This is a genomic window from Streptomyces sp. NPDC001980, from assembly GCF_040296885.1.
Taxonomy (GTDB): domain Bacteria; phylum Actinomycetota; class Actinomycetes; order Streptomycetales; family Streptomycetaceae; genus Streptomyces.
This window is the reverse complement of the sequence record NZ_JBEOYD010000032.1, coordinates 57672-113181: the sequence shown is the minus strand read 5'-3', so window position 1 is coordinate 113181 and position 55510 is coordinate 57672. Positions and strand designations below refer to the sequence as shown.

General features: G+C 73.1%; 53 protein-coding genes and 1 riboswitch (1 of these 54 running past the window's edge). Of the genes, 26 read left to right on the top strand and 27 right to left on the bottom strand.

All coding sequences use genetic code 11. From position 1 onward, the window contains the following. The first annotated feature begins 121 nt into the window (after positions 1–121). Positions 122–289, top strand: coding sequence for a hypothetical protein (locus ABT137_RS36850; protein WP_351715562.1), 168 nt, complete (start codon positions 122–124; stop codon positions 287–289). A 289-nt stretch (positions 290–578) separates the two neighbouring features. On the opposite strand, the gene ABT137_RS36845 is transcribed toward ABT137_RS36850, so the two are convergent. From ABT137_RS36845 to ABT137_RS36835, 3 genes are read right to left on the bottom strand one after another with little or no spacing between them, the layout of a single operon-like run. Beyond that, on the bottom strand, positions 579–1343 hold the full coding sequence (locus ABT137_RS36845; RefSeq protein ID WP_351715560.1) for an SDR family NAD(P)-dependent oxidoreductase: 765 nt from the start codon (positions 1341–1343) through the stop codon (positions 579–581). 32 nt (positions 1344–1375) lie between these two features. Further along, positions 1376–2212, bottom strand: coding sequence for an Fpg/Nei family DNA glycosylase (locus tag ABT137_RS36840; protein ID WP_351715558.1), 837 nt, complete (start codon positions 2210–2212; stop codon positions 1376–1378). Between the two features lie 48 nt (positions 2213–2260). After that, positions 2261–7255, bottom strand: coding sequence for an ATP-dependent helicase (locus ABT137_RS36835; RefSeq protein ID WP_351715556.1), 4995 nt, complete (start codon positions 7253–7255; stop codon positions 2261–2263). A gap of 392 nt (positions 7256–7647) precedes the next feature. Between ABT137_RS36835 and ABT137_RS36830 the strand changes: the two genes are divergently transcribed. Genes ABT137_RS36830 through ABT137_RS36820 form a run of 3 tightly spaced genes read left to right on the top strand, consistent with a single transcriptional unit; the run spans position 7648 to position 9567 of the window. Further along, positions 7648–8499, top strand: coding sequence for an AraC family transcriptional regulator (locus ABT137_RS36830; protein WP_351715555.1), 852 nt, complete (start codon positions 7648–7650; stop codon positions 8497–8499). A 10-nt stretch (positions 8500–8509) separates the two neighbouring features. Then, positions 8510–9262 carry an AzlC family ABC transporter permease gene (locus tag ABT137_RS36825; protein ID WP_351715553.1) on the top strand — a complete coding sequence of 251 codons (753 nt, stop codon included), beginning with the start codon at positions 8510–8512 and terminating at the stop codon, positions 9260–9262. After that, positions 9259–9567, top strand: coding sequence for an AzlD domain-containing protein (locus ABT137_RS36820; RefSeq protein WP_351715551.1), 309 nt, complete (start codon positions 9259–9261; stop codon positions 9565–9567). Before ABT137_RS36825 ends, ABT137_RS36820 begins: the two co-directional genes overlap by 4 nt. 8 nt (positions 9568–9575) lie before the next feature. On the opposite strand, the gene ABT137_RS36815 is transcribed toward ABT137_RS36820, so the two are convergent. Next, complete coding sequence (locus ABT137_RS36815) at positions 9576–10520, bottom strand: hypothetical protein (RefSeq protein ID WP_351715550.1); 945 nt, start codon at positions 10518–10520, stop codon at positions 9576–9578. 80 nt (positions 10521–10600) lie between these two features. Between ABT137_RS36815 and ABT137_RS36810 the strand changes: the two genes are divergently transcribed. Both ABT137_RS36810 and ABT137_RS36805 read left to right on the top strand, forming a co-directional pair. Beyond that, complete coding sequence (locus ABT137_RS36810) at positions 10601–10795, top strand: DUF3046 domain-containing protein (RefSeq protein ID WP_351715548.1); 195 nt, start codon at positions 10601–10603, stop codon at positions 10793–10795. Between the two features lie 60 nt (positions 10796–10855). Further along, positions 10856–12136 carry an AI-2E family transporter gene (locus ABT137_RS36805; protein WP_351715547.1) on the top strand — a complete coding sequence of 427 codons (1281 nt, stop codon included), beginning with the start codon at positions 10856–10858 and terminating at the stop codon, positions 12134–12136. A gap of 74 nt (positions 12137–12210) precedes the next feature. On the opposite strand, the gene ABT137_RS36800 is transcribed toward ABT137_RS36805, so the two are convergent. The 4 genes from ABT137_RS36800 to ABT137_RS36785 all read right to left on the bottom strand — a co-directional run bounded on the left by ABT137_RS36800 (position 12211) and on the right by ABT137_RS36785 (position 15656). Then, a complete protein-coding gene (locus tag ABT137_RS36800) occupies positions 12211–13014 on the bottom strand; it encodes a hypothetical protein (RefSeq protein ID WP_351715545.1) in 804 nt (267 codons plus the stop codon). Positions 13015–13114: 100 nt separating this feature from the next. Next, entirely contained in the window at positions 13115–14275 is a 1161-nt protein-coding gene (locus tag ABT137_RS36795; protein WP_351715543.1) for an oxygenase MpaB family protein, read from the bottom strand. 60 nt (positions 14276–14335) lie between these two features. Next, entirely contained in the window at positions 14336–15388 is a 1053-nt protein-coding gene (locus ABT137_RS36790) for a polyprenyl synthetase family protein (protein ID WP_351715541.1), read from the bottom strand. Further along, positions 15381–15656: a polyprenyl synthetase gene (locus ABT137_RS36785; RefSeq protein ID WP_351715539.1), complete on the bottom strand. Its 276-nt coding sequence runs from the start codon at positions 15654–15656 to the stop codon at positions 15381–15383. Before ABT137_RS36785 ends, ABT137_RS36790 begins: the two co-directional genes overlap by 8 nt. Before the next feature lie 536 nt (positions 15657–16192). On the opposite strand from ABT137_RS36785, the gene recA reads away from it, so the two are divergent. The 3 genes from recA (at position 16193) to ABT137_RS36770 (ending at position 20799) form a co-directional block, all read left to right on the top strand. Next, positions 16193–17326, top strand: coding sequence for a recombinase RecA (gene recA, locus ABT137_RS36780; RefSeq protein WP_351715538.1), 1134 nt, complete (start codon positions 16193–16195; stop codon positions 17324–17326). Between the two features lie 4 nt (positions 17327–17330). After that, on the top strand, positions 17331–18173 hold the full coding sequence (recX, locus tag ABT137_RS36775) for a recombination regulator RecX (RefSeq protein WP_351715536.1): 843 nt from the start codon (positions 17331–17333) through the stop codon (positions 18171–18173). A 97-nt stretch (positions 18174–18270) separates the two neighbouring features. Beyond that, positions 18271–20799: an FtsX-like permease family protein gene (locus ABT137_RS36770; RefSeq protein WP_351715534.1), complete on the top strand. Its 2529-nt coding sequence runs from the start codon at positions 18271–18273 to the stop codon at positions 20797–20799. Positions 20800–20962: 163 nt separating this feature from the next. Here the strand turns inward: ABT137_RS36770 and ABT137_RS36765 are convergent, their stop codons facing one another. Then, complete coding sequence (locus tag ABT137_RS36765; RefSeq protein ID WP_351715532.1) at positions 20963–21352, bottom strand: VOC family protein; 390 nt, start codon at positions 21350–21352, stop codon at positions 20963–20965. Positions 21353–21440: 88 nt separating this feature from the next. Here ABT137_RS36765 and ABT137_RS36760 point away from each other — a divergent pair, with 88 nt between their 5' ends. After that, positions 21441–22226, top strand: a complete 786-nt coding sequence (locus tag ABT137_RS36760) for a TetR/AcrR family transcriptional regulator C-terminal domain-containing protein (RefSeq protein ID WP_351715530.1) — start codon at positions 21441–21443, stop codon at positions 22224–22226. A gap of 186 nt (positions 22227–22412) precedes the next feature. Here the strand turns inward: ABT137_RS36760 and ABT137_RS36755 are convergent, their stop codons facing one another. The 8 genes from ABT137_RS36755 to ABT137_RS36720 all read right to left on the bottom strand — a co-directional run bounded on the left by ABT137_RS36755 (position 22413) and on the right by ABT137_RS36720 (position 28989). Then, complete coding sequence (locus tag ABT137_RS36755; protein ID WP_502984635.1) at positions 22413–22856, bottom strand: rhodanese-like domain-containing protein; 444 nt, start codon at positions 22854–22856, stop codon at positions 22413–22415. Continuing rightward, a complete protein-coding gene (locus tag ABT137_RS36750) occupies positions 22847–23401 on the bottom strand; it encodes a cupin domain-containing protein (protein WP_502984633.1) in 555 nt (184 codons plus the stop codon). Before ABT137_RS36750 ends, ABT137_RS36755 begins: the two co-directional genes overlap by 10 nt. A 66-nt stretch (positions 23402–23467) precedes the next feature. Beyond that, entirely contained in the window at positions 23468–23539 is a 72-nt protein-coding gene (locus ABT137_RS36745) for a putative leader peptide (protein ID WP_311737274.1), read from the bottom strand. A gap of 78 nt (positions 23540–23617) precedes the next feature. Then, positions 23618–25255, bottom strand: a complete 1638-nt coding sequence (locus ABT137_RS36740) for an FAD-dependent monooxygenase (protein ID WP_351715525.1) — start codon at positions 25253–25255, stop codon at positions 23618–23620. Between the two features lie 235 nt (positions 25256–25490). Continuing rightward, positions 25491–26402: an amino acid ABC transporter permease gene (locus ABT137_RS36735; RefSeq protein WP_351715523.1), complete on the bottom strand. Its 912-nt coding sequence runs from the start codon at positions 26400–26402 to the stop codon at positions 25491–25493. Next, on the bottom strand, positions 26399–27064 hold the full coding sequence (locus ABT137_RS36730; protein ID WP_351715520.1) for an amino acid ABC transporter permease: 666 nt from the start codon (positions 27062–27064) through the stop codon (positions 26399–26401). Before ABT137_RS36730 ends, ABT137_RS36735 begins: the two co-directional genes overlap by 4 nt. Positions 27065–27232: 168 nt before the next feature. Further along, positions 27233–28069 carry a glutamate ABC transporter substrate-binding protein gene (locus ABT137_RS36725; protein WP_351715518.1) on the bottom strand — a complete coding sequence of 279 codons (837 nt, stop codon included), beginning with the start codon at positions 28067–28069 and terminating at the stop codon, positions 27233–27235. A gap of 143 nt (positions 28070–28212) precedes the next feature. Further along, complete coding sequence (locus ABT137_RS36720) at positions 28213–28989, bottom strand: amino acid ABC transporter ATP-binding protein (RefSeq protein ID WP_351715516.1); 777 nt, start codon at positions 28987–28989, stop codon at positions 28213–28215. 315 nt (positions 28990–29304) lie between these two features. Between ABT137_RS36720 and ABT137_RS36715 the strand changes: the two genes are divergently transcribed. Together ABT137_RS36715 and ABT137_RS36710 are read left to right on the top strand one after the other, a co-directional pair. Further along, positions 29305–29997, top strand: a complete 693-nt coding sequence (locus ABT137_RS36715; protein WP_293999046.1) for a response regulator transcription factor — start codon at positions 29305–29307, stop codon at positions 29995–29997. 9 nt (positions 29998–30006) lie between these two features. Further along, a complete protein-coding gene (locus ABT137_RS36710) occupies positions 30007–31404 on the top strand; it encodes a sensor histidine kinase (protein ID WP_351715514.1) in 1398 nt (465 codons plus the stop codon). Between the two features lie 119 nt (positions 31405–31523). On the opposite strand, the gene ABT137_RS36705 is transcribed toward ABT137_RS36710, so the two are convergent. Next, positions 31524–32522 carry a TAXI family TRAP transporter solute-binding subunit gene (locus tag ABT137_RS36705; RefSeq protein ID WP_351715512.1) on the bottom strand — a complete coding sequence of 333 codons (999 nt, stop codon included), beginning with the start codon at positions 32520–32522 and terminating at the stop codon, positions 31524–31526. Positions 32523–32627: 105 nt separating this feature from the next. Here ABT137_RS36705 and ABT137_RS36700 point away from each other — a divergent pair, with 105 nt between their 5' ends. Further along, positions 32628–33062, top strand: a complete 435-nt coding sequence (locus ABT137_RS36700; RefSeq protein ID WP_351715510.1) for a pyrophosphohydrolase domain-containing protein — start codon at positions 32628–32630, stop codon at positions 33060–33062. A 7-nt stretch (positions 33063–33069) separates the two neighbouring features. Here the strand turns inward: ABT137_RS36700 and ABT137_RS36695 are convergent, their stop codons facing one another. From ABT137_RS36695 to metE, 4 genes are all read right to left on the bottom strand, one after another. Beyond that, positions 33070–34530: a hypothetical protein gene (locus tag ABT137_RS36695; protein ID WP_351715508.1), complete on the bottom strand. Its 1461-nt coding sequence runs from the start codon at positions 34528–34530 to the stop codon at positions 33070–33072. Positions 34531–34778: 248 nt separating this feature from the next. Further along, on the bottom strand, positions 34779–35138 hold the full coding sequence (locus ABT137_RS36690; protein WP_351715506.1) for a DUF6204 family protein: 360 nt from the start codon (positions 35136–35138) through the stop codon (positions 34779–34781). A 79-nt stretch (positions 35139–35217) separates the two neighbouring features. Continuing rightward, entirely contained in the window at positions 35218–35769 is a 552-nt protein-coding gene (locus tag ABT137_RS36685) for a histidine phosphatase family protein (protein ID WP_351715504.1), read from the bottom strand. 113 nt (positions 35770–35882) lie between these two features. Continuing rightward, positions 35883–38192, bottom strand: coding sequence for a 5-methyltetrahydropteroyltriglutamate--homocysteine S-methyltransferase (metE, locus tag ABT137_RS36680; RefSeq protein ID WP_351715502.1), 2310 nt, complete (start codon positions 38190–38192; stop codon positions 35883–35885). Between the two features lie 171 nt (positions 38193–38363). Continuing rightward, a riboswitch (cobalamin riboswitch) is annotated at positions 38364–38579 on the bottom strand. Between the two features lie 116 nt (positions 38580–38695). Between metE and ABT137_RS36675 the strand changes: the two genes are divergently transcribed. After that, the gene (locus ABT137_RS36675; RefSeq protein WP_351715501.1) at positions 38696–39565 is read left to right on the top strand and encodes an aminotransferase class IV family protein; all 870 of its coding nucleotides are present in this window, start codon (positions 38696–38698) and stop codon (positions 39563–39565) included. A gap of 33 nt (positions 39566–39598) precedes the next feature. On the opposite strand, the gene ABT137_RS36670 is transcribed toward ABT137_RS36675, so the two are convergent. Continuing rightward, a complete protein-coding gene (locus tag ABT137_RS36670; RefSeq protein WP_351715499.1) occupies positions 39599–40339 on the bottom strand; it encodes an IclR family transcriptional regulator in 741 nt (246 codons plus the stop codon). A 74-nt stretch (positions 40340–40413) separates the two neighbouring features. On the opposite strand from ABT137_RS36670, the gene mhpD reads away from it, so the two are divergent. The 5 genes from mhpD (at position 40414) to ABT137_RS36645 (ending at position 44774) form a co-directional block, all read left to right on the top strand. Continuing rightward, positions 40414–41211 (top strand): 2-keto-4-pentenoate hydratase, encoded by a 798-nt coding sequence (gene mhpD, locus ABT137_RS36665; RefSeq protein ID WP_351715497.1) that lies wholly within the window; start codon positions 40414–40416, stop codon positions 41209–41211. Next, complete coding sequence (locus tag ABT137_RS36660) at positions 41208–42179, top strand: acetaldehyde dehydrogenase (acetylating) (RefSeq protein ID WP_351715495.1); 972 nt, start codon at positions 41208–41210, stop codon at positions 42177–42179. Before mhpD ends, ABT137_RS36660 begins: the two co-directional genes overlap by 4 nt. Beyond that, positions 42176–43189: a 4-hydroxy-2-oxovalerate aldolase gene (gene dmpG, locus ABT137_RS36655; RefSeq protein ID WP_351715493.1), complete on the top strand. Its 1014-nt coding sequence runs from the start codon at positions 42176–42178 to the stop codon at positions 43187–43189. The genes ABT137_RS36660 and dmpG overlap by 4 nt, the downstream gene beginning before the upstream one ends. Before the next feature lie 37 nt (positions 43190–43226). Next, positions 43227–44060 (top strand): isocitrate lyase/PEP mutase family protein, encoded by an 834-nt coding sequence (locus tag ABT137_RS36650; RefSeq protein ID WP_351715491.1) that lies wholly within the window; start codon positions 43227–43229, stop codon positions 44058–44060. Positions 44061–44189: 129 nt separating this feature from the next. After that, complete coding sequence (locus tag ABT137_RS36645) at positions 44190–44774, top strand: TetR/AcrR family transcriptional regulator (RefSeq protein ID WP_351715489.1); 585 nt, start codon at positions 44190–44192, stop codon at positions 44772–44774. 61 nt (positions 44775–44835) lie between these two features. On the opposite strand, the gene ABT137_RS36640 is transcribed toward ABT137_RS36645, so the two are convergent. After that, the gene (locus ABT137_RS36640; RefSeq protein ID WP_351715486.1) at positions 44836–46344 is read right to left on the bottom strand and encodes a dihydrolipoyl dehydrogenase family protein; all 1509 of its coding nucleotides are present in this window, start codon (positions 46342–46344) and stop codon (positions 44836–44838) included. A 347-nt stretch (positions 46345–46691) separates the two neighbouring features. Here ABT137_RS36640 and ABT137_RS36635 point away from each other — a divergent pair, with 347 nt between their 5' ends. Then, positions 46692–47444 (top strand): SDR family NAD(P)-dependent oxidoreductase, encoded by a 753-nt coding sequence (locus tag ABT137_RS36635; protein WP_351715484.1) that lies wholly within the window; start codon positions 46692–46694, stop codon positions 47442–47444. An 86-nt stretch (positions 47445–47530) separates the two neighbouring features. Here the strand turns inward: ABT137_RS36635 and ABT137_RS36630 are convergent, their stop codons facing one another. After that, positions 47531–48430 carry a LysR family transcriptional regulator gene (locus ABT137_RS36630; RefSeq protein ID WP_351715482.1) on the bottom strand — a complete coding sequence of 300 codons (900 nt, stop codon included), beginning with the start codon at positions 48428–48430 and terminating at the stop codon, positions 47531–47533. A 212-nt stretch (positions 48431–48642) separates the two neighbouring features. Here ABT137_RS36630 and ABT137_RS36625 point away from each other — a divergent pair, with 212 nt between their 5' ends. The 5 genes from ABT137_RS36625 (at position 48643) to ABT137_RS36605 (ending at position 52380) form a co-directional block, all read left to right on the top strand. Continuing rightward, on the top strand, positions 48643–49440 hold the full coding sequence (locus ABT137_RS36625) for a VIT1/CCC1 transporter family protein (RefSeq protein WP_351715480.1): 798 nt from the start codon (positions 48643–48645) through the stop codon (positions 49438–49440). 94 nt (positions 49441–49534) lie between these two features. After that, positions 49535–50509, top strand: a complete 975-nt coding sequence (locus ABT137_RS36620; protein ID WP_351715478.1) for an aldo/keto reductase — start codon at positions 49535–49537, stop codon at positions 50507–50509. Then, complete coding sequence (locus tag ABT137_RS36615) at positions 50509–51408, top strand: NAD(P)-dependent oxidoreductase (RefSeq protein ID WP_351715476.1); 900 nt, start codon at positions 50509–50511, stop codon at positions 51406–51408. The genes ABT137_RS36620 and ABT137_RS36615 overlap by 1 nt, the downstream gene beginning before the upstream one ends. Positions 51409–51451: 43 nt before the next feature. After that, positions 51452–52150 carry an RNA polymerase sigma factor gene (locus ABT137_RS36610; protein ID WP_351715474.1) on the top strand — a complete coding sequence of 233 codons (699 nt, stop codon included), beginning with the start codon at positions 51452–51454 and terminating at the stop codon, positions 52148–52150. Beyond that, on the top strand, positions 52147–52380 hold the full coding sequence (locus tag ABT137_RS36605; protein ID WP_351715472.1) for a hypothetical protein: 234 nt from the start codon (positions 52147–52149) through the stop codon (positions 52378–52380). Before ABT137_RS36610 ends, ABT137_RS36605 begins: the two co-directional genes overlap by 4 nt. Before the next feature lie 73 nt (positions 52381–52453). Here the strand turns inward: ABT137_RS36605 and ABT137_RS36600 are convergent, their stop codons facing one another. Continuing rightward, positions 52454–53602: a lactonase family protein gene (locus ABT137_RS36600; protein ID WP_351715470.1), complete on the bottom strand. Its 1149-nt coding sequence runs from the start codon at positions 53600–53602 to the stop codon at positions 52454–52456. Between the two features lie 265 nt (positions 53603–53867). Between ABT137_RS36600 and ABT137_RS36595 the strand changes: the two genes are divergently transcribed. Further along, entirely contained in the window at positions 53868–55388 is a 1521-nt protein-coding gene (locus tag ABT137_RS36595) for an amidohydrolase (RefSeq protein WP_351715468.1), read from the top strand. A gap of 87 nt (positions 55389–55475) precedes the next feature. Here ABT137_RS36595 and ABT137_RS36590 read toward each other — a convergent pair whose 3' ends face one another. Continuing rightward, positions 55476–55510, bottom strand: the final stretch of a protein-coding gene (locus ABT137_RS36590; RefSeq protein WP_351715584.1) for a lysine N(6)-hydroxylase/L-ornithine N(5)-oxygenase family protein. 1291 nt of this gene lie beyond the right edge of the window; the window shows 35 of its 1326 coding nt (coding positions 1292–1326); its start codon lies beyond the right edge, outside the window; its stop codon occupies positions 55476–55478.

Sequence of the window (55510 nt, the reverse complement as noted above, 5' to 3'; positions counted from 1 at the left end):
CCCGGGAAGGTGCGGCCGGGGCTTTCGTGCGCCTGTGGACGGGATGCGTCCATTTGCCGGTATCCACGGGCCCGGTCATGGTGGAGGGACATGACAGGGGGCCGACGACCGGAGACAACGCATGTACGTCGTGAAGAGCCCGCTGTCCGACGCGGACCCGAAGACCGTGGCCGAGGCGGTGCAGGGCGGAGCACGGATCGGCGCCGGGCGTCCCGCCCGACGGGCGCGCGACGGCCACCGTGGCCGCCGACAGCGGCGTCCGGCCGGTCCGCGGCCGTTGCATCCGTGAGCCCTCGGTGCGCCTCCCCGGTGGGCCGGGCGGCGTTCTAGCGTCCGGCTGGAGGTGACGGCCATGGTGGGGCGGATAGTGCGCTGGGGGGTTGCGTTGGGGTTCGCGGCGGTGTGGTGGTGGGCCGTGCTGCGGATCACGTTCGCCGACGGCGCCGGGGCGCTGGAAGGGACCGTGGCGGCCGGCGGGTGGGGACTGAGCCTGCTGCCGGTGAACTGTGTGCCGAGGGCCCGGGCGGCGGGGGCCCTGGGGCCGGCGCGCTGGCGGACGGCCTGGCGGACCCAGGGGGCTACCAGGGCATCGCCACCCCTCCGTTCGGGCGCAGGATCTGGCCCGTCGTGAACGAGGAGGCGTCGGAGGCCAGGTAGAGCACGGCGTGTGCGACGTCCGCCGCCTCGCCGACCCGGCCCAGCGGCGACATCCGGGCCATCCGGGCCTCCGTCTGCTGCTGCTCCGCGCTGTCGTCGCGGTCGGTCATGGGGGTGCGGGTCCAGCCCGGGGCGACCGCGTTGACGCGGATGCCCTGCCGGCCGACCTCGTTGGCGAGCGTCTTGGTCAGCTGGACCACGGCCGCCTTGGCCGCGCCGTAGCAGAGCAGGCCGGGGCCGCCGGTGTCGATGGCGCCGGAGGCCATGGTGATGATGCTGCCCCCGCTCCGCCCGGCCAGCATCAGCCGGGCCGCCTCCTGGCAGGCGTACAGCACGCCCTTGAAGTTGACACCCAGCACCCGGTCGAGGTCCTCGTCCCTGGTCTCCAGGACCGGGCTGCGGTGCATGATCCCGGCGATCGCCGCCATCACGTCCAGCCGCCCGCAGGACCGCACGGCCTGCCCCAGCCGTGCCCGGTCGGTGACGTCGAGGACGTGGGTGCGGGCGGTGCCGCCGCAGTCCTTGATCAGGGTCGCCGTCTCGTGCAGGCCGTCCGCGTCCCGGTCGGCACAGTGCACGGTCGCGCCCGCCTCGGCGAGCAGCACGGCGGACGCCCGGCCGATGCCGCCGGCGGCGCCGGTGACGAATGCGGTGCGTCCGGTGAGGTCGTACGCCTTGAGGGACATGAAGGGACGGTACGAGCGTTTCTGACGGGTCGTCAATCAGTTGTGCGGGGGCGGGTTCCGTGGGCGCGCCGGGAACCCGGGGCCGGGCCGGTCTGGCAGGTGGGGCACCAGTAGGTGGGGCGCTCGCGGGAGCCGTCGCCCTGGTCGGCGAGCCGGATCGGGGTGCGGCAGCGCAGACAGGGGCGGGGTGCCCGGCCGTAGACGTAGAGGTCGTGGTCGCGCAGGCCGGTGGTCCGGCGGACCACGCGGTCGCGGTTGGCCTCCAGGAGACGCTGGGCCAGGCCGGGGAGGATCGCGGCGCGCTCGGCGGGGAGGGCGCCGACCGGGAGCCAGGGGGTCGCGCCGATCAGGAAGCAGAGCTCGCTCTTGTAGATGTTGCCGATCCCGGCGAGGTTGCGCTGGTCGAGCAGGGCCTCGCCGAGCGGGCGGGCGGGGTCCGAGAGGAGGTTGGCGAGGGCGCTGTCGGGGTTCCAGTCGGGGCCCAGCAGGTCGGGGCCGAGGTGGCCCACGGTGCGCTCCTCCTCGCCGGTGCGCAGGAACTCCAGGACCTGGAGTCGGTATCCGACGGCCGTGTGGTCGACGGTGGAGAGGACCGCCCGGATCTGGTGCGCGGGACCGCCCCGCCAGCGCTCACCGGTGCCGTAGACCTTCCACGCGCCCTCCATCCGCAGGTGCGTGTGCAGGGTCAGGCCGCCCTCGAAACGGGTGAGCAGGTGCTTGCCGCGCGGGGTGGTGTCGAGGACCCTGCGGCCGCTGAGGTCGACCGTGGCGTACTTGGGCACCCGGAAGTCGCTGCGGGTCAGCACCTGGCCGGCGAGCGCGTCGTGCAGGCGCCTCGCGGCCTGCCAGACCGTGTCACCTTCGGGCATGGGTCAAGGGTGGCACGAGGGGACGGGCGGTGAGGCGCGCACCGTGCTTCACGCCCGTAGGCGCAGGCCGCGCGGGGTCGCGATGAAGCCCGCTCCCTCCAGGAGAGTGCCCAGCGGGGAGGTCAGGGCCGAGGCGCCGTTGACGCGCTCCACCGTCACCGTGCCGAGGGTGCCCGCGCGGGCGGCCGCCGCGAGGGCCTCCGCCGCCGTGCAGAGCCGGGTGTCGTCGGTGGCGGCCGTGTCCGGGGCGGCGGGCCAGGCCAGCAGGGTCTTGCCACCCCGCTCCATGTAGAGCGTCAGCTCGCCGTCGACCAGGACCACCAGCGAGCCCGCCTTGCGGCCCGGTTTGTGCCCGGCGCCGGTCGGGGGTTCGGGCCAGGGGAGGGCGGCACCGTAGGCGTTCGCCGGGTCGGCGGCGGCGAGGACCACGGCTCTGGGGTCGGGGGCGGCGGGGGTGCTGGTGCGGTGATTGCCGTAGGCGTAGGGGTTCGGGCCGTAGGGGTTCGCGGGGCCGCCGCCTCGGGGGCCGCCGTAGCCGGGGGCGGCGAACGGGTCGGCGGGGGCGAGGTCCTTGGGGGAGACGTAGTCGCCCGGGGCGGTGGGCGGCTCGGGCGGCCAGGTGAAGTCGCCGTCCAAGTCGGGGAAGCCGGCCGCGTCGAAGGGGCCGAGGGGATCGAGGGAGTCGAGGGAGTCGAGGGGTTCACCGGGGGCGGCGGTGCTGTGGCCGCCGTTCGGGTCGGCGAACGCCGAGGCACCGGTGGCTCCGGTGGTTCCGAAGCCGCTGCCCGGCAGGGCCTCGCCCCGCTCGCGGGCGTTGGACACCGCGCGCAGTCGGTCGACCGCGCCGTCCATCGCGAACTGGGCCGCGCCCAGGCCCTCCACGACGTAACCCCGGCGTGCCTGGCCGCTCTCCTCGAAGGCCGACAGGATCCGGTACACCGCCGAGAAGCCGCCCTCCACGCCCTCCGCCGCGACCGCGCCCCGGGTCACCACCCCGTGCCGGTCGAGGAGGGTGCGGGCCAGGGCGTGGGCGCGCACGGTGGTGTCCGGCTCGCGCTGCGGCAGCAGGGACCAGCGCCCGGCCACGGTCGGCGGGCCGGTACGGGAGGCGGGGCGGGCGGCGGCCGTCAGGGAGCCGTAGCGGCCGCGCGGGACGGCGCGCTTGGCGCGGTGGGCGGTGGAGCCGGCGGTACGGCCCGACCCGAGCAGGGAGCGCATGGGAGCCAGCGTGTCGTTGGTGAGCCGCCCGGACCAGGCCAGGTCCCAGACGGCGTCGGCCAGTTGGGGATCGGTGGCGTCGGGGTGCGTGGTGGCGCGGACCTGGTCGGCGATCTGACGGAAGAACAGGCCGTAGCCCCCCGAGAGGGCGTCGAGGACGGACTGGTGGAGGGCGGTGAGCTCCAGCGGGTGCGGCGGCGGGAGCAGCACGGGGGCCGCGTCCGCCAGATACAGGGAGACCCAGCCGTCCTTGCCGGGCAGGGCACCCGCGCCGGCCCACACGAGCTCGCCGGCCGCGGTGAGTTCGTCGAGCATCGCGGGCGAGTAGTTCGCCACGCGCGACGGCAGGACCAGCTTCTCCAGCGCCGACGCCGGAACGGACGCGCCCTGCAGCTGCTCCACGGCGCGCACCAGTCCGTCCACGCCGCGCAGCCCGTGTCCCTTGCCGATGTGCTGCCACTGCGGCAGGAACTGGGCGAGCGCGGCCGGTGCCACCGGCTCCAGCTCGTGCCGGAGCGCGGCCAGCGAACGGCGGCGCAGCCTGCGCAGTACCGTTGCGTCGCACCACTCCTGGCCGATGCCCGCCGGATGGAACTCGCCCTGCACCACCCGCCCGCCCGCGGCGAGCCGCTGCAACGCGCCCTCCGTGACCGCCACCCCGAGCCCGAAGCGGGCGGCCGCGGTGGCCGACGTGAACGGGCCGTGGGTGCGCGCGTACCGCGCGAGGAGATCGCCGAGCGGGTCCTTCACGGGCTCGGTGAAGGCCTCGGGGACGCCGACGGGCAGTGCGGTGCCGAGGGCGTCGCGCAGCCGGCCCGCGTCCTCGATCGCCACCCAGTGATCGGCACCGGCGATCCGGACCTTGATGGCCCGCCGGGCGCCCGCCAACTCCGCGGCCCACTGCGGCTCGGCGCCCCGCTCCACCAACTCGGCGTCCGTGAGCGGTCCGAGCATCCGCAGCACGTCGGCGACGCCCTCCGGGTCCTTGATCCGGCGGTCCTCGGCCAGCCACTGCAGCTCGCGCTCCAGCTCGGTCAGCACCTCCGCGTCGAGCAGCTCCCGCAGCTCCGCCTGGCCCAGCAGCTCCGCCAGCAGCCGGGAGTCCAGGGAGAGCGCGGCCGCGCGGCGCTCGGCGAGCGGGGAGTCACCCTCGTACAGGAACTGGGCGACGTACCCGAAGAGAAGGGAACGGGCGAACGGGGACGGCTCCGGGGTGGTGACCTCGACCAGGCGGACCTTGCGCGATTCCAGGTCGCCCATCAGCTCGACGAGCCCGGGGACGTCGAAGACGTCCTGGAGGCACTCGCGGACCGCCTCCAGGACGATCGGGAACGAACCGAACTCGCTGGCCACCTGGAGCAGTTGGGCGGCGCGCTGACGCTGCTGCCAGAGCGGGGTGCGCTTGCCGGGGCTGCGGCGCGGCAGCAGGAGTGCGCGGGCGGCGCATTCGCGGAAGCGGGAGGCGAACAGGGCCGAGCCGCCGACCTGGTCGGTGACGATCTGGTCGACCTCGCCCTTGTCGAAGGCGACGTCCGCCGCGCCCACGGGGGCCTGTTCGGAGTCGTACTCCGTACCGGCCTGCGCCGGGGCCTGGTCGAGCAGGTCGAGGCCCATCAGGTCGGCGTCCGGAAGCCGCAGCACGATGCCGTCGTCGGCATGCATGACCTGGGCGTCCATGCCGTACCGCTCGGACAGCCGGGCACCGAGGGCGAGCGCCCAGGGGGCGTGCACCTGGGCGCCGAAAGGGGAGTGCACGACGACCCGCCAGTCGCCCAGCTCGTCGCGGAAGCGCTCCACGACGATCGTCCGGTCGTCCGGGACGTGGCCGCAGGCCTCGCGCTGTTCGTCCAGGTACGACAGCACGTTGTCCGCCGCCCAGGCGTCCAGGCCCGCCGCGAGGAGGCGCAGCCGGGCGTCGTCCTTGGGGAGCGCGCCGACCTCGCGCAGGAACGCGCCGACCGCGCGGCCCAGTTCGAGCGGGCGGCCCAGCTGGTCGCCCTTCCAGAAGGGCAGACGACCCGGGACACCGGGGGCGGGGGAGACCAGGACGCGGTCGCGGGTGATGTCCTCGATCCGCCAGGAGCTGGTGCCCAGGGTGAACACATCGCCCACCCGGGACTCGTACACCATCTCCTCGTCCAGCTCGCCGACCCGGCCGCCGCCCTTCTTCGGGTCGGCGCCGGCCAGGAAGACGCCGAAGAGGCCGCGGTCGGGGATCGTGCCGCCCGAGGTGACGGCGAGCCGCTGGGCGCCCGGACGGCCGGTGACCGTCCCCGCCACCCGGTCCCAGACCACGCGCGGGCGCAGCTCCGCGAACGCGTCCGACGGGTAGCGGCCCGCGAGCATGTCGAGGACCGCGGTGAACGCCGACTCCGGGAGCGCGGCGAAGGGGGCCGCGCGGCGGACGGTGGCCAGCAGGTCGTCGACCTGCCAGGTGTCCAGCGAGGTCATCGCCACGAGCTGCTGGGCGAGGACGTCGAGCGGGTTGGCGGGGACCTTCAGGGACTCGATGGAGCCGGTGCGCATCCGCTCGGTGACCACGGCCGCCTGCACCAGGTCGCCCCGGTACTTGGGGAAGACCACGCCGGTGGAGACCGCGCCGACCTGGTGTCCCGCACGGCCGACGCGCTGCAGACCGGAGGCGACCGACGGCGGGGACTCGACCTGGACGACCAGGTCCACCGCGCCCATGTCGATGCCCAGTTCGAGACTGGAGGTGGCCACCACGGCAGGCAGCCGGCCGGCCTTCAGGTCCTCCTCGACCAGCGCGCGCTGCTCCTTGGAGACCGAGCCGTGGTGCGCGCGGGCGAGGACCGGCGGGGCGCCCTGGGCCGCGCCCGAGCCGCCCATCAGCTCGGCCGGGGAGTGGTGCTCGTCCAGGGGCTCGCCGGTCACGCGCTCGTAGGCGATCTCGTTGAGCCGGTTGCACAGCCGCTCCGCCAGGCGGCGGGAGTTCGCGAACACGATCGTCGAGCGGTGGGCCTGCACCAGGTCGGCGATCCGCTCCTCCACATGCGGCCAGATCGACGGCTTCTCCGCGCCCTCGCTGCCGTCGGTGGCCGGGGAGCCGCCCAGCTCTCCCATGTCCTCCACCGGGACGACGACGGAGAGGTCGAACTCCTTGCCGGACTTCGGCTGGACGATCTCCACCTTGCGGCGCGGCGAGAGGTAGCGGGCCACCTCGTCGACCGGGCGGACCGTCGCCGACAGGCCGATCCGGCGGGCAGGCGCCGGCAGCAGCTCGTCCAGCCGCTCCAGGGAGAGCGCGAGGTGCGCGCCGCGCTTGGTGCCGGCGACCGCGTGCACCTCGTCCAGGATCACCGTCTCGATGCCGGTCAGCGCGTCGCGCGTGGCCGACGTCAGCATCAGGAACAGGGACTCCGGGGTGGTGATCAGGATGTCCGGCGGGCGGGTGGACAGGGCGCGGCGCTCGGCGGCCGGGGTGTCGCCGGAGCGGATGCCGACCCGCACCTCCGGCTCGGGCATGCCGAGCCGGACGGACTCCTGGCGGATGCCGGTCAGGGGGCTGCGCAGGTTCCGCTCGACGTCGACCGCGAGTGCCTTGAGCGGTGACACGTACAGCACGCGGCAGCGCTTCTTCGGGTCGGCCGGGGGCGGGGTGGCGGCCAGCTGGTCCAGGGCGGCGAGGAAGGCGGCCAGCGTCTTGCCGGAGCCGGTCGGGGCGACCACCAGCACGTCCGAACCCGCGCCGATGGCCTGCCACGCGCCCGCCTGGGCCGCCGTGGGCGCGGAAAACGCCCCCGTGAACCAGCCGCGGGTCGCGGGGGAGAAGCCGTCGAGGGCCCGGTGTGCGGATTTCGCCATGCGTCCATCCTGCACCCGGCCACTGACAAGCGGGTCTGACCTGCGGAGACGTGGGGGGACCGAGAGGCCTCGGCTTCGCCTTCGGCGATTGTGTTCCTACCCGCACCACTCGTGACGGTTTCGTCGTCGGGTGCGGGTGGCCCCTGTGGGGCGGATTCGCCGTCGGCGGTGCGCGAAGGGGCCGGGCGGGGGCGGTGGCCGTGCCGGGCGGCAGGGCGGGATGGTGGCCGAGGAGAGCCGGACGGGGACAGCGGCTCAGGAGAGTCGGCAGGCGGGTGCCAGTTCCGGGGGCCGGGCGGAATGGTGGCCACGCCGGGTGGCCGGGTGGGAGGCGGGGAGCGGGGCAGTGGCCGAGGGCGGTCCGGTGGGGTGGGGCGGTCGACAATGGGCGTATGGCGGGATCGGAGGAGCGGGCGCGGCACTGGCGGTACGAGGCGTTGCCCGGTGTTGATCTGCTGCGTGCCCGGTACGTCCGCAAGACGTTCGTCCGGCACACCCACGAGCACTTCGTGATCGCCGCCATCGCGGACGGCGTCGAGGTCTTCCACCATCGGGGCTCCGACGTGTCGGCGGGGGCGGGGGCGCTCGCGCTGGTCAACCCGGACACCCCGCACACCGGGCGGGCCGGGGTGCCCGAGGGCTGGCGGTACGGCGCTGTCTACCCGGCCCCGGACCTGGTGGCGGGGATCGCCGCCGAGACCACCGGGATCCGGGGCACCCCCGGCTTCGTCAGCCCGGTGCTCGACGACCCGTACAGCGGTGCTCTCGTCCACCGGGTGCTGCGCGCCGCCGACGAGGGCAACGCGCTCGCCGCCGACACCCTGCTGAGGGTGGTGGTCACCCGGCTGCTGCGGCTGAACGGCGGCCCGCTGCCGCAGCGGCAGGTCCGTACCGCCGGCGCCCGGCTCGCCGCACGCGCGCGTGCGGTGCTGGAGGAGCGGATGGCCGAGCCGCCGACCCTGGAGCGGCTCGCCACCGACCTCGGCACCAGCCCCTTCGCGCTGCTGCGGGCGTTCCGCGACGCCTACGGCATGCCCCCGCACACCTGGCTGACCGACGCCCGGGTGCGTCGCGCCCGGCTGCTGCTGGACGCCGGCACGGCACCCGCAGAGGCGGCCGTCGCGGTGGGCTTCACCGACCAGCCGCACCTCAACCGGCACTTCGCCCGGATCGTCGGCGTCCCGCCGGGCGCCTACCAGCGCGAGCGCAAGAACGTACAAGACACGCGGGACGGCCGCCCGTAGCGTCCCGGGCGTGGCACAACAGACAGCACTCGCAGACATACGCGACGAAGGCGGCCCGAAGCCCGACTCCGCCGTCGTCAGGGACGCCCTCGGGGTCGGGGTCGCCGTGGGACTCTCCGGGTTCGCCTTCGGGGTGACCTCGGCCGGCAGCGGGCTCGGTCTGCTCCAGACCTGCGCGCTCAGCCTCCTGGTGTTCACCGGCGCCTCCCAGTTCGCCCTGGTCGGCGCGCTCGCGGCCGGTGGCAACCCGTTCACCGCGGCGGCCGGCGCCTTCTTCCTCGGGGTGCGCAACGCGTTCTACGGGCTGCGCCTCTCGCAGGTGCTGGCCCTCCCGCGCGCGGTGCGGCCGTTCGCCGCCCAGTGGGTGATCGACGAGACCACTGCGGTCACCCTGGCCCAGCCGACGCGGCGCGCCGCCCGGATCGGCTTCACCGTCACCGGACTCAGCCTGTACGTGCTGTGGAACCTCACCACCCTGGTCGGCGCGCTCGGCGCCAAGGCCGTCGGGGACACCGGCACCTGGGGCCTGGACGCGGCCGGACCCGCCGTCTTCCTGGCCCTGCTCGCCCCCATGCTGAAGACCACGACCGACCGCGCGGTCGCCGCCCTCGCGGTGCTGCTGGGGCTCGGCCTGCTGCCCGTGCTGCCGGCCGGGGTGCCGGTCCTGGTGGCCGCGCTGGCGGCACCGGCCGCCCTGTTCGTCTCCGGCCGCCGGTCGGGCCGTGACCGTACCCGCGACGAGGCGCCCGAGGAGACCCGGTGAACTTCTGGATCGCGATCGGCGCGACCGCCCTCGGCTGCTACGCCGTCAAGCTCGCCGGACTGCTGGTTCCCGCGGGCGTGCTGGAGCGGCCGGTGGTGCGACGGCTGGCCGCCCTGCTGCCCGTGGCCCTGCTCGCCGCCCTCACGGCCCAGCAGACGTTCGCCGACGGGCACGCGCTCGTGCTGGACGCCCGGGCCGCGGGCCTCGGGGCGGCCGCCGTGGCGCTGGTACTGCGGGCGCCCTTCCTGGTCGTCGTCGGGGTCGCCGTGGCGGTCACGGCGGGGCTGCGTGCCGTCACCGGCTGAGACTTCCGTCACCCCACGGAGCGGCCGTACGCCCTGAGCGTCTGCAGGGCCTCGATCGTCACCCTGGGGCGGGCCTCCAGGACGGCGGCCGGTGCCCACGGGCGCCAGCGGATCGGCCAGCCGCCGTCCGCCTCCTGTTCGGCGGTGAGGAAGTCGAGCGAGCGGGTCATCTCCTCGTCGGTGAACCACCCGCGCGCGAGCGAGTCCGGAGACTTCGCGAAGTCGTGCGGGAAGTGGTGCTCGCGCGGGGCGTAGCCGGGTGCGACCGGGTACGCGTCGAGGTGCTCGGGGTCCAGCGCGGCCAGACGCTGCTCGCGCACCAGGCGGCCCAGCCGGTCGGCGACCGCCTCCGCGCGCGAGCGGTCGGGCACCGTGTCCAGGAAGGCGACCGCGGCCTCGATCTCGTAGGGGTGCGACTTCTCCAGGTACTCGATCGCCTGCCAGCAGAAGTCGGTGGCCCGGAACAGCCACGCGTGCCAGACCTCGTTGCGGTGCAGCAGGCCCACCACCGGACCGGTGGCGAGGAGCTCGCTGGGCGGGTCGTCGACGATCGGGACGAAGGGTGCCGCCGGATAGCCGCGCTGACTGGGACGGACCGCCGGCAGTGCCCCGTCCGCAGTGGAGACCGCCGTCAGATAGCGGCACACGCGCTCCACCCGCTGCCCGCCGCACCGCCCGATGGCGTCCAGGACCCGCAGCGCGTGCCCGGTGTGCAGCGGCTGGCTCACCGGGCCGCGCAGATCGGGCTCCAGCGCGTGTCCATAGCCACCGTCCTCGTTGCGGTAGGCGTCCAGCGCGGTCTCCACCGGATCGGGGCCGCCGTTCAGGAAGTGGTACGAGAAGAGACGCTGCTCCAGCACGCGCGCGGTGAGCCACATGAACTGTTCGGCGCGGAAGAGCGGGGAGTGCGCCGGGGGCGTAGGGGGGAGTGGGGAAGCTCCGGTTTCGGCCATGCGCAAGACCGTAGGGCGGAAAGCGGTCTCGGCAGGCGCTCCCGGGCAGGGCCCACTCTCAGGGGCGGGATACTGGTTTCATGCGGTTGACGGTTTTCTGGCAGCGGATGGCGGAACACTTCGGTTCCGGGTACGCCGACACCTTCGCACGCGATCATGTGATGACGGAGCTCGGCGGGCTGACGGTGCACGAGGCGCTGGACGCCGGCTGGGCGGCCAAGGACGTGTGGCGCGTGGTCTGCACGGTCATGAACGTTCCGGGGGAGAGGCGCTGACCGTGCACGAAGATCGGATACGGGCCACGCGTTGTCAGTGGCGTGGGTGAGACTTGCACCGTGGCATCCACTGACGAGGACGGGCGGACCGTCCAGGACGCATCCCCGGTCGACACGGTCGACACGACGCCGCGCGCCGGATCACCGGCCGCCGGCGCCGCAGCACCGGGCGCCCGCATGCCGCGCTGGCTGCCGCGCGCCATGGTGCTGGCACTCGCCCTCGTCGCCGCCTTCCAGCTGGGCAGCTGGGCCTTCCACCAGCTCACCGGACTGCTGATCAACATCCTCATCGCGTTCTTCCTGGCGCTCGCCATCGAGCCCGCGGTGAGCTGGATGGCCTCCCGCGGCATGCGCCGCGGGTTCGCGACCTTCCTGGTCTTCCTCGGCCTGGCGATCGCCGTCGCGGGGTTCATCACGCTGCTCGGCTCGATGCTGGCCGGACAGATCATCAAGATCGTCGAAGACTTCCCCGACTACCTGGACTCGGTCATCAACTGGGTCAACCACAGCTTCCACACCGAACTGAAGCGGGTCGACGTCCAGGAGGGCCTGCTGCACTCCGACTGGCTGCGCAAGTACGCGCAGAACAGCGCGGCCGGTGCGCTCGACGTGTCCGGGCAGGTGCTGGGCGGCCTCTTCCAGCTGCTGACGATCACGCTGTTCGCCTTCTACTTCGCCGCCGACGGCCCCCGGCTGCGCCGCACCCTGTGCTCCGTGCTGCCGCCCGCACGCCAGGCCGAGGTGCTGCGCGCGTGGGAGATCGCCGTCGACAAGACCGGCGGCTACCTGTACTCGCGCGGCGTGATGGCGCTGATCTCCGGGATCGCGCACTACATCCTGCTGGAGGCCCTCGGCGTGCCGTACGCGCCCGTGCTGGGCGTGTGGGTGGGGCTGGTCTCGCAGTTCATCCCCACCATCGGCACCTATCTCGCGGGCGCGCTGCCGATGCTGATCGCGTTCACCGTCAACCCGCTGTACGCGGTGTGGGTGCTGGTGTTCGTCGTGATCTACCAGCAGTTCGAGAACTACATGCTCCAGCCCAAGCTGACCTCCAAGTCGGTCGACATCCACCCGGCGGTCGCCTTCGGCTCGGTCATCGCGGGCACCGCGCTCCTCGGCGCCGTCGGTGCGCTGATCGCCATCCCGGCGGTCGCGACGCTCCAGGCGTTCCTGAGCGCCTACGTGAAGCGGTACGACGTCACGGACGACCCACGGGTGCACGGGCAGCGCCGGCGCGGCACGGGCGGCCCCGGGCTGCGCACGCGCGCGCGGCGCCTGACGCAGCGCCTGATATGGCAGCGGCCGGCCGAGCAGCCGGAGTCCGAGGGGGGCTCGGCCTGACGGCCGCCGCGATCCGCAGATGAGTCGCGATCAGTAGGACAGACGAGTCGCGATCGGCAGTAGGTGAGTCGCGATCAGTAGGTGAGTACGGCCCACACCCCGGCGGCGGCGACGGCCGCCGCGTAGCAGCCCACCGCCGCCACCACGACCCGCCACCGGGTCTGCTCGCTCCACGCGGTGCGGGACAGCAGCCAGGCCAGGGCCGGCAGGACCAGCACCGCGTGCAGGCTGACCGCGTGCAGCGGCTTGAGCGGGGCCGTCGAGTCGTACGCCGCCTCCTGGTGCCCGGTCCGGACGAGCACCACCCCGCGCGCGATCATCGCCGCTCCCGAGGCCAGCGCCACGAGCAGGACCGCGAACCCGGAGCGCACCGCGAGCGCCATGCCCACCGGACCGGCCGGCCGGCGCCGGAAGGACACCACCGCGAAGACGGTGAGCAGCACCACCAGGACCCCGCCGCCCACCGCGAGCATCATGGACACCGCGGTGTCGAAGGGCGTCTCCATGTCGAGGTGCGAGGGCACCCGGCGCCACGCCTGCAGGGTGATCCCGCCGACCTCCACCACACAGTCGGCGGCGAACACGAGCAGCAGGACGGTCCGCACCCGCTCCCCGACCCTCAGGTAGGAGGTGACCCAGGTGACCGCCATCAGCGTCAGCCCGAAGGAGAGCCCGAACGTGACGGGCTTGCGCCAGGAGACCGGCCCGTACCAGGGGCCGCCGTCGACCGCGAACACCACCAGATGCGCCAGACCGGAGAGGACGAGGATCACTCCGGTCGCGTGACAGAGACGCTCGGCGGGGCGCACCCGGGTCAGGATCCCGGCCAGCGGGTTCGCCGGTGGCCTTCGGGGCGGACTCTTCAGGGAGGAGGACATACGCCCAGCCTCCCGGCGCCCGTGCGCGCGGTCGTCGTCCGGCCGAAGACACCCGCCGTACGCCTTGAGGAGTAGAGGGATGCGGGACGATGTGGGGGGATCAGGAGACCGTGGCGGCCGGCGGGGTCCACCGCCGGGTGCGGGGTACGGAGCCCGGGACGCCGTAGTCCTTCTTGAGGTGTTCGGGGATGGCGTAGTGCATGACGCGGCCACGGGTGAGCGAGGACAGTTCGAGCACGGTGGTGAGGTGGCCGAGGCGGTCCAGGGCCCAGGCGCCCAGCGGCGAGCGGTCCTCGATGGTCTCCAGAACGCCGAGGAGGTGCGGTACGGCCTTGACGACGGTGTCCCACGGGGTACGCGGCACCTCCAGCCAGTCGGCGCAGGTGTCGCCGACCAGATGGCGGATCAGGGCGGAGACGATCGGATCGAAGAAGGTGCCGGGGACGACCTCCTCGTAGAGGTCGATGAGCTGCCGGGTCAGGACCGCCCCCTCCTCGGAGGGGCCCATGTACCGGACCATGTAGAGATCGAGGAAGGCGCGTGCTTCTTCGAGGGTCTTCGGGACGGCCTCCTGGTCGACGCCGAGCATGGCGCCCACCACCCGCCACGCGTAGTAGTACGCCTCCGCGCCCTCGGTGGACAGGTGGATGCCCAGCCGGTGCAGGCTGTCGAGGACCAGCATGGAGAAGAACATCTGCCCGCCGATCATGTCCTCCTGGCAGATCGGCGTGCCGAGCGCCTCGGTGTCCCAGCGGTTCTCGCGCCTGAGGTGGTGCCGGATGGAGGCGTGCAGCAGGCGTACCTTCTGGGCGGCCGGGACGAAGCGGCCGCCGGCCTCGAAGGCGTCGGGCCGCATGAGGTAGACGGTGAACTGACCGGTCTCCGCCATCCGCTTGGACGGGTACTTCAGTCCGTGGGTGGCCGACAGCAGCTTCGCCACGCGCGGGACGACGTAACAGGCGGGCATGGCGGCGAAGGACAGCGCGGTCGAGATGTGCACGTTGTTGTCGATGAAGAACAGCCGGGCCTTCTCCATCTCGCCCCAGTCCACCCAGGACGGCGGTACCCGGGTGGCCTCCAGGTACTCCCGCGCGACCTCGGGCAGCCCGTCCGGAAGGGGCGCGCCGGCGGTGGAGACGTAGCGCATCAGGGTGTTGAACGTGCCCACCTCCCCGCGCTCGAAGAGTGCGGCGACCGTGGCGTCGGCGAGTTCGTCACCGGCGTGCCGCAGGGTGTCCAGCGAGGCCTCGGTGTGCATCACGGCAGGGCTCCTTGTCATCGCGGGTGTTCATCCCGGGTGGCGTCCGGGTCGGCCGTGGGGTCAGGACAGGCGGACCGCGGCCGTGTGGGCCAGCGAGGTCAGGGCGCCGGCGGCGGGGGCCGGCACGTTCAGTCCGTGGAGGGCGTCGAGCGCTTCCGCGACCCGCGCGCCGATCATGTGCTCGATCCGGTCGGGTGCCCCGAGCCGGCACATCACCTCGCGGACCGCGTCCAGTCCGTCCGCGTCCAGATCACGGCAGCCGAGCAGCGCGCCCAGCCGCTCCCGGTCGTCGGCACGGGCGAGGCGCCAGGTCTCCGCGAGCAGGGCGGTGGGCCGGTGCCCGCGTACGTCGTCGGCGTTGGCCTTGCCGGTGTGCTCCGGCGCCCCGAACAGGCCGAGCAGGTCGTCGCGCAGCTGGAAGGCCTCGCCCAGCGGCAGCCCGTACGCGGAGTACCCCTCGCGCAGCCGCTCGCCGGCCCCGGCCAGGGTGCCGCCGATCAACAGGGGCTGCTCGACCGTGTACTTGGCGGTCTTGTAGCGGATCACCTTCAGCGAGGCCGTGGTGTCCGGCCCGGCTCCGGTGCGCAGGATCTCCAGGCACTCGCCCGCGATCAGCTCCCGGGCCAGCACCGACCACAGGGGGCGGGCCCGGGCGAGGTAGGCGGCGGGCAGCCCGCAGGTCGCGAACAGCTGCCCGGCCAGTGACATCAGCAGATCGCCCACGAGCATCGCCAGCGACCGCGCGGTGTCGTCGGCGCGCGGACGGTCCCGTACGGCGGCACGCAGGGCGATGTGCGGGGTGGGGCGGCCGTGCCGCAGCGGGCTGTCGTCGATGAGGTCGTCGTGGACGACGGCGGCGGCGTGCACCAGTTCCATGGAGGCCGCCGCCCGCACCAGCGCGTCGCTGTCCGGCTGGCCCACCGCACGCCAGCCCCAGTAGCAGAACGCCGCCCGCAGCCGTTTGCCGTCCGCGACCGCCGCCTCCAGCTGCTCGGCCACCGGGCTCAGGAGCGGGTCGACCGCCGCGAACAGGCCGGCCTCCTCGGCGACGAACCGGCGCAGTACCTCGTCGACGCGGTTCTTGAAGGCGGCCGGATCCCACCGGTCAGTCATCGGCGGCGGTCCGCCGGGCGAGGGCGTGCCGGGCGAGGATCTCCAGATGGGCCGGGGGCACGGTCGCGTACCGGTCCAGGACCAGGCGCCCCCGTGCGGTGAGGTCGTGCTCGGCCTCCGCCGCCAGCGCGCCGGCGTCCGAGCGGCGCAGCAGCCCCCGTAACGTCCCGAAGGCGGTGCCCACCGTGCTCACCGCCAGATCGGCCAGCCCCGCCGCCAGCAGCACGGCCTGCTCGTCCAGACCGCGTCGTCCCGTCTCACGTGTCATGCGCTCTCCCACCCACGGCACCCGGAGGCGGCGCCCCGGCCGCCTCTTCGAGCATCGCGGCACGACGGGCGCGGGCAGGCGGAAACTCACGATCGGGTGAACGTCTTGCCGGGTGGTGCGGATCGCCGTGGCGCGGTCACGCTTGCGGCTGCCGCCCCCAGCGTGCCGCGCACTCCCGCCCGCGTGCCGCGCACGCCCGATTCCCGGGCGCCGCCCGGTCCCGCCTCGCGCGCCCCGTCGCGGTGCGGCGCACTGCCCGGAGCCCGTGGGAGAACGGTGGGTGAGCGGTGGGTGAGCACCCTGCGGGGAAGTGGCGGGAGTACCGCGTGGTGCGCTTGACACGAAAATCGAACATCCATTCTTATGGAGGCTCCGGCACGACTCGCGGCGGGGATCCCAGCGGCGGTTCGACATGGTTTCGGCGGAGACATCCCCGAGTTATCCACAGGTCGAACCGGCGTCGGGGCGCATTGTCAGTGGCAGGCGTTAGCGTCTTTGACGTGAAGCGATCGACTCAAGCAAACCGGGTGGAACCCATGGCAGGAACCGACCGCGAGAAGGCGCTCGACGCCGCGCTCGCGCAGATTGAACGGCAATTCGGCAAGGGCGCGGTCATGCGCATGGGCGACCGGACGAAGGAGCCCATCGAGGTCATCTCGACCGGGTCGACCGCGCTCGACGTCGCCCTGGGTGTCGGTGGCCTGCCGCGCGGCCGGGTCGTGGAGATCTACGGACCGGAGTCCTCCGGCAAGACGACCCTGACCCTGCACGCCGTGGCCAACGCGCAGAAGGCGGGCGGTCAGGTCGCGTTCGTGGACGCGGAGCACGCCCTCGACCCCGAGTACGCGCAGAAGCTCGGCGTCGACATCGACAACCTGATCCTCTCCCAGCCGGACAACGGCGAGCAGGCCCTTGAGATCGTGGACATGCTGGTCCGCTCGGGCGCCCTCGACCTCATCGTCATCGACTCCGTCGCCGCGCTCGTCCCGCGCGCGGAGATCGAGGGCGAGATGGGCGACAGCCACGTCGGTCTCCAGGCCCGCCTGATGAGCCAGGCGCTGCGGAAGATCACCAGCGCGCTCAACCAGTCCAAGACCACCGCGATCTTCATCAACCAGCTCCGCGAGAAGATCGGCGTGATGTTCGGCTCCCCGGAGACCACGACCGGTGGCCGCGCGCTGAAGTTCTACGCCTCGGTGCGACTCGACATCCGCCGCATCGAGACCCTGAAGGACGGCACCGAGGCGGTCGGCAACCGCACCCGGGTCAAGGTCGTCAAGAACAAGGTCGCGCCGCCCTTCAAGCAGGCCGAGTTCGACATCCTCTACGGCCACGGCATCAGCCGCGAGGGCGGCCTGATCGACATGGGCGTGGAGAACGGCTTCGTCCGCAAGGCCGGCGCCTGGTACACGTACGAGGGCGACCAGCTCGGCCAGGGCAAGGAGAACGCGCGCAACTTCCTCAAGGACAACCCCGACCTGGCCAACGAGATCGAGAAGAAGATCAAGGAGAAGCTGGGCGTCGGTGTCCGCCCGGAGACGCCCGCCGCCGAGCCGGGCGCGGACGCGGCGGTCACCACCACCGCGGCCACGGACGACGCGGCGAAGACGGTGCCCGCCCCGGCCGCCGCCAAGGTCACCAAGCCCAAGGCCGCCACCGCCAAGAGCTGACGCCGTGACACGACGAACCGAATGGGCCGATCACGAGTACGCGTCCCCCGGTGCCCCACGGGGGAGGGGCACCGGGGGCGACCCGGGCTCCACCGGGGACGGTGACGAGGCCTACGGCACGGGCGGCGACAGCTACGGGGGCGGCACACACGGGGGTGACGGCGCGTACGCCGACGGCTTCTACGGCGACGGCACGCACGACGGCCCGGGCGGGCCCCGCGGGCACGGGTCACCCGGCCGTGGCTCGCGGAAGTCCGGGACGCGCCGTCGGCGTGGCTTCGGGGAGCCGTCCGGTGAGGACGGGGGTTCCTCCTCCTCGTCGAGGGCCGAGCAGGGGGAACCTCCAGCGGACCCGGCTGAGCGGGCGCGGGCGATCTGTCTGCGCCTGCTCACCGGGACCCCGCGTACCCGGAAGCAGCTCGCGGACGCCCTGCACAAGCGGGAGATCCCGGACGACGTCGTCGAAGAGGTGCTGTCGCGGTTCGAGGAGGTCGGGCTGATCAACGACAGCGCGTTCGCGGACGCCTGGGTGGAGTCCCGGCACCACGGCCGGGGACTGGCCCGGCGCGCGCTCGCCCAGGAACTGCGCACCAAGGGCGTCGACCCGGCGCTCATCGACGAGGCCGTCGCCCGGCTCGACTCCGAGCAGGAGGAGGAGACGGCCCGCGAACTCGTCGCCCGCAAGCTCCGCTCCACCCGGGGCCTCGACCGCGACAAGCGGATCCGCCGCCTCGCCGGGATGCTCGCCCGCAAGGGGTACTCCGAGGGCATGGCCCTCCGGGTCGTCCGGCGGGCACTGGAGGAGGAGGGCGAGGACACGGAGTTCCTGGAGGGCGGGGACTTCTGACGGGGCGTCGGCCTCGGAGGGGGTGGGGTTAACCCCCTGCGAAGACGCCGGACCACCGCAGTGCCCGGGGACCCCCGCGTCGACGACGGTGTACGCCATGATGCTGCGCTACGCCCTCAAGACCGTCCGCGCCCGCAAGGCCGGTTTCCTCGGCGCCTTCCTCGCCCTGCTCTGCGCGGCCGCCCTGATCTCGGCCTGCGGCACCCTTCTCGACACCGGCCTGCGCGGCACGATCCGCACCGAGCGCTACGCGGCGACCCCGGTCGTGGTCTCCGCCGACCAGTACGTCCACCGGACCACCGTCAAGCACAAGCACGGCAAGACCAAGGTCAAGCACAAGGCGAAACCCATCGCCGAGCGCGCCTGGCTGCCGGCCGGCCTGGAGGCCGGGATCGCCCGTACGCCCGGTGTCGCCCGGGTCGTGCCCGAACTGACCTTCCTCGCCCAGCCGCTGACCCCGGCCGGCACCGGCGGCCGTACCGCCTACGGCCACGCCTGGGAGTCCGCCGCGCTCACCCCGTACCGGCTGGTCACCGGCACCGCGCCCCGGACGGCCACCGACCTGGTCGTCGACCGCGACCTCGCCGTACGCGCCCGTCTGCGGCCCGGTGACACACTCATCGTGCAGTCGACGCAGGCCCCGCGCGCCTACCGGATCACCGGAATCGCCGCCCCGGCCACGGACGTACGCCACCAGACGGCACTCTTCTTCTCCGCCGCCGAGGCCCGCAGGCTGGCCGCGCACCCCGGGCAGGTCACCGCGTTCGGTGTGCTGCCGACGCACGGCACCGATCCGGAGCGGCTGAAGCAGGCGGTGACGCGGACGCTGCGCGGCACCACCGCCCAGGTCTCCACCGGGGACGCCCGTGGCCCCGTCGAGTTCCTGGACGCGGCCGCCGCCCGGGTCCGGCTGGTCAGCATGGGCGGCGCGATGGGCGGGACCTCACTGCTCGTGGCGGTCCTGGTGGTCGTCGGCACCTTCGTGCTCACCGTCCAGCAGCGCCACCGCGAACTCGCCCTGCTGCGCGCCATCGCCGCCACACCGGGACAGATCCGCCGCCTGCTCGGCCGCGAGGCCCTGATCATCGGCGCGGTCGCCGGCACGCTCGGCGCACTCCTCGGCCTGCCGCTGGGCGCCTGGCTGCACACCAGGTTCGTCGCACTCGGCGCCGTACCTGCCGCGCTTCAGCACACCACCGGTGTCGTCCCGCCCCTCGCCGCGCTGGCCGCGACCCTGGCCGGCGCCTGGGCGGCCGCCCGTATCGCCTCCCGGCGCATCACCCGGATCCGGCCGACCGAGGCGCTGGCGGAGTCCCGCATCGAACCCGCCCGGCCCGCCTGGGGGCGGATCGCCGTCGGTCTGCTGTTGCTCGCCGGTGGAGTCGTCCTCGTCGTGCTGCTCACCTCCCTGCGTACCGAACCCGCCTCGACCCCCGTCACCTTCCTCGCCGTCGTGGTCCTCGCCACCTCCGTCGCCCTGCTCGGTCCGCTGCTGGTCAGGGCGGCCGCGCTGCTGCTCGCCGGCCCGCTGCGGCTCACCGGTCACGGCGGCCGGCTCGCCACCGCCAACCTGCGCGGCAACGCCGCCCGGATGGCCTCCGTCGTCACCCCCCTCACCCTGCTCATCGGCATGACCTGCACCGTGCTGTTCGTCCAGGCCACCCTCGACGACGCCGCGCGCGCCCAGGCCCGCGCCGGGGTCACGGCCGACTGGGTCGTCGCCGCCCGGGGACCCGGGGTACCGGCCGCGGCGGCACGGGAGTTGCGCACGCACCACGACACCGCCACCGAAGTGGTCCGCACGACCGTCCGCATCGGACTCGACAAGTACCCGGCCCAGGGCGTCACTCCCGAGGGCCTCGCCCGCACCTGGGACCCCGAGGTGACCGCCGGCTCCCTCGACCGGCTCACCGACCGCACCGTCGCCGTCAGCGAACTGGCCGCCGATCAGCACCACCTGAGGCCCGGCAGCACCCTGAAACTCACGCTCGGCGACGGCACGCCCGCCACGCTCACCGTCGCCGCCGTCTACACCCGGGGTCTCGGCTTCGGCGACCTCACCTTCGCCCACGACCTCGTCTCGCACCATGTGGACAACCCGCTCGCCTCCTCCGTCCTCGTCAGCACTGCCCGTACACATGCACAACTCGCGACTACGCTGCGTGAGTTCCCAGGGCTTGAAATTCTTTCGCCGACCGCCGCCGACTCGCTCCGGGCCCACCGCCAGCAGGGCAACGCCGAGGTCGACCTCCTCGCCATGGGGCTGGTCCTCGCCTTCACCGCCATCGCCGTCGTCAACACGCTCGCCATGTCGGTCGCGGACCGCGTGCGGGAGTTCGCGCTGCTCAGGCTGGTCGGTGCCACCCGCCGTCAGGTGCTGCGGATGCTGCGCACCGAGGTGCTGTCCGTGCTGACGCTCGCCACGGCACTCGGCAGCGGCATCGCGCTCGCCGTACTGACCGCGTTCAGCGTCGGCATGACGGGCCGCGCCGCGCCGACCGTCACACCGTTGCTGTACGTGACGGTCGTCGCGACCGCCGGGCTGCTCGCACTGGTGGCCGCGGCCCTTCCCGGACGGGTGGCGCTGCGGGTGCCGGCGGTGACGGCAGCGACGGCGAAGGACTGAGCGCTCCGCTGGAAGTGCAGCGATGCGCCGTCTGCCGTCTGCCGTCTGCCGTCTGTGGCGCCGTCGTGGCTGGTCGCGCCCGCGCGGCGGTAGCCGCATATCGGATACAGCCCCGCGCCCCTTTGGGGCGCTGCGTCGACGGACCCGCTGAGGCCGAACCGGCTCAGTGGCCGCCGGACGCGTTCCAGTCGACGAGTTGGACGATGACGCCGTTGGGGTCGGTGACCTGGAAGGCGCGCTCGCCCCAGGGCTCCTCGCGCAACGGCATCGTGATCGTGACGCCCTCGGCGGTCAGGCGGGCCAGTTCGGCTTCGAGGTTGTCGACGACGAAGGCGAGGATCACCCCGTCGGCGTGGTCCTCGCGCTGGTCCTCGGGGAGCGAGGCCAGGCCGCGTCGCAGGTAGACGACGTTCATTCCGGCGTCGTCGCGGGTCAGCGAGGCGAAACCGTCGGCGGCGAGTTCCTCGCGGAACCCGAAGTGGTCGGTGAGGAAGGCGCTGGACGCCACGACGTCGTCGACGTTGAGGGAGACGGCGGAAGCGGTGATCGACACGAGAGCTCCTTGACCTTGACCTGGAGGATTACTCTGTACGCAGTACACTGTACCGCGTACAGAGTAATTGGTGGGGGAGGATGTCCAGATGCCTCTCGACCGAAGCAGTGCCGGTGATCCGGCCCGTTCCCTGGAACTGCTCTGGCGGGTCCCCGCCACCCCGCGGCGCGGGCCGCAGCAGCGGCTGAACATCGACAGGGTTGTCACCGTCGCCATCGGGCTGGCGGATGCCGAGGGTCTGGACGCGGTCACCATGCGCCGCGTCGCGCAGCAGCTGGGGGTGGTCCCGATGACCCTCTACACCTATGTGCCGGGCAAGGCCGAGCTTCTGGACCTCATGCTGGACACCGCTTACGTCCAGATGGCCCGGGCGGATACCACGGGCCGGCCGTGGCGGGTCCGGCTGATCGCGGTGGCCGAGGAGAACAGGACGCTGTTCGAGGCGCACCCGTGGGCCGCCTTGATCTCCACCGGCCGTCCGCCGCTGGGACCCGGAATGATGGCCAAGTACGAACACGAACTGTCGGCACTGGACGGACTCGGGCTCGACGACGTGGAGATGGACGCCGCCCTGACCTTTCTGCTCACCTTCGTTCAGGCCAACGCCCGCTCGGCGGCGGAGGCTCGCGCCGCCCGGCAGGACAGCGCCCTGGACGATGAGCAGTGGTGGGCGGCCAACGCCCCACTGCTCGAAAGGGTGCTCGACCCACGTGCCTACCCCACCGCCGCCCGGGTCGGCACGGCGGCGGGTACCGCGCACGGTGCCGCGTACAGTCCCGGTCACGCCTGGGAGTTCGGCCTCGGCCGGGTGCTCGACGGTCTCGCCGCGCTCATCGACAGCCACACGGACTCGACCGGGACCGGGGAGCCGTAGGGACTAGGCGCTCCGCTGGAAGTGCCGCGATGTGCCGTCTGCCGTCTGCCGTCTGCCGTCTGCCGTCTGCCGTCTGCCGCGCCGTCGTGGCTGGTCGCGCCCGCGCGGCGGTGGCCGCATATCGGATACAGCCCCGCGCCCCTTTGGGGCGCTTCGCGGAACCGCAGTGGGCTTCGCCGGACCCGCTCAGGACGGCTGCGAAGACTGGGACGACTGAGGCGTGACCGGCAGGCCCGCCGTCTTCCATGCCTGGAAGCCGCCGATCAGGTCCGTTGCCCGGTGCAGGCCCAACTGGTGCAGGGAGGCGGCGGCCAGGCTGGAGGCGTAGCCCTCGTTGCAGATCACGACGACCCGGAGGTCGTGGCCGGTGGCCTCCGGGGTCTTGTGGCTGCCCTGCGGGTCCAGCCGCCACTCCAGTTCGTTGCGCTCTATGACGAGCGCGCCGGGTATCACCCCGTCCCGGTCGCGCAGCGCCGCGTACCGGATGTCGACGAGCAGGGCCTCGCCGGTGCGCGCCGCGTCGTACGCCTCCTGCGCCTCGATGCGCCGGTAGCCCACGCGCACCCGCTCCAGCAGTTCGTCGATGCCCACCGGACGTGACTCCACCGGTTCCGTGCCGCTCACTGCCAGTCCACCGGGCGCTCGACCTGCTCCAGGCGCAGCACCTGTCCGGTGCGGCTGTAGCGGCGGATCCGCGGCAGCGGCGGGTAGTAGGCGTGGACGGAGACCGCGTGGTGCTCGGTGGACTCGTTGAGCACCTCGTGGACGTGGTCGCGGCCGAAGGAGCGACCCTTCCCGGCCGGCAGTCGGCGTTCGCGGTCGACGCCCTCGGAGAGCTCCAGGGTCTTCCAGCCGTCGGTGGGCAGCCGGGTGGCCAGTGAGTACTCCTTCAGCTCACCGGTGGCGGTGAGGAAGGCGCCGACCGACTCGGCGTGGTCGTGCCAGCCGGTGCCGGAGCCGGGCGGCCAGCCGATCAGCCACGCCTCACTGCCGGCGGGACCGTCGAGCCGTACCCAGGTACGGCCCTCGGGGTCGAGCGGGAGGGAGGCGATCAGCTCGGCGTCGACGGCCGTACGCCGGACGAAGTCGAGGAGGTCCGCCTGGGTGGGCGCGGCGCCGGGCGCGGGGGCGGACGGGGAAACGGAGGACGACGAGAGAGAGGCAGACACGTGCACCGATCCTGATGAGGGTTCGCAGAAGCGGGCGTAGACGGCGCCCGGAGAGAGAAGAAGAATGCGAAATCAGCAGGACGGAAGACACACGCAGCCCGCATAGCGGACCAGGTCCACATGGACCTTCCGCCACAGGCGCACAGTGGTGTCGTTCACGATGCGGAGTACACCACGACGGTGCGGGCCGGTCAACTCACCGTCAGAATGTGGACGGCCCGGTCACCGCGCGGGGGAACCGGCCTGCGCCTTCGTCTCCGCCCGCTGCCCCTCCTGCTCGGCCGTCTCCCGGTCCTTGCCGCCCAGCGTCGCCTCGGCCGCCGCGTACAGGTCGGCCGGGCGGACCCCGTTGAGGGCGGTGACCAGATGGCCGTCGGGGCGCACGAGCAGCACGGTGTGCGCCGGGGCGCCCGGGTAGGCCTCGGCGACCAGCAGCTCGGCGGGGTGCGGCAGCGCGGTCACGGCCGCCGCGAGCCGGGGCATGATCCCGGCGGAGACCCAGTGCTTGCGGTCCCATACCCCCGTACCGGGCGCGATCAGGACGACGAGCAGCGCGCCGCGGCCGAGCCGGGAGCGCAGCTGCACGAAGGTGCCGTCCTCCGCGGTGACCCGGACATCGGTGACCGGTGTCCCCTGCGGGGTGTCGACCGGGATCTCGTGCTCCAGGTGCCGGGGGGCGAGGGGCGAGTCGGCGTACGCCCCCGGCGCACCGAGCGGACCGTGCCCCAAGTGACCTTCGGTGAGGAGCGCGTCGTGCCCCCGGGACGCGCCGGGGACGAACCCGCGCAGCCCGCCACCGCCGCGCAGCACCGGCAGCACCTGGTCGGCGGCGCGCAGCCGGGCGGCGATCACCGCGCGCCGCTCCGTCTGGTAGCTGTCCAGCAGGGCCTCGTGCGGGCCGTGGTGCCAGGCCGGGGCCAGCTTCCAGGCGAGGTTGTCGACGTCCCGCAGCCCCTCGTCGAGGCCGTGCGTCCCGAGCGCGCCGAGCAGGTGCGCGGCGTCCCCGGCGACGAACACCCGGCCCACCCGCCACCTGCGGGCGAGGCGGTGGTGCACGGTGTGGACGCCGGTGTCGAGCAGGTCGTACGGCGGTGTGGTGCCGCCCGTCCAGCCCGCGAGGGTCTCGCGGATCCGGGCCACGAGCAGCTCGGGGGTGACCAGGTCCTTGCCGGGCGGCAGCAGCCAGTCCAGGCGCCACACGCCGTCCGGGAGGGGGCGGGCGGTCACCTCCCCGGCCGAGGGCCCGGACGTCCGCCACGGCGGTGTCCGATGGAGCAACGCCTGACCGGGCCACGGAAGTTCCGTGCGCAGCGCGGCGACCGCGTGCCGTTCCACCGCCGTACGGCCCGGGAAGCGGATGTCCAGGAGCTTGCGCACGGTCGAGCGGGGGCCGTCGCAGCCCACCAGGTAACTGCCGCGCCACCAGGTGCCCCTGGGGCCGCGGGTGTGCGCGGTGACTCCGGAGCGCTCCTGCTCGACGGCGTCCAGACGGCTGTCGGTGGCGATCTTGACCAGCGGTTCGTCGGCGATCGCGGCGCGCAGGGCGTTGGTCAGCACGTGCTGTGCGAGGTGCAGCGGGGACGGCTCGCCGGCGTCGTCGAAGACGACCTCGCGCAGCACCTGCCGGCGCCGCATCGACCGCCAGCCGGTCCAGCGGGCGCCCAGCTCCTCCAGCGGGGCGCCGGACAGGCGCGCCACCAGGGCGGCGGTGTCCTCATGGAGCACCACCGTGCGCGCCGGGCGCGGCTCGTCCTTGCCCGGACCCTCGTCCAGGACGACGGACGGCACCTCCTGGCGGGCCAGCGCCAGGGCGAGCGTGAGCCCGACGGGCCCCGCTCCGACGATGATCACCGGGTCCACGGCGCGGCGCCCCCTGCCCGTACGCAAGTCCCGACGGACATCGATGAACAAGTGGGTGGAGCAGGGTGCACGATCACAGAACGTATGCAACAGACTGGGCGCCACCCGGTCAAGCGGCGCACCCGGGGACACGTCAGCATGGCGGGCGCGCAGGTGCCGTGGCGCACGGGAAATCGGCGGAGGCAGCGCCCGTACGGCCGCTGCCTCCGTGTGTGTCGTTCGGGTTGACCGGGAGTCAGGCGTTGGCTCCGCCCGCCCCGGTCGCGAAGGTGCCGCTGATCTCCGCCGCGTTCAGGTCGCTGACGTCCTCGGCGCCCAGCACCGCGCCGGTGCCGCGCTTGCTGCGCCGGAGCCGCTTCTCCAGCCAGGAGGCGAACGTGGTGAGCGCGAGGTTCAGCACGATGAAGACGACCCCGACGACGACGAAGCTGGGGATGACGTTGGCGTAGTTGGCGGCCAGCGTGCCGCGCGCCGTGAGCAACTCCGTGAACTGCAGCATCACACCGCCCAGCGCGGTGTCCTTCACGATCACCACGAGCTGGCTGACGATGGCCGGCAGCATCACGGTGACCGCCTGCGGCAGCAGGATGCCGGTCATCGTCTGCCCCTTGCGCAGCCCGATCGCGTACGCCGCCTCCGTCTGCCCCTTGGGGAGCGCGAGGACGCCGGCCCGTACGATCTCGGCGAGCACCGAGGCGTTGTAGAGCACCAGGCCGGTGACGACCGCGTACAGCGGCCGTTCGTCGCTGCCGACGTCGGTGGAGCGGACGTAGAACTCGTTGGCGAACAGCATCAGCAGCAGGACCGGGATCGCGCGGAAGAACTCCACGATCCAGGCGGCCGGTATCCGCACCCAGGCGTGGTCGGACATGCGGGCGATGCCGAAGACCGCGCCCAGCGGGAGGGCGATGACCATGGCGAGCGCCGCGGCCTTGAGGGTGTTGCCGAGGCCCGGCAGCAGGTACGTGGTCCACGCCTCGGAGGTGGTGAACGGCTGCCACAGGTCCCACTTGAGCTGGCCCTTGTCGTCCATCTTCCGCCAGACCCACCAGACCGCGAGGGCGAGGAGCAGGACGAAGGCGACGGAGAGGACCACGTTGCGCCGCTTGGCGCGGGGCCCCGGGGTGTCGTACAGCACGGAGCTCATCGCTTCACCGCCAGGCGCTTGGCGAGCCAGCCGAGGAACAGGCCGGTCGGGAGGGTCAGGACCACGAAGCCGAAGGCGAAGACCGCGCCGATGGCCAGCGTCTGGGCCTCGTTCTCGATCATCGCCTTCATCAGGGCCGCGGCCTCGGCGACGCCGATCGCGGCGGCCACCGTGGTGTTCTTGGTCAGCGCGATCAGGACGTTGGCCAGCGGGCCGATCACCGCGCGGAAGGCCTGCGGCAGCACGATCAGCCGCAGGGTCTGCGAGAAGTTCAGCCCGATCGCGCGGGCCGCCTCGGCCTGTCCGAGGGGCACGGTGTTGATGCCGGAGCGGATCGCCTCGCAGACGAAGGCCGCGGTGTAGGCGGTCAGGCCGAGCACCGCGAGGCGGAAGCCCTGGACCTTGAAGTCGGAGGCGCCCAGTGTCACGCCGAAGATGTCGGCGAGTCCGAGCGAGGTGAAGATGATGATGACCGTCAGGGGGATGTTCCGGACGATGTTGACGTAGGCGGTGCCGAACCCGCGCATCAGCGGGACCGGACTGACCCGCATCGCGGCCAGCAGGGTGCCCCAGACCAGGGAGCCGACGGCGGAGAGGACGGTCAGTTCCACCGTCGTCCAGAACGCCCCTAGGACGTCGTAGCCTTGAAGAAAGTCGAACACGATTTCCCGCGCTTCCGGGTGTGTGGCGTACGTGGAGGGCATGGCGCGCCGCCGCCGGGGAAGCGGTGGCGGCGGCGCGCGCGAGGAACCGCGCGTTGGGCTGCCGGATCCCTGCGTCGGCGGATCCCCGCGACCCGCGCGGGGTTCGGTTCCGCCGTGCGCGAAGCCTTACTTGACGATCACGCCGATCTTCGGGGCGGGCTCGTTCTTGTAGTCGGCCGGGCCGAAGTTCTTGGTGACGGCCTTGTCCCAGGAACCGTCGCCGACCATCTTCTCCAGCGCCGTGTTGATCTTGTCGAGGGTCGCGGAGTCGCCCTTCTTGACGCCGATGCCGTAGTTCTCGTTGCTCAGCTTCAGGCCGGCGAGCTTGAACTGGCCCTTGTACTTGTCCTGCGCGGCGAAGCCCGCGAGGATCGAGTCGTCCGTGGTCACCGCGTCGACGGCGCCGCTCTGCAGGCCGGCGATGCACTCCGAGTAGGTGCCGACCTCCTTGAGGTTGGCGTCCGGGGCGATCGTCTTCTGGATGTTCTGCGCCGAGGTCGAACCCGTCACGGAACACAGCTTCTTGCCGTTGAGGTCCGAGCCCTTGGCGATCTTCGAGTCGTTCTTGACCAGCAGGTCCTGGTGGGCCAGCAGGTACGGGCCGGCGAAGTCCACCTTCGCCTTGCGCTCGTCGGTGATCGAGTAGGTGGCCGCGATGAACTTCACGTCGCCGCGCGCGAGGGCGTTCTCCCGGTCGGCGCTCTTGGTCTGCACGAACTCGATCTGGTTCGGCTTGTAACCGAGCTGCCCGGCCACGTAGGTGGCCACGTCCACGTCGAAGCCGGAGAAGGATCCGTCGGGCTCCTGGAGGCCGAGACCGGGCTGGTCGTACTTGATGCCGACCTTGATCTTGCCGCCGCCCGAGGAACCGCTGTCGTCCTTGTCGCCGCTGCCGCACGCCGTGGCGGACAGGGCGAGCGCGAGCACGGCGGCCGAGGCGGCGGTGACCTTGCGGAGCTGCATGATGAACATCCCTCGTTTTGGTGAAGTTTGGTGAAGACGGCTTTGAAAGACCGCTTTGAAGGACCGCTTTGAAGACGGTTTTGAACACGTCGGGGAGACGTCCGGGGAGACGTCTGTGAAAAGGAAGCGGGGCCTGCCGCGCCTCAGTGGTGCAGGATCTTCGACAGGAAGTCCTTGGCCCGGTCGCTGCTCGGGTTGCTGAAGAACTGGTCCGGGGTCGCCTGTTCGACGATCCGGCCGTCGGCCATGAAGACCACCCGGTTCGCGGCCGAGCGGGCGAAGCCCATCTCGTGGGTGACGACGATCATCGTCATGCCGTCCCTGGCCAGCTGCTGCATGACCTCCAGGACCTCGTTGATCATCTCGGGGTCGAGGGCCGAGGTCGGCTCGTCGAAGAGCATGACCTTCGGGTCCATCGCCAGCGCCCGCGCGATGGCGACGCGCTGCTGCTGGCCGCCGGAGAGCTGCGCGGGGTACTTGTCGGCCTGGGTGCCCACGCCGACCCGGTCGAGCAGGGCGCGGGCCTTCTCCTCGGCCTGCTTCCGGTCCGACTTACGGACCTTGACCTGCCCGAGCACCACGTTCTCCAGCACCGTCTTGTGCGCGAAGAGATTGAAGGACTGGAAGACCATGCCGACGTCGGCGCGCAACCGGGCCAGCTCCTTGCCCTCCTGGGGCAGCGGCCTGCCGTCGATGGTGATCGTTCCGGAGTCGACGGTCTCCAGGCGGTTGACGGTGCGGCACAGCGTGGACTTGCCGGACCCGGAGGGCCCGATCACCACGACGACCTCACCGCGTGCGATCGTCAGGTCGATGTCCTGGAGCACGTGCAACGCGCCGAAGTGCTTGTTGACGCTCTTCAGGACGACCAGTTCGCCGGTCGCGGCCACGTCCTGCTTGGCCACCGATACTTCGGTCATCGCTTTCGGGCTCCGTCCTCCTCGGTTTCGGAGGAATGTAGTGAGAGCGGATGACCAGCGTCATTACATCTGAGGGAGATCTGAGCATCACGATCCGATAGCAAACGGACACGTGTCGTAGCACCGGCGGCTGCCCGGGTATCGGCCGCGTAACGGAACCCGCCCGCCACCGGAACCCACTTGACGCCGTCGGCGTCCATCAGCGTGACTGCTCCTCGTGCACGCGCGCGTGCGTTTTCTACAACGCGCGGGTTCTCCACAGACAAGCCGACGGCGAACCACGACGGTACGACCGCTGAACCGGAGGGGGCCGGGATGAGACTGCTGCTCGTCGAGGACGACAACCACGTCGCCGCCGCACTCTCCGCGGTCCTGGCCCGGCACGGGTTCTCCGTCACCCACGCCCGCAGCGGCGAGGAGGCGCTCCGCGCCCTCGTCCCCGAGAGCGACGGCTACGACGTCGTCCTCCTCGACCTCGGCCTGCCCGACCAGGACGGCTACGAGGTCTGCGGCAAGATCCGCAAGCGCACCAGCACCCCGGTCATCATGGTGACGGCCCGCTCCGATGTCCGCTCCCGCATCCACGGCCTCAACCTCGGCGCCGACGACTACGTGGTGAAGCCGTACGACACCGGGGAACTGCTCGCCCGGATCCACGCGGTCAGCCGGCGCACCCACCACGAGGACGGCCAGGCCGGCGCCGACGGCGACAGCGCGCTGCGACTCGGGGCCGTCCGCATCGAACTGCCCACCCGCCAGGTCAGCGTGGACGGCAAGGTCGTCCAGCTCACCCGCAAGGAGTTCGACCTGCTGGCGCTGCTCGCCCAGCGGCCCGGCGTGGTCTTCCGCCGGGAGCAGATCATCAGCGAGGTCTGGCGCACCAGCTGGGAGGGGACCGGCCGCACCCTGGAGGTGCATGTCGCCTCCCTGCGCGCCAAGCTGCGCATGCCCGCGCTCATCGAGACCGTACGCGGCGTGGGCTACCGGCTCGTCGCCCCGGCCGCGTAGCGGGGACGGGTGCGCACACGTCTCCTTCCGCTGCTCATCGTCCTGATGGCGGCCGTGCTGCTCGCGCTCGGCTTTCCGCTCGCCGTCAGCACGGCCTCCGCGCAGCAGCAGAAGGTCGTCGTCGACCGCATCGACGACACCGCGCGGTTCGCGGCCCTCGCCCAGTTCGTGACCGACACGCCCACCACCGCGCGTCCCCTGCGCACGGACGACCGCCTGGAGACCCTCCGCCGCGAACTCGCCAGCTACTACGGCGTCTACGGCATCCGCGCGGGCGTCTTCTACCGGAACGCCTCCTCCATGGCCAACGCGCCCGACGACTGGGTGCTGCCGGAGACCGGCGAGGTCCGGGAGGCCTTCGGCGAGGCCCTGCTCAGCCGCCGCAGCCACGATCCCGCGCAGGTGTGGCCCTGGCAGCGCAGCCGGCTGGTGGTGGCCTCGCCGGTGATCCGGGACGGCGATGTCGTCGCCGTGGTGGTCACCGACTCGCCCACCGGCCCGATGCGTTCCCGCACCCTGCGCGACTGGCTGGTCATCGGCGCCGGCGAGTGCGCGGCGATGCTGCTCGCCGTCGGCGCGGCGCTGCGGCTGACCGGGTGGGTGCTGCGGCCGGTACGGGTGCTCGACGCCACCACGCACGCCATCGCCAGCGGCCGGCTCAAGTCCCGGGTCGCGGCGGCCGGCGGCCCCCCGGAACTCAGACGGCTGGCCCGGGCGTTCAACGAGATGGCGGACAACGTCGAGGACGTGCTGGAGCAGCAGCGGGCCTTCGTCGCCGACGCCTCCCACCAGCTGCGCAACCCCCTCTCCGCGCTGCTGCTGCGCATCGAACTGCTCGCCCTCGAACTCCCCGAGGACAACGAGGAGATCGCCTCGGTCCGCACCGAGGGCAAGCGGCTCGCGCAGGTCCTGGACGACCTGCTCGACCTGGCGCTGGCCGAGCACGCCGAGGCGGACCTGCTGCTGACCGATCTCGGGCGGCTGGCCGAGGAGCGGATCGCCGCGTGGGCACCGGCCGCCGCGGCGAAGGGGGTCCGGCTGACCGGGGACTGCACGCCGACCACCGGGTGGGCCGACCCGGTCACGCTGTCCAGCGCGCTGGACGCGGTGATCGACAACGCGGTGAAGTTCACGCCGGAGGGGGGTGCGGTGGAGGTGGTCGTGGCCGCCCACGGTGCCGTGTCCACGGTCGTGGTGACCGACTCGGGGCCGGGGCTGACGGACGAGGAACTCGCGCGCGTGGGGGACCGGTTCTGGCGGAGCGGGCGGCATCAGAACGTGAAGGGGTCGGGGCTGGGGTTGTCGATCACGCGGGCGTTGCTGGCGGCGGGGGGAGGGGCGATCGCTTATGAGCACCATGAGCCGCGGGGGCTGCGGGTGACCGTGTCCGTGCCGCGGGGTGGGTGAGAGATGGGTGGGTGCGGTTCTGGTCTGGGTGCGAGTGGGTGGGGGTGCTCGCGCAGTTCCTCCCCCAGCCTTCGGCCGGGGGTACCCCCAGCGCCCCTTTGGGGCGTTTCAAGCTGAGCTCAGGGCTTCACCGAGCGGTAGTACCGTCGCGCCCCCTCCTGCAGCGGCAGCGGGTCCGTGTAGATCGCGGTGCGCAGGTCCACCAGTTGGGCCGAGTGGACGTGGTTGCCGATGTCGTCGCGGCTCTTGATGACCGTGCGGGTCACCCACTCGGTGAGGCGCGGGTCGACGTCCTTGCGGGTCATCAGGACGTTGGACACCGCGATCGTGGGCACCGTCGTGCCCTGCTGCACGGACGGGTACGCCGACTCAGGCATGTTGGTCGCCCGGTAGTAGAGCGAGGCCGCGCCCTCGGTGTGCAGCTTGGTGACGAGGCTTCCGCCGATCGGGACGAACGTGAAGCTGAACTTCTTCGCCAGGTCCAGGAGCCCCTTGGTCGGCAGGCCGCCCGACCAGAAGAACGCGTCGATCTTGCCGCGCCGCAACTGGTCCGGGCCGGTGTCTATGCCGTCGGACACCGGTGTGATGTCCTTCGCCGGGTCGATCCCGGAGGCCCTGAGCACCCGGTCGGCGATCAGCCGCACCCCCGAGTTGGGCAGCCCTATCGCCACCCGCTTGTGCCGCAGCTGCGCGACGTCGGTGATGCCCGAGTCGCGGGGTACGACGAGCTGGACGTAGTCGTCGTAGAGCCGGGCCACCCCGCGCAGCAGTCCGGCGTCCTGGCCGCCGTTCAGCTCGTACGTCTCCACCGCGTCGGCCGCCGCGATGGTGAAGTCGGCGTGGCCGGTCGCCACCCGCCGTACGTTCTCGTACGACCCGTTGCTCTGCCGCAGCTCCACCTTCAGGCCCGGCATGTCCTTGCGCAGCTCGGTGCGCAGCCGCTCGCCGTACTCCTGGTAGACGCCGCGCAGCGTCCCGGTGCTGAAGACGATCGTCCCGGTCGGCGGCTTCTCGCCGAGCGGCAGCAGCCACCACAGCAGCAGGCCGAACGCGACGACGCCGGCGGTCGCACACTGGAGGGCACGGCGTCTGCCGATACGGGGGAGCAGCTTGGACATGCGCGCGATCCTGCCAGCCGGTCACCGTCCTGACCAGGGCCGGGGTCGGGGCCGGGGCACGGCGGCGGAACGGGACTGTCAGTGGCGGCCGCTAGAGTCGTTCGCATGACCAGTCCCGTCCCCGGCGCCCCGACCGGTACCTCACCCGCCCGCCTCGTCCGGGAGTTCCACCGCGCCTTCGGCCTGGATGCCCGCACCACGCCGACCGAGGTGTCCTCCGAACTGGCCGCGCACCGCGGGGAACTGCTCGCCGAGGAGGCCGCGGAGGTCGCCGAGGTCGCGGTAGGCGGGCCCCTCGACCGGCTCGCGCACGAGCTGGCGGACGTGGTCTACGTGGCGTACGGCACCGCGCTGGTGCACGGGATCGACCTCGACGCGGTGCTCGCCGAGATCCACCGGGCCAACATGAGCAAGCTGGGGCCCGACGGGCAGGTGGCCCGCCGGGCCGACGGCAAGGTGCTCAAGGGGGAGCACTACCGGGCGCCGGACGTCTCGGCGGTGCTGCGCCGCCAGGGCTGGATACCGGGCGGCGCGGCCTGACCCGTGGTCAGAGGGTGCCGCCCGCCAGCTTCCATTCGCGGTGCAGGGCGCCCAGCGGGATGCCGCGCTCCAGCACCGGCGTGCCGAAGACCGACAGCTGGAGGCGGAGGGTGCCGGAGAGGTCGACACCGCCGTACAGGTTCCAGGTGCCCCGGACGTCCGCGCCCGGGGTCGCGGAGGTGGCGGTGACCGTGCCGGTGGCCTCGCCACGCAGGTACGGCGCCAGGTCGGCGGTGACGCCCACGCTGCCGTAGAGGCCGACGGAGGCCTCGGCGCCCAGCGCGGTCCTGACGCTCCCCGCGGTGGTCACCGAGGTGCGCACCGGAGTGCTCGTCATGGTCGAGCTGCTGACCGGCGTCCAGCCCTGGGCCGTGCCGAAGGTCCCGCCCGCCTTGAAGCCGCCCTTCAGGTTCTGCTCCACGTCGACCGTGATCTTCCCGTCGCCGCTCACCTGGAGGTAGCAGGTCAGGTCGAGGTTGACGACGACGGGGACCGCGCCGACCTGGAGGACGGGGTCGGCGTGCAGCCTGGCGAACGGGATGCGCAGCGGGGTGGCCGTGGCCCCGGCCCGCCCCTTGACCGCCCAGCCGGAGTCCCAGTCGCCGGAGACGCCGAGGTAGGCGGAGCCGGGCGCGGAGCCGGTGCCCGCGCCGCCGTAGGCGAAGTCGACCTGCGGGGCGACCTGGACGAAGCCGGAGACCGAGGCCGCGGCGGAGGCCGGCGCACCCTCGGCGGTCGGCACCTCGGTGCTGACGTCCAGGCGGAGGCTGCCGAGCGGCACGGTGGCACCCTCGGGGCCGACGTGCACGTCACCGGCCTTGGACCAGGAGACCTTGACGTCGGGCAGCAGCTTGTCGACGTCGAAGGCGGCCGGGTCGACGGGCACGGTGCCCTTCGCCGTGTCGTCGCCGAGCAGGGCGTCGAGGGTCGCGGGCTCGGTCTGCACCTCGGTGCCCGCGTCGGTCTCACCGAGCACCTTGGTCACCTTGGCGAGCAGCCCGTCCGGGGCGCCGGGCGCGGGGGCACTGGCGATGACGTCACCGACGGCGGCCTGCTGGGCGGAGGCCGAGGCGGAAGCGGAGGCCGATGGCGTGGGGCTGGGGGAGACGGTCGGGGCGGCCGGACTGCCCTTGCCCGCCGAATTTCCTTTCGCGGCATTGGATATGACGGCCCGTCGGGTCTTACCGTCGTAGGAGCTGACGGTGAGCGTGGTGCGGTGTGCCGGCCGGCCCGCACCCGCCGAGCCCGCGGCCGCGGTCGCGGCGGTGGCCGGTGCGGCGGCGACGGCGAGGGTCCGGCCGTCCGTGCGGGCGGCGGCGGTGGAGTCGTCGGAGACCCGGGTGGCCTCCCGGGCGTGGCCGTCGGCGGCGGCCTCGTGCTGCGGCGAGGAGCAGCCCGAGGCGAGGAGGAGGGCGGTCACGGCGAAGGCGGGCACGAGGGCATGCCCGAGCCTTGTGCGTCTGCGCAAGGTCAGTCCTGAGGGTGGGGGGTGACGAAGAGACACCGATCATGGTTACCGGTAAGTAGAACCGGCCGGTAACTCGGTGTGGCCCCGAGCATGCCACGCCCGCCGCACAGGCTCCCCACAATCCGCCCACATCCCGACGTGACCTGAACCACGGCGACTTCAGGCCGACATGGCCGTATCCATGAGAGTCAGGGCCGAAGCCAGAGCTGAATTCAGAGCTGAAGTCGGAGTCGAAGTCAGAGCCGGAGTCAGTCCTGCCGCTGCGCGGCCGTCCGGCGCCGGCGCTTGCCGAGGGGGGCCTGGGAGAGGTCCTCCGCGTTGGACCTGAGGTTCTTGTAGCCGTAGCCGCGCTCGGTGAGCCACGCCCTGGCCGCCTCCTCGGCGCGCTCGGTCGCCGCCAGGATGTCCTCCTCTTCCTCCCCGGTGTCCTGGAAGCGGAAGGTGAAGGCCGGACGGGCGGTGATGTCGTAACTGAGGTGGCCCTCGGGCGTGAAGGCCGCGCGCAGCACGTCGTGCTCCGCGGCCCGGGAGAGCAGTTCGGCGCGCTGCTCGGCGGTGAGGCCGTCGAAGACGCCGCGGACGGTGACGCGGAAGGTGCGGGTGGTCATGGCGCGACCCTAGGCAGGACGGGGCGCACCGCTCCACCGCGTTTCCGGCACCCGCCGGACACCCCCGACCGCCGGACGCCTACCCGCCGACCTGGCCGAGCCGCAGGTTCCAGCGCCCGGGCCCGCCCGTGATCTCCGTCGCCGACAGCGGCGGGGCGTCCACGCGCCAGAACGCCGCCTCGGGCGCCCCCAGTACGTGCAGCACCATGGCGCGCACCACCTCCGGTTCCACCACGGCGATCGTCCGGCCGATGGTCAGGCCCGTCCGGTCCAGCCAGCCGGCGACCCGCACGCACAACTCCCGTACCGATTCACCCCCGTGCGGCGCGGCCCCCGGGTCGGTCAGCCACTGGAGCAGCGCGTCGGGTTCGGCGGTGCCGACCTCCTCCAGCGTCCGCCCCCGCCAGCGCCCCGCGTCCAGGCCCGACAGCTCGGGCTCCGCCGTGGCGTCGAGGCCCAGTGCGGCCGCCGTCTCCCGGCAGCGCACGCTGGGGGAGCTGACCGTCTCGCCCGCGGCCGGCAGGGACAGCGCCACCGCCTCGGGCTTCTCGATCGAGTCACCGTCGTCGAAGCGGGCCCGCCGCAGCGAGGGGGTGATGGCGGGGGCTATGAGGATGACTCGGCAGGTCACGGGCGGAAGTTCTCCTCGGTCGGACAGCAGGTACCGGCGACGGTGGGTGCCGGCGACGACGGGTGCCGGACGCGCACGACAGTACGCCGTCCGGCACCCGCGCCAGGAGTCGGCTACAGCTCCGCACGCACCGATCGCGCCGCCGCGACCAGGTTCTCCAGGGAGGTCCGGACCTCCGGCCAGCCGCGGGTCTTCAGCCCGCAGTCGGGGTTGACCCAGAGCCGTTCGGCGGGGATGGCGGCCAGGCCGGTCCGCACCAGGGCGGCGGCCTCGGCCGGGCTCGGCACCCGCGGGGAGTGGATGTCGTAGACCCCGGGTCCGGCCTCGCGCGGGTAGCCGTGCGCGGCGAGTTCGCGGGCGACCTGCATGTGCGAGCGGGCCGCCTCCAGGCTGATGACGTCCGCGTCGAGGTCGTCGATGGCCTGCACGATGTCGCCGAACTCGGCGTAGCACATGTGCGTGTGGATCTGGGTGTCCGGACGGACTCCGGCGGTGGTGAGCCGGAACGCCTCGGTCGCCCACGCCAGGTATCCGGCCCGGTCGGCGGCCCGCAGCGGAAGGGTCTCGCGCAGCGCGGGCTCGTCGACCTGGATCACCGAAGTGCCCGCCGCCTCCAGGTCGTTCACCTCGTCGCGCAGGGCGAGGGCGACCTGGCGGGCGGTGTCGCCGAGGGGCTGGTCGTCGCGGACGAAGGACCAGGCCAGCATGGTGACCGGCCCGGTGAGCATGCCCTTGACCGGGCGGCCGGTGAGGGACTGGGCGTACGATGTCCAGCGCACGGTCATCGGTTCGGGGCGGGAGATGTCGCCGACGAGGACCGGCGGGCGGACGTACCGGGTGCCGTAGGACTGGACCCAGCCGTGCTGGGTGGCCAGGTAGCCGGTGAGCTGCTCGGCGAAGTACTGGACCATGTCGTTGCGTTCGGGCTCGCCGTGCACCAGGACGTCCAGGCCCGCCTTCTCCTGGAAGGCGACCACCTCCTGGATCTCGGCCCGCACCCGCTCCTCGTAACCGGCCGTGTCGATCCGGCCCGCCCGCAGGTCCGCACGCGCGGTGCGCAGTTCGCCGGTCTGCGGGAACGAGCCGATGGTCGTCGTGGGCAGCAACGGCAGCCTCAGGTGGGCGCGTTGGGCGGCGGAGCGTTCGGCGTACGGCTGGGAGCGGCGGGCGTCGGCCTCGGTGACGGCCGCGGCGCGGGCCCGCACGGCGGAGTCACGGGTGATCGGTGAACCGGCCCGGGAGACCAGGTCGGCGCGGTTGGCGGCGAGTTCGGCGGCGACGGTGTCGGGGCCCTGGGCGAGGCCCTTGGCGAGGGTGACGATCTCGGCCGTCTTCTGCTTCGCGAAGGCCAGCCAGCGCAGGATCTGCGGTGCGATGTCCCGCTCGGCGGCGGTGTCCAGCGGTACGTGGAGGAGGGAGCAGGAGGCGGCGACGTCGACCCGGTCGGCGAGCCCGAGGAGGGTGCCGAGGGTGGACAGGGACTTCGACAGGTCGTTGACCCAGATGTTGCGGCCGTTGACGACACCGGCGACCAGCCGTTTGCCGGGCAGTCCGCCGACGGCGGCCAGGGCGTCCACGTTGGCGGCCGCCGCCTCGGTGAAGTCGAGGGCGAGCCCTTCGACCGGGGCCTTGGCCAGCACCGGCAGGGCCTCGCCGAGCCGGTCGAAGTAGGAGGCGACCAGCAGCTTCGGCCGGTCGGCGAGGGCGCCGAGGTCGCGGTAGGCGCGGGTGACGGCGTTCAGTTCGGCCGGGGTGCGGTCCTGCACCAGGGCCGGCTCGTCGAGCTGCACCCACTCGGCACCGGCCGCCCGCAGGTCGGCGAGCACCTCGGCGTACACCGGGAGCAGCCGGTCGAGGAGGGTGAGCGGGTCGAAGCCGGCGGGCACGCCGGGCGCCGGCTTGGCGAGCAGCAGATAGGTGACCGGGCCGACCAGCACCGGCCGGGCGGCGAGGCCGAGGGCCAGCGCCTGAGTCAGCTCGCCCATCTGCTTGGCGGAGTTCGTGGCGAAGGCGGTGTCGGGGCCCAACTCCGGCACCAGGTAGTGGTAGTTGGTGTCGAACCACTTCGTCATCTCCAGCGGCGCGATGTCCTGCGTGCCGCGGGCCATGGCGAAGTAGCCGTCGAGCTCGTCGGTCTCGACGGCGGCCCGGTGGCGGTCGGGGATCGCGCCGACCATCACGGTGGTGTCGAGGACGTGGTCGTAGTACGAGAAGTCGCCGGTCGGCACCTCGTGGATGCCGGCCTCGGCGAGCTGCCGCCAGGTGGACCGGCGCAGTTCGGCGGCGGAGGCCCGCAGGGCGTCGGCGGTGACCCGGCCCTTCCAGTAGCTCTCGATTGCCTTCTTCAGCTCCCGGGCCGGACCCTGGCGGGGGTAGCCGTACACGGTGGCCCGGGCTGCCGCGGCTGCGGACTTGGCTGTCACGGAGATCTCCTTCGCGAGACGATTCCCTGAGATCCCGGCGACGGGACGAGAGCGCGAAGGGGTGACGAACCGGACGGCAACGGTCGTACGCCGTGAACGAGTACGCGACCGACCGTCCGATATGCACGCCGACCCGCCCACGAGGTCACCGGGATGTCCGCGCACGAGTGGTTCGCGCGCGGGCAGATGGCAGGTCTTCGGACTCGCGGGCACGCCCTCCGTCCGGAGGACACCTACTGGCCGTCGCTTCCCGGACCCGGTGGATCCAGTGCGTATGACGGCGGTCGTTCCCGCTCACCGCTGCGGGGCAGTCCCGGATTCCCACCGGGTTCCCTCTTGCGACGTCCCGTCTGGCTGACAGGGCGAACCAGCTGCACGGTCAGCTTAACCCGCCCCGAAAGCGGCCCGGGGTGTCGTCGACGGCGCGGCAGTCGAGCTGGCTCGCTTTCGATCCGGCTCGCTTTCGATCCGGTTCGCTTTCGAACCGGCTCTGCGCGCGCCTAATGTGGCCGGGACATGGCCGCCAGGCAGTGGGCAACGGGGAGAGAGGGATCGTCATCGACCGGGTGGAAATCAACGGGGCTGAAGCGGACAATGCGGATCTGACGGTGCTCGCGCGGGCCAACTACGCGCATTTCACCTCGATGCAGGTGCGGGACGGCGCGGTCCGGGGGCTGGATCTGCACCTGACGCGGCTGGACGAGAGCGCGCGCGAACTGTTCGGCAGGGGGCTGGACGCAGAGCGGGTGCGGGGCTGTGTGCGGCACGCCCTCGACGGGGGCCCGGACGCGGTGTCGGTCCGGGTGACAGCCTTCACCAGGAGGCTCGGTGACGTGCTGCGGGGCGAGCCCGTCGAGCCAGACCTGGCTGTGGCGACGAGCGCCCCGGCACAGGCGCAGACCGCGCCGGTGCGACTGCGGGCGGTCGAGTACGAGCGGGACCTGCCCCACCTCAAGCACGCCGGGACGTTCGGGCTCACGCACCGTCGGCGGCAGGCGGTGCTCGCCGGGTACGACGACGCGCTGTTCACCGACCGGTACGGCCGGATCAGCGAGGCGTCGGTCTCCAACATCGGTTTCTACGACCGGGAACGGGTCGTCTGGCCCGAGGCCGCCATGCTGCCGGGCATCACGATGCAGCTGCTGCAGCGGGGGCTGGCGGCCAAGGGCATCCCGTCCGAGCGGCGTGAGATCCGGCTCGCGGACCTGGTGGCCGGTGCGTCCGGCTCCCCGGACTGCTCGGCCTTCCTGGCGAACTCGATCTCGCCGGCCGTGCCGGTGGCGAGCATCGACGGGACGGCGCTGGCCGTCGACCCGGCCGTCACGGACCTGCTCGTGGACTGCTACGAGACCAACCCCTGGCAGATCATCTAGGGGTTGCCGGGAAAATTCCGGTCACAGCCGTGTTCACGCCGGTCCCGCCGGGTGTCTGGCCCCGCGCAGCGCCCGGGAGAGGCCCAGGGCCGCCGTCCGCACCGCCGGGGCCAGCTGTGCCGGGCGGAAGCGGCCGCACGGTACGGCCACCGAGAGCGCCGCGACCGCCGTCGGCCCGGCGAAGACGGGGGCCGCGATGCAGCTGACCCCCACCGCGGCCTCTTCCTCCTCGTAGGCGAGGCCCGCGACCTGGGCCTGCTCGACGGCCGTGCGCAGCCGGCCGGGGTCCGTGACCGAGTGCGGGGTGAGGCGGGGGAGCGGCGCCGCCAGCACCTCCTCGACCAGTTCGGCGCCCGAGAACGCCAGCAGGGCCTTGCCGACCCCGGTGCAGGTCAGCGGGAGCCGGCCGCCGATCCGGGACGGCAGCCGCAGCGCGTCGTGGCCGTGGATGCGCTCGACGTAGACCACCTCGTGGCCCTCGCGCACCCCGAGGTGCACGGTCTCGTGGGTGGCCTCGAACAGGTCCTGGAGGAACGGCAGCGCGGCCTCCCGCAGGTCGTGCCGGCGCGGCACCAGCGAGCCCAGTTCGAAGAGGGCGCCGCCGAGCCGGTAGGTGTCCGCGTCCCGTTCCAGCAGGCCGAGCCGGACCAGCTCGGCGCAGAGCCGGAACACGGTGGTCTTGGGCAGCTTGGAGCGCTCGGCCAGTTCCGTGAGGCGGAACGCGCCGCCGTCCGGGCGGAAGCAGTCCAGGACCGCCATCGCCTTGTCGAGCATGTTTCCTTGATCGCTGTTCCGTACCACGGAACATATTTTGCCGGGTTTCCCGCCGCCCGCCTATACCTGTCGGCATGAGCCCTGACCTCGTCACCAAGGTGGCCGACGTCCTCGACGAAGCCACCCGCACCGGCACTCCCTGCGCCCCCGTCCGCACCCTCCTCCCCGAGGACGACATCGAGACCGCGTACGCGGTGCAGCGGCTGCACGTGGAGCGGGGCGTGGCCGCCGGCCGCCGGCTCGTGGGCCGCAAGATCGGGCTGACCTCGCCCGCCGTACAGCGCCAGCTCGGGGTCGGACAGCCCGACTTCGGGGCCCTCTTCGCGGACATGGCGGTCGGCGAGGGCGAGCCGGTCGCGGCCGGGCGGCTGCTCCAGCCCAAGGTCGAGGCCGAGGTCGCCCTGGTGCTGGCCGCCGACCTGCCGTACCGCGACCCGACCGTCGCCGACCTGCTGCGGGCCACCGCCTTCGCGCTGCCCGCGCTGGAGATCGTGGACAGCCGGATCGCCGACTGGGACATCACGATCGTCGACACCGTCGCCGACAACGCCTCCTGCGGCCTGTTCGTCCTCGGCGGCACGCCGGTCCCGCTGGACCGGGTCGACCTGCGCGGGGTCCGGATGACCCTGGCCAAGAACGGCGAGACCATCTCCCGGGGCACCGGCGCCGACTGCCTGGGCAGCCCGCTCACCGCCGCCCGCTGGCTCGCCGCCACCCTGGCCGGCCTCGGCGATCCGCTGCGGGCCGGCGACATCGTCCTGACCGGCGCGCTCGGCCCGATGGCGGTCGCCGCCGAGGGCGACGAGTTCACCGCCCACATCGAGGGCCTCGGCACGGTCGGGGTCGCCTTCGCCACCGAGGGAGCAGCATGACCACGAAGGTCGCCGTCATCGGATCCGGGAACATCGGCACCGACCTGATGATCAAGATCCTGCGGCTGTCGGAGAGCCTGGAGATCGCCGCCATGGCCGGCATCGACCCGGACTCGGACGGCCTGGCCCGCGCCCGGCGCCTGAAGGTGGCCACCACCCACGAGGGCGTCGACGGCCTGGTCGGCCTGGGCGAGTTCGAGGACGTGTCGATCGTCTTCGACGCCACCTCCGCCGGCGCCCACCGCCGCCACGACGAGGTGCTGCGCGCCCTCGGCCGCACGGTCGTCGACCTCACCCCGGCCGCGCTCGGCCCGTACGTCGTGCCGCCCGTCAACGGCGACGCCCACCTGGACGCCCCGAACGTCAACATGGTCACCTGCGGCGGCCAGGCCACCATCCCGATCGTCGCCGCGGTCGCCGCCGTGACGCCGGTCCACTACGGCGAGATCGTCGCCTCCATCTCCTCCCGCTCCGCCGGGCCCGGCACCCGCGCCAACATCGACGAGTTCACCGAGACCACGGCGTCCGCCATCGAGAAGGTCGGCGGCGCGGCCCGCGGCAAGGCGATCATCGTGCTCAACCCCGCCGAGCCGCCGCTCATCATGCGGGACACCGTGCACTGCCTGGTCGGCGACTGCGACGACGCGCGCGTGGCGGACTCCGTGGCGGAGATGGTCGCGCGGGTGCAGACGTACGTTCCCGGCTACCGCCTCAAGCAGCAGGTGCAGTTCGAGCGGGTGGCCGCCGACGACCCGCTGCGCACCCTGGCCCCCGGTGGCGACGCGGTGAAGGTCTCCGTCTTCCTGGAGGTGGAGGGCGCCGCCCACTACCTGCCCGCCTACGCGGGCAACCTCGACATCATGACCTCGGCCGCGCTGCGCACCGCGGAGCGCATGGCCGACCTCCCCCACCCTCGGCTTCGCCCGAGCGAGGGGACCCCGATCGCCCCGGAGGTGGCGTCCCGATGACCGGTACCCGTCTGTACGTCCAGGACGTCACCCTGCGGGACGGCATGCACGCCGTCCGCCACCGCTACACCGTCGACCAGGCCCGCACCATCGCCGCCGCCCTCGACGCGGCCGGGGTCCGGGCCGTCGAAGTGGCCCACGGCGACGGCCTGTCCGGCTCCAGCGTCACCTACGGCGTCGGCGCGCACACCGACTGGGAGTGGATCGAGGCGGTCGTGGACGCCGTACGGCACTCCATCCCGACCACCCTCCTCCTGCCGGGCATCGGCACGCTCCACGACCTGAAGCAGGCCCACTCCCTGGGCGTCCGCTCGGTCCGTGTCGCCACCCACTGCACCGAGGCCGACATCTCCGCCCAGCACATCGCCGCCGCGCGCGAGCTCGGCATGGACGTGGCGGGCTTCCTGATGATGTCCCACCTCGCCGAGCCCGCCGAACTGGCCCGTCAGGCCAAGCTGATGGAGTCCTACGGCGCGCACTGCGTGTACGTCACCGACTCCGGCGGCCGGCTGACCATGGACGGTGTCCGGGACCGCGTCCGCGCCTACCGGGACCTCCTCGACCCGGGCACCGAACTCGGCATCCACGCCCACCACAACCTCGGCCTGGGCGTGGCCAACTCGGTCGTCGCCGTCGAGAACGGCGTCACCCGTGTCGACGCCTCCCTCGCCGGACAGGGCGCCGGAGCGGGCAACTGCCCGCTGGAGGCCTTCGTCGCGGTCGCCGACCTGATGGGCTGGGAGCACGGCTGCGAACTGTTCCCGCTGATGGACGCGGCCGACGACGTCGTACGACCGCTGCAGGACCGCGAGGTGCGGGTGGACCGTGAGACCCTCACCCTCGGCTACGCCGGCGTGTACTCCAGCTTCCTGCGGCACGCCGAGGCCGCCGCCCGCCGGCACGGCCTGGACACCCGGGCGATCCTGGTCGAGGTGGGCCGCCGCAAGCTGGTCGGCGGGCAGGAGGACATGATCACCGACATCGCCCTGGACCTCGCCGGGAGCCGCTGACACCTGATTGTCAGTGGCGGCTGACACACTGACGGGCGTGGACACTCAACGCAGGGAACGGGCCGCACGCTTCGTGGAGTTGCACCGGGAGGGCTGCTTCCTGCTCCCCAACGCCTGGGACGCGGGAAGCGCCCGCGTCCTGGAGTCGGCCGGCTTCCCGGCCGTGGCCACCACCAGCGCGGGCATCGCCTTCTCCCTGGGCCGCGCGGACCACGACTACGGCGGCGGCCGGGTCGACCGCGCCACGATGGTGGGCCGGATCCGTGAGATCGCCGCCGAGGTACGGATCCCGGTGAGCGCTGACCTGGAGGACGGGTTCGGGGAGGCGCCCGGGACCGTGGCCGAGACGATCTCGATGACCCTCGCGGCCGGGGCCGCCGGCGGCAACATCGAGGACTTCACGGGCGACCCCTCCCGGCCGCTGTACGACCCGGAGCTCGCGGCCGACCGGATCCGCGCCGCGCGCGAGGCGGTCGACGCGGCCGGCGAGCCGTTCGTCCTCGTCGGCCGGACCGACGTGCTGCTCACCGGCGGCCCGCTCGACGAGGCGGTCCGGCGGGCCAACGGGTATCTGGCGGCGGGCGCCGACTGCGCGTTCGTGCCGGGTGCGGCCGACGCCGCGACGATCGGCAGGCTGGTGCGGGAGATCGACGGCCCCCTGAACGTGGTGATGGGCCTGACGGGTACCGCCCTGTCCCTGGCCGACCTCCGCGAACTCGGCGTGCGCCGGGTCACGGTGGGCGGCAGCATCGCACGGGCGATGTACGCGCAGCTGCTCGCCGCGGCCCGGGAGCTGGCGGAGCGGGGGACCTTCTCCTACGCCGAGAACCAGATCTCGCAGACGGACCTGAACGAGCTCTTCCGCGGCTGACGAACCGGACGGGCTCGTCATCCGGGGCCTCGTCGCCGCCGCCGTAGAATGTGTGCGGCGCCAACAATGCATGTGGCGCTCACATGAGACCCGCAATGTCAGCGCCATAAACATCCTTGAGGGCGACCCATGCCACCACCGAGCGACTCGTACCATCACGGCGACCTCCGGGCCGCGTGCCTGCGCGCGGCCCGGGAGCTGCTGGAGGAGGACGGCAGCGGCGCGCTGTCGCTGCGGGCGGTGGCCCGGCGGGCCGGGGTCTCGCCCACCGCCCCCTACCGCCACTACGCGGACCGCGACGCACTGGTCTCCGCCGTCGCCGCGGAGGGCTACCGCGAACTCGCCGGAGCTCTCGCGGCCGCCCATCCCGCGCCCTCGACCCCCGACGACCTGGTCGCCGTCGCCGTGGTCTACGTCCGGTTCGCCCTCGACCACCCGGCGCTGTTCCGGGCGATGTTCGCGGAGCCCTGCGACCCCGGCAGCGCCGAACGCGTCGAGGCGGCCGCCGCGCTCTCCGCCTACGTCGACACCCTGGTGCGGAACGCCTTTCCCGGTGGGACCCGGGACGGGCTGGCGACGGCGGTGTGGGCGCTGGTCCACGGCCTGGCGTTCCTGCACCTCGACGGCAAGCTCGACGCGTCCAGCCCGGAGACGGTCGCCGAGCAGGTCGGCACCGCGGTCAGGGCGACGGTCGGCCCCGGGCGGCCGCGGTAGCCGACCGCCTGTTCCCGCGACGGGCCCCCGGCGGGCGCGCCCCGGTTCGGCCGGCGGGGTGTCAGCCGGCGTCCGCCTGCTCCCGCTGCCGTCGGTATGCGGCGACGAGGAACACCCAGATCTCGCTGACCGTGGGGAACGGCGCGATGGCGTGCCGGAGGCGTTTCAGGGGGACCTCGCCGGCGACCGCGATGGTGGCCGCGTGCAGCAGCTCGCTGACCGCGGACCCGACCATGGTCACCCCGAGCAGCACGTCCCGGTCGACGTCGACGACGAGGCGGGCGTGGCCGGTGTAGCCGTCGGCGTAGAGGTTCGCGCCCTGGGCGGCGTTGAGGTCGAGGTCGACCGTCTCGACGCGGTGCCCGGCGGCGGCCGCCTGCTCGGCGGTCAGGCCCACCGCGCCCGCCTCCGGGTCGGTGAAGAAGACCTGGGCCACGGCATGCCGGTCGGCGGTCGTGGCGTGGTCGCCCCAGTCCCCGTCGTCCAGCGGCCGCCCGGCGGCCCGGGCGCCGATGGCGTCCCCGGCCGTCCGTGCCTGGTACTTGCCCTGGTGGGTGAGGAGCGCGCGGTGGTTGACGTCCCCGAGGCCGTACAGCCACGCCCCCTCGACCCCGTCGACCAGGCAGGTCGTGTCCACGTCCAGCCAGGAACCGGCGGTCAGGCCCACGGTCTCCAGGCCGATGTCGTCGGTGTTGGGCGTGCGTCCGGTGGCGAACAGGACCTCGTCGGCCTCCAGTTCGCTCCCGTCGTCGAGCGTGAGCGTCACCGGCCCGTCCGGGTCAGGGCGGCGCAGCGCGGTCACCTGGACGCCGGTCCGCACGTCCGCGCCGGCCTCGGCCAGCCCCTGGGCGACCAGTTCCCCGGCGAAGGACTCCATACGGGGGAGCAGCCGCCGCCGGACGAGCAGCGTGACCTGCGACCCGAGCCCCTGCCACAGCGTCGCCATCTCCACGCCGACCCCGCCGCCGCCGACCACGACGAGCCGGCCGGGCACGGTGCTGGAGTCGGTGCCGTGCCGGTTCGTCCAGGGCCGGGCCTCCTCGATCCCCGGGATGTCGGGAAGCGCGGGCCGGCTGCCGGTGGCGAGGGCCACCGCGTGCCGGGCGACGAGGGTCTGCCGGGCGCCGTCGTCCCGGCTGACGGTGACCCGGCGCGGCCCGTCGAGCCGGCCCTGGCCGCGGAACAGGTCGGCGCCGATGGACTTGACCCACAGCGCCTGCCCGCTGTCGTCCCAGTCGGTGACGTAACGGTTGCGGCGGGCGAAGACCGCGGCGTCGTCGATGCGTCCGGTGACGGCCTGCCGGGCGCCGTCCACGCGGCGGGCGTCGGCGACCGCGAGGACCGGCCGCAGCAGCGCCTTGCTGGGGACGCAGGCCCAGTAGGAGCACTCGCCGCCGACGAGTTCCCGCTCCACGACGGCCACGGAGAGCCCGGCGGCCCGGGCCCGGTCGGCGACGTTCTGCCCTACCGGACCCGCGCCCAGGACGATCACGTCGTACGTGCTGCTCTCCCCGGTCGCGTCCGGTGCCGTGCTCGGTGCTGCGTGCGGTGCTGTGTTCGGTTCGCTCATTGCTGCCTCACATGACGATCGGTGCCGGTCCGCACTGTTCAGCCGTACGGGTCATGTAACCGCGGGACCTGTGCGGTTGGTCGCGGTGCGGACATGCGCCCGGTGAAGAGCCGCCATAAGCGCCGCCTATGGCCGCCTCCCCGCCATGACCGGCGCATACGTGGCGCTGCCGGGCGGGCGGTGCTCCGGACCCGACTTCGGACGGGACGCTTATGGGGGGCATCGGATCCGCTGATGAGGAGAACGGAATCCCGGGAGCCCCGCTGCCGCTGTGGACTCCCGTCGCCTCGCGGACGAGGCGGCGGGACGATGGATTCGCCCCACTTTCCACACTTTAAGGACACCTCATGAGTTCTGCTGACCTGACCGGACGCGTGGCCCTGCTGACGGGTGCGACCAGCGGTATCGGCGCCGCGACCGCGGCGCTGCTCGCCGAGCGCGGCGCGCACGTCCTGGTCGCGGGACGCGACGCGGACCGCGGGGAGCGGGTGGTCGGCGCCGTCCGGGAGCGCGGCGGCAAGGCGGACTTCCTGGCGGCCGACCTGTGGGACGCCGACTCGGCACGCCGCCTGGCCCGCGAGGCCACCGCGCTGGGCGGCGGCCGCGTCGACATCCTCGTCAACAACGCCGGCGTCTTCCCGTTCGGACCGACGGCGCAGACCTCCGCCGAGCAGGTGGACACCGTCTACGACCTGAACGTGAAGGCGCCGTTCTACCTGGTGGGCGAGCTCGCCCCGGCCATGGCCGAGCGCGGGCAGGGCGCCATTGTCAACGTCAGCACCATGGTCGCCGAGTACGGCGTCGCGGGGATGGCGCTGTACGCGTCGAGCAAGGCCGCGGTCAACCTGCTGACCAAGTCCTGGGCCGCCGAGTTCGGCCCGCAGGGGGTGCGGGTCAACGCCGTGGAGCCGGGCCCGACCCGCACCGAGGGCACGGCCGTCATGGGGGACGACCTGGACGCCTTGGCCGCGCAGGCGCCCGCCGGCCGGCCCGGTGAGGCGCGCGAGATCGCCGAGGCGATCGGCTACCTGGTGAGCGACGCGGCGAGCTTCGTGCAGGGCGCGATCCTGCCGGTCGACGGCGGCCGTACGGCCGTCTGACGCAGCGGGGAAGCGCGGGCGCCGATGCTCCTCGTCGGCGCCCGCGCCCTCACGTAGCCGCTCCGCCCCTGCTTCGGGGACCCGTGCTACTCCCGCACCGACCGGTCCAGTGCGGCGATGAACCGGCCCAGGTCCCGGCGGCGGGAGTCGGCCGGCCACACCGCCCAGGTGCGCCGTACCAGCGGCTGTCCGACCAGTGGCGACCAGGTCACGCGGTCGGGCAGTGGCTGCTGCCAGTCCGGCGGGGCCAGTGCGAAGGCCTGCCCGGAGGCGACCGCGGCCAGTTTCACGTCGGCGATCAGCGCCTGCCCCTCGGGCGCCTCGGGACCGAGATCCAGGCCGTGGCCGCGCAGGACCGCGGTCAGCTCGTCGTACCAGGCGGGACTGCCGGTGCGCGGGAACCCGACCCATTGCAGGGACCCGAGCGCGTCGAGCGGGATGCCGTCGGGCCCGGCGAGCGCGGCGGCCTGGTCGGCGGCGACCAGCACGCCGAGCTTCTCCCGTGCGACGAGCAGCGCGTCGAACTCCGGCCCGGACGGCCGTTCCCGCAGAAAGCCGACGTCGAGCTCACCGGCCCGCAGCGCGGTCAGCTGCTCCGCCGTGGACAGGTGCCGGGCCTGCACCCGGGTCTCCGGATGGGTCTCGGCGAGTTCGGCCAGTGCCGGGTCGAGCAGTCCGGACGGCAGTTCCAGGGGGATCCCGATGCGCAGTGCCCCGCCGCCCGGACCGGTGTATCCGGCCATCACCCGCAGCGCCTGGTCGTGCCGGGCGAGCACCGCCCGTGCCTCGCCCAGCAGCGCGGTCCCGGCCTCGGTGGCCCTCGCCCCGCTGCTCCCGCGCACCAGCAGCCGCACCCCGAGCTGCCGTTCCAGCCCGCTGATCGTCTGGGACAGCGCGGGCTGGCTCACATGCAGCCGCCGGGCGGCGGCCGACAGCCCGCCCTCCTCCACCACCGCCACGAACGCCCGCAACTCCCGCAACTCCATGCCGACATGCCATCACGGCCGCGGACCGGAGTCACGCCGGGCGCGGTCGGCCGATGGCGGCCCATCTGGTCCCGAGATAACGCTTATCTACGACTATCTAGCCCAAATGGGATAGAGCCCGACCCCCCGGGCGTTGGCATGTGTGACGGTGAATAACCGGAGAAAGGGTATTCACCGCCGACGATAACCGTCATCGAGGATCGGAGCCGGCCATGTCGCTGACAACGGGCGAGCTGTCGTACACCGCGCCCGCGGGTACCGTGGACGTGAAGACCAGGAAGTCCGCCGAGGACACCGGCGGGCGCGGGGCGGACCGTGCTGAGCGGTCGCGCCCCGGCGACCGCTCCGGTGCGCTGCGCGCGGCGGTGTTCGGCGTCAACGACGGCCTGGTCTCCAACACGGCCCTGGTGATGGGCTTCGCCGGGTCCGGTCTCTCGGGTACGGCCGTCCTGTTCGCAGGGGTCGCGGGCCTGCTCGCCGGAGCGTTCTCGATGGCGGCCGGCGAGTACATCTCCATGCGCAGCCAGCGCGAGGCCTACGAGCGGGAGATAGCCGTCGCGGCCGACCAGCTGCGCGCCGACCCGGGCGCTCAGGAGGCGGAGCTCGCCCGGGTCTACCGGGACAAGGGACTGGACGCGGACGACGCCCGGCATGTCGCGACGACCATCATGCGGGATCACGACACCGCCCTGAACACCATGGTCCGCGAGGAACTCGGGCTGGACCCGGACCAGTTGGGTTCGCCGTGGTCGGCGGCGCTGTCCAGCCTCGCCTCGTTCACCGGGGGCGCGCTGATGGCCGTCCTGCCCTACCTCTTCCTCTCGGGAACGGCCGCCCTGCTCCTCGCCATCGCCCTGGCCGGCAGCGCCCTGTTCGCCGTCGGCGGTGTCATCGGCCTGCTCAACGGCCGGTCGCCGCTGGTCTCCGGGGCCCGCCAGCTCTTCGTGGGCGCCCTCGCCGCCGCGGCCGTCTACGGCATCGGACACGTGATCGGCGCCAGGGTCACCTGACCCCGACCACTAAAGCGGATCACCGAAACCGATCACCGAAACCGATCACCAAAACCAGTCGACAGCGCACATTCACCACGCACGGAGGAAAGTCATGCGTCACACCACACTGGGATCGACCGGACTGCGGGTCTCCCGCATCGCCTTCGGTACCTGGCAACTCGGCGGGGACTGGGGTGCCTTCGCCGAGGACGACGCCAGGAAGGCCGTCCAGCGGGCCCGCGAGCTGGGGGTGAACTTCTTCGACACCGCCCAGGGGTACGGGTTCGGCGCCTCGGAACGGCTGCTGGGCGACGCCCTGCGGACGGAACTGCGCGAGCATCGCGACGAGTTGGTGATCGCCACCAAGGGCGGCCTGCGCGACACCGGCACCGGAGTCGCCCGGGACGCGAGCCCCGCCGCCCTGCGCGCTGGCGTCGACGCCAGCCTGACCGCGCTCGGCGTCGACCACATCGACCTCTACCAGGTCCACTGGCCCGACCCGAAGGTGCCGCTCGCCGAGACCGCCGGGGCGCTGCGGGAACTGGCCGAGGCCGGAAAGATCCGGCACGTGGGCGTCTCCAACTACTCCGCCGAGCAGATGGCCGAGTTCTCCCGCACCCTGCCGGTGGAGACTCTGCAGCCGCCGTACCACCTCTTCCGCCGGGAGATCGAGGACACCGTCCTGCCGTACACCCGCGATCACGGGATCGGCGTGCTGGTCTACGGCCCGCTCGCGCACGGCCTGCTGACCGGCACCCTCAGCGAGGAGACCGTCTTCCCCGTCGGCGACTGGCGGGCGAAGAGCGGGGTCTTCCGCGGTGAGACCTACCGGCGCAACCTGGCGGTGGTCCGCGAGCTCCAGGAGTTCGCCGCCTTCCGCGACATGACGGTCAGCCAGCTCGCCATCGCGTGGACGCTGGCCCGGCCGGGTGTGGACGTGGCGATCGTCGGCGCGCGGCGCCCCCACCACGTCGAGGACAGCCTCGCCGCGGCGGACCTCTCGCTGGACGAGGCGGACCTCAAGGACATCGACTCGATCATGGCGGCGGCCACCCCGGTCGCCGGCCCGACCCCGGAGAGCGTGTGATGACAGAGCGGACCAGGGCGGGGACGGGAAGGACGCGGGTCGCGGTCCTCGGTACGGGGGTCATGGGCGCCCCCATCGCCCGCAACCTGCTGCGCGCCGGGTTCGACGTGACGGTGTGGAACCGGACCCGGCGGAAGGCCGAGGCGCTGGCCGGTCAGGGTGCGAAGGTCGCCGGCTCTCCGGCCGAGGCGGCCGCGCCGGCGGAGTACCTGATCACCATGCTCACCGACGGCGCCGCCGTGGAGAGCGCGATGACCGGCACGGACGGCGCCCTGGCCGCACTCGCCCCGGACGCGGTCTGGATCCAGATGAGCACGGTCGGCGTCGCCGCGACCCGGCGGCTGGCGGAACTCGCGGAGGGGGGCGTCGCCTTCGTCGACGCCCCCGTCTCCGGGAGCTCCGGGCCGGCGGACCTCGGCGAGCTGCTCGTCCTCGCCTCCGGCGATCCCGGACTGCGGCCCCGCGTACAGCCGTTGTTCGACGCGGTGGGCCGCCGCACGCTGTGGCTCGACCGCCTCGGGGACGGCAGCCGCTTCAAGATCGTGCTGAACAACTGGCTCGCGGTCCTGGTCGAGGGCATGGCCGAGACCGTCAGCCTGGCCGGCGCCCTTCGGCTCGACCCCGGCCTGGTCCTCGACACCCTCGCCGAGAGCCCGCTGGGCTCCGCCTACGCGACGGCCAAGGGCCGGGCCATGGTCGAGCGCGACTTCGCCCCGGGCTTCCCCCTGCACCACGCGGGCAAGGACGCGGCCCTCGCGTTGTCGGCCGCCGACCAGCGGGAGCTGGAACTGCCGCTCACCGAGGCCCTGCTGAAGCGCTGGGACGAGGCGATCTCGGCCGGGCACGCCGAGGACGACGTGGCGTCGGCCATCACCGTGGCGGGACACGCACGACCCTGAACCCCCGCCGGGGGCCGGAGCCGGCGCGTCTACGATGGGGCGCATGGCGTCTGCGGTCGGACACGAACAGGGCGAGCCCGCGCGGACCATGGCCGCGACGCCTGCCGACGGTGCGCATGACCTCGATCCCCTCTCGGCGTCCTGGGTGCGGGAACTGTCGTCGACCGGGGCGGCCTACGAGACGGCGTGCGTCCGGCTGCACGCCGATCTGCTGCGGATCGCGAGGCGCGAACTGGCCAGGCGGCGTTCCCGGTACGGCTTCGACGGTCCGGAGGTCGACGACCTCGCCCACCAGGCCGCCGCGGACGCCCTCCTCGCCATCACCCGGAAGATCGGTGACTTCCGCGGGGAGAGCCGTTTCACCACCTGGGCCTACCGGTTCGTCGTCCTGGAGGTGTCGGCGAAGATCGGCCGGCACTTCTGGAGCACGCAGCGGGTGGAACTCGACGGCGAGGACTGGGACCGGCTGCCCGACCGGCTCGGCGCCGGCCCCGCGGAGTCGTCCGAGGCGCGCGCTCTGGCCGCCGCCGTGCGCACGGCGGCGGACGAGGTGCTGACCCACCACCAGCGCAGGGTCTTCGTGTCGCTGGTCCTGGACGCCGTGCCGCTGGACGCGCTGGTCCTGGAACTGGGGAGCAGCCGGAACGCCGTCTACAAGACGATGTTCGACGCCCGGCGCAGACTGCGCGACCACCTCGTGGCCCACGGCTACCTGGACGTGATCCCCGGGAGGCGGTCATGACGAACCCGGACCGGCTCTCCGTACGGGCGGCGCTGGAGCGGTTCCTGACCACGGACCCGAGGGACGTGGGATGCGAGGAGGCCCTGCGCCTGCTCCACGTGTACGCGGACCTGAAGGCCGCCGGAGACGATCCCGAGCGGCACTGGCCGGGGGTCTCCGCGCACCTGCGCGCCTGCGGCCCCTGCGACGAGGACTACCGGGGGCTGCTCGCCGCCGTCCTGGAAACCTGAGCCCCGGAACCTGAACCCGGCCCGGGTCCGGAACCTGAACCCGGGCCCGGGCACGCCGGCGAGCAGCCTGCCGTCAGGAGGCGGCGATGCCCTCGCCGCCGACGGCGTCGGGGACGACGACCGAACCCACCCGGGTCAGGGAGCCGTCGTGGTTGACGCGGAACTCGTCGACGCCGCCCTCCTTGCCGGTCTGCACGTACAGGAAGCGGCCGTCCGAGGAGACGTCGGCGTCCACCGTCCCGGCGCCGGTCGCGGTGGTGCCGACCGCCCGGAGCGCGCCGTCCGCGCCGACCCGCAGGCCGGACAGAGTGCCGCTGCCCGCGTTGGAGGCGTAGACGTGCGCGCCGTCGCGGACGATCCAGCAGGTCGCCGCCTGACCGGTCGCCACCTCGGAGACCTCGGTCAGCCGCAGGTCCGCACCGACCCGGAACGTGGCGACCGAGTTGGTGCCCGCCTCGGTCACCACCAGCCGCCCGCGGGCGTCGAAGGTGAAGCCGAAGGGCACCGCGCCGGGGGTGGCGGTGACCACGGGCCGGGCCGCGATGCCGGACCGGCCCACCGGGAACACGTCTATGGTGTTGGCCCCCGCCTTCGTGGTCACCACCAGCGCGCGGCCGTCCGGGGTGAAGGCGAGCTGTCCGGGGGTGTGCGTGAACTGGGGCGTGGCGGCCGGGTCCAGGCCGAGGGAGCGGTGCCAGGCGGGCACCTTCACCAGCGAGCCGTGCACGTTCCGGAAGCCCTGCACGGAACCGCCGCCCAGCGCGTTGAGCACGTACACCAGGTCACCGCGGACGGCCACGCCGACCGGGAAGTCGCCTCCCGACGAGACGATCTGACGACGGACCAGCTTGTCATCGTGCACCGAGAACACCGTGACCGTGTCGCTGCCGGCGTTCACGGCGTAGAGCAGGCCGTGCGCCCTGTCGTAGGTCAGCGAACCCTGCGAGGCGAGGTGGTCGACCGCCGAGCCGTCGAGGACACCGCCCAGCCCACCGGTCCGGTACACGCCGCTCTGCTGCAGCTTTCCGCCCGCGGAACGGCTGTAGGCCACCACGGCGTTGCCGTTCACCCCGTCCGTCTGGACGAACACGGCGGCGCGGGCAGCGCCGGAGTACGCCGTGGCGGGGCCGGCGCTCAGTGCGGCGGCCGCCGCGGCGGCCACGGCCACGGCGGCCGTCACGGCGGCCTTCGACTTCTTGCCCATCGTCTTGCCCATCGTCATTTCCCCTGTGCTCCTGTCGACGCGGCGGCAGCGACCGCCGGCGGTGACGTGGGACCGGTTCGTTCCCACACCGGATCTGCGTCGTCGGAGCGGGCGTCCTTTCCTCGCCCGGGGGCGACGAAAGACCTCTGTAAGAACTCGGGACGCGAGCGACGTGGGGTACGCCCCTGCTGGGTAAGGTGAGCCTAAGTTCATCTTCTTGTCGCTGTCGAGGGCGGGCGCGGAGGCAGCTCAGGGCGGGCGCGCCGCCACGGAGGGAGGCTCGATGACGGTTCTCGCAACCACCCCGCGCGGGTCGGCCGCGGTGACGCTCGCCCGGGTGCGGCTGGGGGCGGGCGGGCCGCCTGCCGCCGTGCGGGTGGCGGGCGGCACGGTCACCCATGTCGTCCCGGAGCAGGGGGCCGTGGTGCCCGCCGGCCCTGCCGCGGGTGAGCGGGTCGTCGATCTGGACGGGCGCGTCCTGCTGCCCGGACTGTGGGACGCCCATGTCCACCTGGCCGAATGGGCGAGCGCGCGCCGCCGGCTCGACCTCTCCGGCACCGCCTCCGCGCGGGAGGTGGCCGACCGGGTCCGCGCACACGGCCGTACGGCACCCGGCGCGGGAACGGTCCTGTTCGGATACGGCTTCCGGGACGGGCTCTGGCCCGACGCCCCGGACAAGCGGCTCCTCGACGCGGCCCTGCCGGACCGGCCGGTCGCCCTGGTCAGCGCCGATCTGCACGCCGTGTGGCTGAACTCCGCCTGCCTGGCGCTGGTCGGCCGGGGCGACCACCCGACCGGACTGGTCCGGGAGACGGAGGGGCACGAAGTGCTCTCGGCCCTGCCCGAGGTGCCGGCCGGGACGCTGGACGACTGGGTCGCCGACGCCTGCCGGGCCGCCGCCGCGCGCGGGGTCACCGGGGTCATCGACTTCCAGTACGGCGACACCGTGGGCGCCTGGGAGCGGCGCTCGGCACAGGCCCCGCCCGCCGTACGGGTGTCCGCCGCCGTCTACCCGAGCCACCTGGACGCGGCCGTGGCGCGCGGGCTGCGCACCGGCTCCGGGATCGGCGCGTCCGACGGCCTGGTGCGGGTCGGCCCGCTCAAGCTCTTCACGGACGGCTCGCTCAACACCCGTACCGCGCTCTGCCGCGACTCCTACCCGGGTCTTGAGAACACGGACGGCGCGCACGGCATCGAGCAGACGGCACCGGACGAGCTGGTGCGGCTCATGCGCCGGGCCGCCGCCCACGGCATCGAACCGGCGGTGCACGCCATCGGCGACCGGGCCAACACCGTGGCCCTGGACGCCTTCGAGGCCGTGCGCTGCCGCGGCCGGATCGAGCACGCCCAGCTACTGAGCCCCGAGGACCTCCCGCGCTTCGCGGAACTGGACGTCGCGGCAGGGGTGCAGCCCCGGCACGCGACGGACGACCGGGACGTGGCGGACCACTACTGGGCAGGACGCACCTCACGCGCCTTCGCCTACGCCGACCTGCTGGCCGCCGGGGCACGGCTGGAGTTCGGCTCGGACGCCCCCGTCTCTCCGCTGGACCCCTGGCTCGCCGTCGCGTCGGCCGTCACCCGCACCGACGACGACCGTCCCGCCTGGCACCCCGAGCAGCGCCTGCCGCTGCGGGACGCGCTGGCCGCGGCGGCCCGCGGGCGCCGGCTCATCAGGGTCGGGGACCCCGCGGACCTGGTGGTCGTGGACGTGGATCCGCTGACGGCGGGCCCGGACGCCCTGCGCGCGATGCCGGTGCACGCCACGATGACGGCCGGGCGCTGGACCCACGGGCCGTACTGACACCGCCCGCCTTCGAGGGGCTCGGGCGGACCCCGTGGCCCGGACGGGACCGTACCGTCCGGGCCACGGGAGTGCGGGGGCGGCGGGTCAGGCCGCCGTCGCCCGGTCGGAGAGCAGGGACC

Excerpts from the sequence above, each read along its gene's own strand:
- ABT137_RS36850 (WP_351715562.1), top strand. The coding sequence starts at position 122 with ATGTACGTCGTGAAGAGCCCGCTGTCCGACGCGGACCCGAAGACCGTG.
- ABT137_RS36845 (WP_351715560.1), bottom strand. The coding sequence starts at position 1,343 with ATGTCCCTCAAGGCGTACGACCTCACCGGACGCACCGCATTCGTCACC.
- ABT137_RS36840 (WP_351715558.1), bottom strand. The coding sequence starts at position 2,212 with ATGCCCGAAGGTGACACGGTCTGGCAGGCCGCGAGGCGCCTGCACGAC.
- ABT137_RS36835 (WP_351715556.1), bottom strand. The coding sequence starts at position 7,255 with ATGGCGAAATCCGCACACCGGGCCCTCGACGGCTTCTCCCCCGCGACC.
- ABT137_RS36830 (WP_351715555.1), top strand. The coding sequence starts at position 7,648 with ATGGCGGGATCGGAGGAGCGGGCGCGGCACTGGCGGTACGAGGCGTTG.
- ABT137_RS36815 (WP_351715550.1), bottom strand. The coding sequence starts at position 10,520 with ATGGCCGAAACCGGAGCTTCCCCACTCCCCCCTACGCCCCCGGCGCAC.
- ABT137_RS36810 (WP_351715548.1), top strand. The coding sequence starts at position 10,601 with ATGCGGTTGACGGTTTTCTGGCAGCGGATGGCGGAACACTTCGGTTCC.
- ABT137_RS36800 (WP_351715545.1), bottom strand. The coding sequence starts at position 13,014 with ATGTCCTCCTCCCTGAAGAGTCCGCCCCGAAGGCCACCGGCGAACCCG.
- ABT137_RS36790 (WP_351715541.1), bottom strand. The coding sequence starts at position 15,388 with ATGACTGACCGGTGGGATCCGGCCGCCTTCAAGAACCGCGTCGACGAG.
- ABT137_RS36785 (WP_351715539.1), bottom strand. The coding sequence starts at position 15,656 with ATGACACGTGAGACGGGACGACGCGGTCTGGACGAGCAGGCCGTGCTG.
- recA (WP_351715538.1), top strand. The coding sequence starts at position 16,193 with ATGGCAGGAACCGACCGCGAGAAGGCGCTCGACGCCGCGCTCGCGCAG.
- ABT137_RS36770 (WP_351715534.1), top strand. The coding sequence starts at position 18,271 with ATGATGCTGCGCTACGCCCTCAAGACCGTCCGCGCCCGCAAGGCCGGT.
- ABT137_RS36760 (WP_351715530.1), top strand. The coding sequence starts at position 21,441 with ATGCCTCTCGACCGAAGCAGTGCCGGTGATCCGGCCCGTTCCCTGGAA.
- ABT137_RS36735 (WP_351715523.1), bottom strand. The coding sequence starts at position 26,402 with ATGAGCTCCGTGCTGTACGACACCCCGGGGCCCCGCGCCAAGCGGCGC.
- ABT137_RS36725 (WP_351715518.1), bottom strand. The coding sequence starts at position 28,069 with ATGCAGCTCCGCAAGGTCACCGCCGCCTCGGCCGCCGTGCTCGCGCTC.
- ABT137_RS36720 (WP_351715516.1), bottom strand. The coding sequence starts at position 28,989 with ATGACCGAAGTATCGGTGGCCAAGCAGGACGTGGCCGCGACCGGCGAA.
- ABT137_RS36715 (WP_293999046.1), top strand. The coding sequence starts at position 29,305 with ATGAGACTGCTGCTCGTCGAGGACGACAACCACGTCGCCGCCGCACTC.
- ABT137_RS36705 (WP_351715512.1), bottom strand. The coding sequence starts at position 32,522 with ATGTCCAAGCTGCTCCCCCGTATCGGCAGACGCCGTGCCCTCCAGTGT.
- ABT137_RS36700 (WP_351715510.1), top strand. The coding sequence starts at position 32,628 with ATGACCAGTCCCGTCCCCGGCGCCCCGACCGGTACCTCACCCGCCCGC.
- ABT137_RS36690 (WP_351715506.1), bottom strand. The coding sequence starts at position 35,138 with ATGACCACCCGCACCTTCCGCGTCACCGTCCGCGGCGTCTTCGACGGC.
- ABT137_RS36675 (WP_351715501.1), top strand. The coding sequence starts at position 38,696 with ATGTGGCCGGGACATGGCCGCCAGGCAGTGGGCAACGGGGAGAGAGGG.
- ABT137_RS36670 (WP_351715499.1), bottom strand. The coding sequence starts at position 40,339 with ATGCTCGACAAGGCGATGGCGGTCCTGGACTGCTTCCGCCCGGACGGC.
- mhpD (WP_351715497.1), top strand. The coding sequence starts at position 40,414 with ATGAGCCCTGACCTCGTCACCAAGGTGGCCGACGTCCTCGACGAAGCC.
- ABT137_RS36660 (WP_351715495.1), top strand. The coding sequence starts at position 41,208 with ATGACCACGAAGGTCGCCGTCATCGGATCCGGGAACATCGGCACCGAC.
- dmpG (WP_351715493.1), top strand. The coding sequence starts at position 42,176 with ATGACCGGTACCCGTCTGTACGTCCAGGACGTCACCCTGCGGGACGGC.
- ABT137_RS36645 (WP_351715489.1), top strand. The coding sequence starts at position 44,190 with ATGCCACCACCGAGCGACTCGTACCATCACGGCGACCTCCGGGCCGCG.
- ABT137_RS36640 (WP_351715486.1), bottom strand. The coding sequence starts at position 46,344 with ATGAGCGAACCGAACACAGCACCGCACGCAGCACCGAGCACGGCACCG.
- ABT137_RS36635 (WP_351715484.1), top strand. The coding sequence starts at position 46,692 with ATGAGTTCTGCTGACCTGACCGGACGCGTGGCCCTGCTGACGGGTGCG.
- ABT137_RS36630 (WP_351715482.1), bottom strand. The coding sequence starts at position 48,430 with ATGGAGTTGCGGGAGTTGCGGGCGTTCGTGGCGGTGGTGGAGGAGGGC.
- ABT137_RS36625 (WP_351715480.1), top strand. The coding sequence starts at position 48,643 with ATGTCGCTGACAACGGGCGAGCTGTCGTACACCGCGCCCGCGGGTACC.
- ABT137_RS36620 (WP_351715478.1), top strand. The coding sequence starts at position 49,535 with ATGCGTCACACCACACTGGGATCGACCGGACTGCGGGTCTCCCGCATC.
- ABT137_RS36615 (WP_351715476.1), top strand. The coding sequence starts at position 50,509 with ATGACAGAGCGGACCAGGGCGGGGACGGGAAGGACGCGGGTCGCGGTC.
- ABT137_RS36610 (WP_351715474.1), top strand. The coding sequence starts at position 51,452 with ATGGCGTCTGCGGTCGGACACGAACAGGGCGAGCCCGCGCGGACCATG.
- ABT137_RS36605 (WP_351715472.1), top strand. The coding sequence starts at position 52,147 with ATGACGAACCCGGACCGGCTCTCCGTACGGGCGGCGCTGGAGCGGTTC.
- ABT137_RS36600 (WP_351715470.1), bottom strand. The coding sequence starts at position 53,602 with ATGACGATGGGCAAGACGATGGGCAAGAAGTCGAAGGCCGCCGTGACG.
- ABT137_RS36595 (WP_351715468.1), top strand. The coding sequence starts at position 53,868 with ATGACGGTTCTCGCAACCACCCCGCGCGGGTCGGCCGCGGTGACGCTC.